This is a genomic window from Shewanella insulae, from assembly GCF_009831655.1.
GTDB classification, from domain to species: Bacteria; Pseudomonadota; Gammaproteobacteria; order Enterobacterales; family Shewanellaceae; genus Shewanella; species Shewanella insulae.
The window spans coordinates 115344-173014 of sequence record NZ_WRPA01000009.1; the positions used below are offsets into that span (position 1 = coordinate 115344).

Annotated in this window: 54 protein-coding genes and 1 tRNA gene (2 of these 55 cut by a window edge); 12 read left to right on the forward strand and 43 right to left on the reverse strand. The window is 55.6% G+C overall.

Annotated elements, in window-relative coordinates:
* The 31 genes from tldD to GNT65_RS11475 all read right to left on the reverse strand — a co-directional run.
* Positions 1-1244 carry the 5' portion of a metalloprotease TldD gene (gene tldD, locus GNT65_RS11325; protein WP_160796278.1) on the reverse strand. 205 nt of this gene lie to the left of the window's left edge, so only the first 1244 of its 1449 coding nucleotides appear in the window; the start codon lies at positions 1242-1244; the stop codon falls past the left edge of the window.
* 38 nt (positions 1245-1282) lie between these two features.
* On the reverse strand, positions 1283-2116 hold the full coding sequence (locus GNT65_RS11330) for a carbon-nitrogen hydrolase family protein (protein ID WP_160796280.1): 834 nt from the start codon (positions 2114-2116) through the stop codon (positions 1283-1285).
* Positions 2040-6341: a YhdP family protein gene (locus tag GNT65_RS11335; RefSeq protein WP_160796282.1), complete on the reverse strand. Its 4302-nt coding sequence runs from the start codon at positions 6339-6341 to the stop codon at positions 2040-2042. The genes GNT65_RS11330 and GNT65_RS11335 overlap by 77 nt, the downstream gene beginning before the upstream one ends.
* Positions 6341-7843 carry a ribonuclease G gene (rng, locus tag GNT65_RS11340; protein WP_160796284.1) on the reverse strand — a complete coding sequence of 501 codons (1503 nt, stop codon included), beginning with the start codon at positions 7841-7843 and terminating at the stop codon, positions 6341-6343. Before rng ends, GNT65_RS11335 begins: the two co-directional genes overlap by 1 nt.
* Positions 7844-7924: 81 nt before the next feature.
* Complete coding sequence (locus GNT65_RS11345; RefSeq protein WP_276508667.1) at positions 7925-8506, reverse strand: Maf family protein; 582 nt, start codon at positions 8504-8506, stop codon at positions 7925-7927.
* Between the two features lie 2 nt (positions 8507-8508).
* Positions 8509-8997 (reverse strand): rod shape-determining protein MreD, encoded by a 489-nt coding sequence (gene mreD / locus GNT65_RS11350; protein WP_160796286.1) that lies wholly within the window; start codon positions 8995-8997, stop codon positions 8509-8511.
* Positions 8994-9863, reverse strand: coding sequence for a rod shape-determining protein MreC (gene mreC / locus GNT65_RS11355; RefSeq protein WP_160796288.1), 870 nt, complete (start codon positions 9861-9863; stop codon positions 8994-8996). The genes mreD and mreC overlap by 4 nt, the downstream gene beginning before the upstream one ends.
* A gap of 134 nt (positions 9864-9997) precedes the next feature.
* Positions 9998-11047, reverse strand: coding sequence for a rod shape-determining protein (locus tag GNT65_RS11360; protein ID WP_011864209.1), 1050 nt, complete (start codon positions 11045-11047; stop codon positions 9998-10000).
* Between the two features lie 165 nt (positions 11048-11212).
* Entirely contained in the window at positions 11213-13915 is a 2703-nt protein-coding gene (locus GNT65_RS11365) for a DUF6701 domain-containing protein (protein WP_160796290.1), read from the reverse strand.
* On the reverse strand, positions 13908-14345 hold the full coding sequence (locus GNT65_RS11370; protein WP_160796292.1) for an MSHA biogenesis protein MshP: 438 nt from the start codon (positions 14343-14345) through the stop codon (positions 13908-13910). The genes GNT65_RS11365 and GNT65_RS11370 overlap by 8 nt, the downstream gene beginning before the upstream one ends.
* Positions 14335-15132: a PilW family protein gene (locus GNT65_RS11375; RefSeq protein ID WP_160796294.1), complete on the reverse strand. Its 798-nt coding sequence runs from the start codon at positions 15130-15132 to the stop codon at positions 14335-14337. Before GNT65_RS11375 ends, GNT65_RS11370 begins: the two co-directional genes overlap by 11 nt.
* A complete protein-coding gene (locus GNT65_RS11380; protein WP_160796296.1) occupies positions 15132-15683 on the reverse strand; it encodes a type IV pilus modification PilV family protein in 552 nt (183 codons plus the stop codon). The genes GNT65_RS11375 and GNT65_RS11380 overlap by 1 nt, the downstream gene beginning before the upstream one ends.
* Positions 15673-16122, reverse strand: a complete 450-nt coding sequence (locus GNT65_RS11385; protein ID WP_160796298.1) for a type II secretion system protein — start codon at positions 16120-16122, stop codon at positions 15673-15675. The genes GNT65_RS11380 and GNT65_RS11385 overlap by 11 nt, the downstream gene beginning before the upstream one ends.
* Positions 16123-16267: 145 nt before the next feature.
* Positions 16268-16786, reverse strand: coding sequence for a prepilin-type N-terminal cleavage/methylation domain-containing protein (locus GNT65_RS11390; RefSeq protein ID WP_160796300.1), 519 nt, complete (start codon positions 16784-16786; stop codon positions 16268-16270).
* Between the two features lie 16 nt (positions 16787-16802).
* Positions 16803-17321, reverse strand: coding sequence for a prepilin-type N-terminal cleavage/methylation domain-containing protein (locus tag GNT65_RS11395; RefSeq protein WP_160796302.1), 519 nt, complete (start codon positions 17319-17321; stop codon positions 16803-16805).
* A gap of 73 nt (positions 17322-17394) precedes the next feature.
* A complete protein-coding gene (locus GNT65_RS11400; RefSeq protein ID WP_160796414.1) occupies positions 17395-18009 on the reverse strand; it encodes a type IV pilin protein in 615 nt (204 codons plus the stop codon).
* 94 nt (positions 18010-18103) lie between these two features.
* Entirely contained in the window at positions 18104-18595 is a 492-nt protein-coding gene (locus GNT65_RS11405; RefSeq protein ID WP_160796304.1) for a hypothetical protein, read from the reverse strand.
* Between the two features lie 32 nt (positions 18596-18627).
* On the reverse strand, positions 18628-19845 hold the full coding sequence (locus tag GNT65_RS11410; RefSeq protein ID WP_160796306.1) for a type II secretion system F family protein: 1218 nt from the start codon (positions 19843-19845) through the stop codon (positions 18628-18630).
* A 2-nt stretch (positions 19846-19847) separates the two neighbouring features.
* A complete protein-coding gene (locus tag GNT65_RS11415) occupies positions 19848-21608 on the reverse strand; it encodes an ATPase, T2SS/T4P/T4SS family (RefSeq protein ID WP_160796308.1) in 1761 nt (586 codons plus the stop codon).
* Complete coding sequence (locus GNT65_RS11420; RefSeq protein WP_160796310.1) at positions 21605-22777, reverse strand: tetratricopeptide repeat protein; 1173 nt, start codon at positions 22775-22777, stop codon at positions 21605-21607. Before GNT65_RS11420 ends, GNT65_RS11415 begins: the two co-directional genes overlap by 4 nt.
* Entirely contained in the window at positions 22774-23679 is a 906-nt protein-coding gene (locus GNT65_RS11425; RefSeq protein WP_160796312.1) for an ExeA family protein, read from the reverse strand. The genes GNT65_RS11420 and GNT65_RS11425 overlap by 4 nt, the downstream gene beginning before the upstream one ends.
* A 4-nt stretch (positions 23680-23683) precedes the next feature.
* On the reverse strand, positions 23684-25366 hold the full coding sequence (gene mshL / locus GNT65_RS11430; protein ID WP_160796313.1) for a pilus (MSHA type) biogenesis protein MshL: 1683 nt from the start codon (positions 25364-25366) through the stop codon (positions 23684-23686).
* Positions 25367-25693: an MSHA biogenesis protein MshK gene (locus GNT65_RS11435; protein ID WP_160796315.1), complete on the reverse strand. Its 327-nt coding sequence runs from the start codon at positions 25691-25693 to the stop codon at positions 25367-25369.
* Positions 25674-26330: an MSHA biogenesis protein MshJ gene (locus GNT65_RS11440; RefSeq protein ID WP_160796317.1), complete on the reverse strand. Its 657-nt coding sequence runs from the start codon at positions 26328-26330 to the stop codon at positions 25674-25676. Before GNT65_RS11440 ends, GNT65_RS11435 begins: the two co-directional genes overlap by 20 nt.
* On the reverse strand, positions 26327-26932 hold the full coding sequence (locus tag GNT65_RS11445) for a PilN domain-containing protein (protein ID WP_160796319.1): 606 nt from the start codon (positions 26930-26932) through the stop codon (positions 26327-26329). The genes GNT65_RS11440 and GNT65_RS11445 overlap by 4 nt, the downstream gene beginning before the upstream one ends.
* Positions 26933-27811, reverse strand: coding sequence for an MSHA biogenesis protein MshI (locus GNT65_RS11450; RefSeq protein WP_160796321.1), 879 nt, complete (start codon positions 27809-27811; stop codon positions 26933-26935). It abuts the gene before it with no gap.
* A gap of 236 nt (positions 27812-28047) precedes the next feature.
* Positions 28048-29958 (reverse strand): RNase E specificity factor CsrD, encoded by a 1911-nt coding sequence (gene csrD / locus GNT65_RS11455; protein WP_160796323.1) that lies wholly within the window; start codon positions 29956-29958, stop codon positions 28048-28050.
* A gap of 173 nt (positions 29959-30131) precedes the next feature.
* Complete coding sequence (locus GNT65_RS11460; protein WP_160796325.1) at positions 30132-31379, reverse strand: malic enzyme-like NAD(P)-binding protein; 1248 nt, start codon at positions 31377-31379, stop codon at positions 30132-30134.
* A 179-nt stretch (positions 31380-31558) separates the two neighbouring features.
* Positions 31559-32329 (reverse strand): thermonuclease family protein, encoded by a 771-nt coding sequence (locus GNT65_RS11465; protein WP_160796327.1) that lies wholly within the window; start codon positions 32327-32329, stop codon positions 31559-31561.
* 352 nt (positions 32330-32681) lie between these two features.
* Positions 32682-32894, reverse strand: a complete 213-nt coding sequence (gene rpmE, locus GNT65_RS11470; protein ID WP_011864187.1) for a 50S ribosomal protein L31 — start codon at positions 32892-32894, stop codon at positions 32682-32684.
* Between the two features lie 189 nt (positions 32895-33083).
* A complete protein-coding gene (locus GNT65_RS11475; RefSeq protein WP_160796329.1) occupies positions 33084-33851 on the reverse strand; it encodes a FimV/HubP family polar landmark protein in 768 nt (255 codons plus the stop codon).
* Positions 33852-34116: 265 nt separating this feature from the next.
* Between GNT65_RS11475 and priA the strand changes: the two genes are divergently transcribed.
* The 3 genes from priA to GNT65_RS11490 all read left to right on the forward strand — a co-directional run bounded on the left by priA (position 34117) and on the right by GNT65_RS11490 (position 38773).
* Positions 34117-36312 carry a primosomal protein N' gene (priA, locus tag GNT65_RS11480; RefSeq protein ID WP_160796334.1) on the forward strand — a complete coding sequence of 732 codons (2196 nt, stop codon included), beginning with the start codon at positions 34117-34119 and terminating at the stop codon, positions 36310-36312.
* A 122-nt stretch (positions 36313-36434) separates the two neighbouring features.
* Positions 36435-38180, forward strand: coding sequence for an arginine--tRNA ligase (argS, locus tag GNT65_RS11485; protein ID WP_144200054.1), 1746 nt, complete (start codon positions 36435-36437; stop codon positions 38178-38180).
* Positions 38181-38194: 14 nt separating this feature from the next.
* Positions 38195-38773 (forward strand): SPOR domain-containing protein, encoded by a 579-nt coding sequence (locus GNT65_RS11490; RefSeq protein ID WP_144200056.1) that lies wholly within the window; start codon positions 38195-38197, stop codon positions 38771-38773.
* Positions 38774-38871: 98 nt separating this feature from the next.
* On the opposite strand, the gene GNT65_RS11495 is transcribed toward GNT65_RS11490, so the two are convergent.
* A complete protein-coding gene (locus GNT65_RS11495) occupies positions 38872-40566 on the reverse strand; it encodes a hypothetical protein (RefSeq protein ID WP_160796336.1) in 1695 nt (564 codons plus the stop codon).
* 593 nt (positions 40567-41159) lie between these two features.
* Between GNT65_RS11495 and hslV the strand changes: the two genes are divergently transcribed.
* The 5 genes from hslV (at position 41160) to GNT65_RS11520 (ending at position 44951) form a co-directional block, all read left to right on the forward strand.
* Positions 41160-41684 carry an ATP-dependent protease subunit HslV gene (gene hslV / locus GNT65_RS11500; RefSeq protein ID WP_160796338.1) on the forward strand — a complete coding sequence of 175 codons (525 nt, stop codon included), beginning with the start codon at positions 41160-41162 and terminating at the stop codon, positions 41682-41684.
* 55 nt (positions 41685-41739) lie between these two features.
* Complete coding sequence (gene hslU / locus GNT65_RS11505; RefSeq protein ID WP_160796340.1) at positions 41740-43065, forward strand: HslU--HslV peptidase ATPase subunit; 1326 nt, start codon at positions 41740-41742, stop codon at positions 43063-43065.
* A 76-nt stretch (positions 43066-43141) separates the two neighbouring features.
* Positions 43142-43537: a gamma-butyrobetaine hydroxylase family protein gene (locus tag GNT65_RS11510; protein WP_160796342.1), complete on the forward strand. Its 396-nt coding sequence runs from the start codon at positions 43142-43144 to the stop codon at positions 43535-43537.
* A gap of 21 nt (positions 43538-43558) precedes the next feature.
* A complete protein-coding gene (locus tag GNT65_RS11515; protein ID WP_160796344.1) occupies positions 43559-43993 on the forward strand; it encodes a DUF3859 domain-containing protein in 435 nt (144 codons plus the stop codon).
* A 91-nt stretch (positions 43994-44084) separates the two neighbouring features.
* Positions 44085-44951: an AraC family transcriptional regulator gene (locus GNT65_RS11520; protein ID WP_160796346.1), complete on the forward strand. Its 867-nt coding sequence runs from the start codon at positions 44085-44087 to the stop codon at positions 44949-44951.
* A gap of 385 nt (positions 44952-45336) precedes the next feature.
* On the opposite strand, the gene GNT65_RS11525 is transcribed toward GNT65_RS11520, so the two are convergent.
* Positions 45337-45427 (reverse strand) — tRNA-Ser (locus tag GNT65_RS11525).
* 189 nt (positions 45428-45616) lie between these two features.
* On the opposite strand from GNT65_RS11525, the gene GNT65_RS11530 reads away from it, so the two are divergent.
* Complete coding sequence (locus tag GNT65_RS11530) at positions 45617-46108, forward strand: type IV pilin protein (RefSeq protein WP_160796348.1); 492 nt, start codon at positions 45617-45619, stop codon at positions 46106-46108.
* An 11-nt stretch (positions 46109-46119) separates the two neighbouring features.
* Here GNT65_RS11530 and yjjG read toward each other — a convergent pair whose 3' ends face one another.
* Positions 46120-46797 carry a pyrimidine 5'-nucleotidase gene (gene yjjG / locus GNT65_RS11535; RefSeq protein WP_160796350.1) on the reverse strand — a complete coding sequence of 226 codons (678 nt, stop codon included), beginning with the start codon at positions 46795-46797 and terminating at the stop codon, positions 46120-46122.
* A 162-nt stretch (positions 46798-46959) separates the two neighbouring features.
* Here yjjG and lepB point away from each other — a divergent pair, with 162 nt between their 5' ends.
* Positions 46960-47628, forward strand: coding sequence for a signal peptidase I (gene lepB / locus GNT65_RS11540; protein ID WP_160796352.1), 669 nt, complete (start codon positions 46960-46962; stop codon positions 47626-47628).
* A 28-nt stretch (positions 47629-47656) separates the two neighbouring features.
* On the opposite strand, the gene GNT65_RS11545 is transcribed toward lepB, so the two are convergent.
* Positions 47657-48121 carry a hypothetical protein gene (locus tag GNT65_RS11545; protein WP_160796354.1) on the reverse strand — a complete coding sequence of 155 codons (465 nt, stop codon included), beginning with the start codon at positions 48119-48121 and terminating at the stop codon, positions 47657-47659.
* 179 nt (positions 48122-48300) lie between these two features.
* Between GNT65_RS11545 and ubiD the strand changes: the two genes are divergently transcribed.
* Together ubiD and fre are read left to right on the forward strand one after the other, a co-directional pair.
* Positions 48301-49782: a 4-hydroxy-3-polyprenylbenzoate decarboxylase gene (gene ubiD / locus GNT65_RS11550; RefSeq protein WP_160796356.1), complete on the forward strand. Its 1482-nt coding sequence runs from the start codon at positions 48301-48303 to the stop codon at positions 49780-49782.
* Between the two features lie 134 nt (positions 49783-49916).
* On the forward strand, positions 49917-50615 hold the full coding sequence (fre, locus tag GNT65_RS11555; RefSeq protein ID WP_160796358.1) for an NAD(P)H-flavin reductase: 699 nt from the start codon (positions 49917-49919) through the stop codon (positions 50613-50615).
* An 87-nt stretch (positions 50616-50702) separates the two neighbouring features.
* Here the strand turns inward: fre and GNT65_RS11560 are convergent, their stop codons facing one another.
* The 8 genes from GNT65_RS11560 to GNT65_RS11595 form a co-directional block, all read right to left on the reverse strand.
* Complete coding sequence (locus GNT65_RS11560) at positions 50703-51983, reverse strand: winged helix-turn-helix domain-containing protein (protein ID WP_160796360.1); 1281 nt, start codon at positions 51981-51983, stop codon at positions 50703-50705.
* Positions 51984-52164: 181 nt separating this feature from the next.
* Positions 52165-53016 (reverse strand): ABC transporter permease, encoded by an 852-nt coding sequence (locus GNT65_RS11565; protein WP_160796362.1) that lies wholly within the window; start codon positions 53014-53016, stop codon positions 52165-52167.
* Positions 53013-53942 (reverse strand): ABC transporter ATP-binding protein, encoded by a 930-nt coding sequence (locus tag GNT65_RS11570; protein WP_160796364.1) that lies wholly within the window; start codon positions 53940-53942, stop codon positions 53013-53015. Before GNT65_RS11570 ends, GNT65_RS11565 begins: the two co-directional genes overlap by 4 nt.
* Complete coding sequence (gene nosD / locus GNT65_RS11575; RefSeq protein ID WP_338091774.1) at positions 53939-55237, reverse strand: nitrous oxide reductase family maturation protein NosD; 1299 nt, start codon at positions 55235-55237, stop codon at positions 53939-53941. Before nosD ends, GNT65_RS11570 begins: the two co-directional genes overlap by 4 nt.
* A gap of 46 nt (positions 55238-55283) precedes the next feature.
* The gene (locus GNT65_RS11580; protein WP_160796369.1) at positions 55284-55772 is read right to left on the reverse strand and encodes a nitrous oxide reductase accessory protein NosL; all 489 of its coding nucleotides are present in this window, start codon (positions 55770-55772) and stop codon (positions 55284-55286) included.
* A 55-nt stretch (positions 55773-55827) separates the two neighbouring features.
* Positions 55828-56775 (reverse strand): NrfD/PsrC family molybdoenzyme membrane anchor subunit, encoded by a 948-nt coding sequence (gene nrfD / locus GNT65_RS11585; protein WP_160796371.1) that lies wholly within the window; start codon positions 56773-56775, stop codon positions 55828-55830.
* Between the two features lie 2 nt (positions 56776-56777).
* The gene (locus tag GNT65_RS11590) at positions 56778-57482 is read right to left on the reverse strand and encodes a 4Fe-4S dicluster domain-containing protein (protein WP_160796373.1); all 705 of its coding nucleotides are present in this window, start codon (positions 57480-57482) and stop codon (positions 56778-56780) included.
* Between the two features lie 60 nt (positions 57483-57542).
* Positions 57543-57671, reverse strand: the final stretch of a protein-coding gene (locus GNT65_RS11595; protein ID WP_160796375.1) for a tetratricopeptide repeat protein. It continues 564 nt past the right edge of the window; the window shows 129 of its 693 coding nt (coding positions 565-693); its start codon lies beyond the right edge, outside the window — the gene reads right to left on this strand; the stop codon is at positions 57543-57545.

Sequence of the window (57671 nt, forward strand, 5' to 3'; positions counted from 1 at the left end):
TCGATGAGGTATGCCTCAGATGCCGAGAACACAAACTTGCCCGAGGTGATATCGACCTGACCGCCACCGAAGTTAGGCGCATAGATCCCCTTGTCCACCGACTTGATGATATCGGCCGGCGAGCTGTCGCCGGCTTCCATATAGGTGTTGGTCATGCGCGGCATCGGCAGATGAGCATAAGACTCGCGGCGACCGTTACCGGTTGAGGCCTGGCCCATCAGACGCCCATTGAGCTTGTCTTGCATATAGCCCTTGAGGATGCCGTCCTGAATAAGCACTGTCTTCTGGGTCGGTACACCCTCATCGTCTATGCTGAGCGAGCCGCGGCGATTTTCCAGAGTGCCATCGTCCACCACAGTCACCAGGCTAGAGGCCACCTGCTGGCCCACCAGGCCGCTAAAGGCGCTGCTGCCCTTACGGTTAAAGTCGCCTTCCAGGCCATGGCCCACGGCCTCATGCAGCAGGACACCGGGCCAACCCGCGCCCAGTACCACGGGCATCTCACCGGCCGGTGCATCTATGGCAGTTAGATTGACCGATGCCTGACGCACGGCTTCGCGGGCAAAGGCGAAACAGCTAGGCAGACCATCTTCGCCCGGCTCGAAGAACACTTGATAGTCATGGCGTCCACCGCCACCGCTGGCACCGCGTTCACGCTTGCCGTCCTGTTCCAGCACCACGCTACAGTTGAAACGTACCAGGGGGCGAATATCCGCCGCCAGGGTGCCGTCGCTGGCCGCGACTAAGATCTCTTCGTGCACGCCAGACAGGCTGATCACCACCTGTATGATGCGCGCATCCAGGCTACGCACATAGGCGTCGGCCTGCTTGAGCAATTCTATCTTCTTCACCTCTTCCATGGCGGCGATAGGATCGGCGCTTTGATACAGAGGCGCTACCTTCTGTTGTTTCCAGGCCTGAACACGACCGCTATTGCCCGCCGCCGAGATGCCGCGAGCCGCCTCGACCGCCGCACTCAATGCTACGGGATTGATCTCGTCGGCATAGGCGAAACCTGTCTTCTCGCCACTGATGGCACGCACGCCCACACCGCGCTCGATATGGAAGCTACCTTCCTTGACTATGCCATCTTCTAACACCCAAGACTCGTGGCGACTGCCCTGAAAATAGAGATCGGAAAAGTCCACCTGATGCTGATGAATGCTATTGATATAGCCTTGCAACTGATCTAGCGACAATCCGTCTTGCAAGAGGCTCTGTTCTACTTGGGTTAAAAATGGCATTAATTTTCTCTCTATGGCGCCTGCATGAAGACGCGATTTTATAGTCTCTTTAATTTGGGTAGCTCGAAACGATTGTGCTCGACCACAGGGATGTTGCGACGTATCCCTTCAATGGCCTTAAGGTTTATTTCTGCCGACAACCAGCCACAGCCTTCGGGCTTGATCGCCTTCACCTCTCCCCAGGGGTCGATGATGCAGGAGTGTCCCCAGGTCTCACGCTTGCCCTGGTTGTGCTCGCCCCACTGGGCCGCCGCCAACACGAAACACTGGGTCTCTATCGCCCTGGCCTGTAGCAGAGGTAGCCAGTGAGCCCGCCCCGTTACCCGGGTAAAGGCCGCGGGCAAGGCGATGATCTCCGCTCCCTGCAAGCGCATGGCGCGAAACAGATCGGCAAACCTAAGGTCATAGCATATCGCCATCCCGACCTTACCGAAAGGCGTATCGACAACGGTTACCGCCTCACCGGGGCAAAAGGTATCGCTCTCCCGGTAAGACTTAGTACCATCGTCCACATCCACATCGAACAAATGCAGCTTATCGTAATGGCCTAGGGTCTCACCCTTGTCGTTAAACAGATAGCTGCGGCTAAACACCCGTCCCTCATCGGCCAGGATAGGGATGGTGCCCGCCACCAGATAGATACCATATTGTTTCGCCAGTCCGGCCAGTTCCCGCTTGAGGTCGCTACTTGCATCGTCTCCGGCATAGGCCAGCTGTTGGCGCTCGTGACCACCAAATAGCAGGCAACACTCGGGCAGCACCACCAGATGGGGGCGCTCGCCACCCGCTAGGGCATCAAGCTGCTCGCGAATAAAGCCGAGGTTCTCCTCGACGTCGCGACCACTCTGACATTGTAATAGGCTGATCTGCATCGCTTGACTCCATGTTCACAGGCTTTTCCTGTGATTCTTGCTGTGGCGGCGTCTCAATTTTTTGTTCCGCTGGCGCCTGCTGCCCGGTGGGCGTCTCCTTAAACTCAGGCATGGCGACGACCGCCGGCTTAGGGATCTCTACGCCAGATGACGTCACCTCTTCATTCGCCGAGACGCCCTCAGGCTGAGTCGCTGATACTGGCTGCTGCAACGGTTCCTGTTCTTGCTGCTGTTGCTGCTGTTGCGCTGGCTGTTCGCCTTCAGGCTTAGCTTCTGTGCCAGGGACTTGATCTGATTTACGCGGCAACACAGATTCGGGGATCTCTATCTCCTTGCTCTTACGTTCCAGCTCCTCCAGCTTAGGCTCTGACATGGTGCCCGTCAGCCTGAAGCGGATCTCAGATATCACCTCGATCACCGGCTCCAACACCTTGGTCAGGGCGAAGGCGCCCAGGCCCAGGGTCCAACCGCCGGTGCTGAGCAGCACCACTGTAGGTACGCTGGAGGCCAGTTGCGGCACGAAACGTATGTCGTAGTTGAGGCTCTCGGTAGTGAGGTCGGTATAGCCTCGCACCCTCATGTTGCCCGCAACCGCATCCATCTCAGAGTCCGTGGTCTTCACCACGCCGTTATCCAGCTTAAGGGTACCGGTAAAGGAGTTAAAATAGAGTCCCTTGCCGAAGACGTCGGAGAAATCCAGTGAAAGCTTACGCAGCAAGGAATCCAGGCTAAAGAGAGAGAAGATACGCGCGCCCTTGTCACTCACCTCAGACAGGTGGCCCTTGCCCAACTTGTAACTGATCTGGCCATTGAGGGTCTCCAGCGAGAAACCATAGGGCGCCCCCTGCCAGGACAGCTCGGCCTGCAGATCCAGCGGCGCCTCCTTGAGGCCTGGGTCTATACCCAGACGCTCTGAGACCTCATCGAACTGTTTGGCCTTGAGATCCACCTGAAACTCGGTCAGGTTCTGCCCCTCACTGTTGGACCAGGCGCCCTTACCCTTGAGGGTGATCCCCGGGGTGGTGATGGCGATGGTCTGAATCTGATAGTCGCCATTCTTGGGCGTCGCCTGCAACACCAGATGGCCCAGGGGCTTGCCGTAGAAGCTGAACTGATCCACATCCACCGCCAGCGGCGGCAGTATGCCGAGCACCTCGTCGCTGGCAACCTCTGACTCTTCGCCCTCCTTGCTCTCGGGCGCAAAGTTAAATCGGCTCGCCACCAGCTTTAAGCCCTGGGTCGACCAGTCGGGATAGAAGTCCACCCGACCACTAAACTCGTTGGCGTTGCCCTCGAAGCGCCAGCCATGCTCCGTCGGATGAGCGTCCAGACTCAACTCGGTCAGCGGCTGACCATAGAGATCTAGCTGGCGTACCTGACCATCGACCGCGATGAGTGGCGGGAAGAAGCTGCTCTTCTCCGGCTCGGATTCTCCTTGAATCAGCGGGGCCTCGGGTGTCTGTTCGGCCAGGGCCTGCCGCATAGCGGCATCTAATGAGGATTCCAGTGCGGCATCTCCCATGAATCCCTTGATGATGGGTAGCCAGGGAGCAAATTCTGTGGCGGGCATATCCAGCTGCAGATGGCCGGCCTGACGCTTAAGTTGATCGCCAGGCTTAAACAGGCGCCCCAGCAACAGATCGAAATGCGCCAGATGATCGCCCGACTCCTCATCGAAGCCACCCCAGAACTCCATCTGATCCCCAAGCTTAGCCCCTAATGAGGACTGCTTATTGTCACCGATCAGCTCGAAGGAGAGGGCTCGCCGGCTGTCCGCCATCTTGGCAAACTTACCCGGTAGGCTGAGCTCGACGCCCTGCATGTCACTCTTCACCTGGGCCTGGATACGGTAGCCCAGCTCATCGAAGATCAGCGTCATGGCCCCCTGCCAATCCAGTTCGCCGCTGTAGTAATCCTTGAGAGGGTTATCCAGTGTCGCAGGCAGTGAGGTCAATGCCCACTGTCCCTGCATATCCAGATTCAGACCATAATGCTGGTTAACCTTACCTGTGTCGAAGGTGAATCTCACGGGTTGCTCGAACAGACGCGCCGCTATCTTCTCGCCGGTGACCACCTCGTTGGCAAAGTAGACCTCACCTGTCACGCCGTCTAGCTGCACCCCAGGTTGGCTAATGTAGACAGGGGTATCGTCGAACTTCACCTGGCCCAGAATCTGCTCCTTCCCCCCTTGATACAGAGGAATGCTGAGATCCAGCCTGCCCGACACCTCACCCTGTACCTGCACCACCTCCAGGGTGGCCCCAACGGTATCGGCTAGAGGCGAGCGTAACAGCACCTGCTTGGCGGCCTCGCCCTGAGTGCGAAGATCCGCCTTCACCGTCAGCAGGGTCTGTTGACTCATGCGCGGGATGGCCACATGGGCGCCGTCGGCGGGAACATCCATTAACATCCCCTTATTCACCCAGATATCCATAGCCGCATTCTCAAACAGGGCATTTAGACTCAGATCGGTCACCTCGGGCCAATCGGGCTGGAACCTGTAGCGGGCCTGATTCAATGAGAAGCCAGCCTGGAATACGCCGCTATTGTCATCATAGGGGAAATGCTTCAGGGGGCCATTCCACACCACCTTGGCGTCCTGGCTCTGCCCCGCCTTGATGGCGCCGCTGAGATAATCGACCAGGGATTCGGACATGGCGTGTTTGGGAAAATAGTACTTGGCCCTGGCGGCGTTTTTCACCTGCACATCGGCCAGCAGGTTGAGACTGGCCTCATCTGCAAAGTCAAGTTTCATTGCCGCATCGAGGTCTAGATCCCCATTATAGAAATGCAGCTTAGGGGCGATCAGCGCCGCCTCGTCCAAGGCATATTTTAGGGTAAAAGCCTCGCCCTCTAGCGACAATGGCGCCTCGAAGCCGCCGTTAAAATCCAATTGATAATGCTGCTCGGGTGCAGACAGATAGAGATCGCTACCCTGCATGCCTAGCCGCAGGTCGATCGCCTCTGCTCTTGGGATCTGGCCGCTGCCTTGCCAGGCAAACTGTTTTAGCTGCGCCGACATGGCAAAACCCTGCCGCTCTCCATAACCCAGCTTGAGCCCCTCTATGGTCCCCTTGGGCGCCATCGACTGCCACAGGTAGAGGCCCTCGAGATCCATGCCGGGAACCAGCGGCAACAGAGGCAGCAAGACATCGGCATCGAGTTGATTAATGTTAGCCACTAGCCGATCGTCACGCTTGAGTGCACCGACATGCAGCGCCGGCCAAGCCTGCTCATTAGTGACGAAGGCCAGATCTGAGCTGGTCAACTGCCAACCCGAGATCTGAGGCTGCCAGTTAAGCTGCCCACCCTGGATCTCAAATTTTTGCTGCTCCCCCTTGAGCTGCCACTGCAGCCAGCTTGGCTCGAAGGCGACCGTCGCGGCGGTAAAGGCTCGGTTGGAGAACTCTGCCCAGGCCTGCAGGTTCACCACCCCCTCTAGTGGCAGCTTCTTGCCCGAGGCGTAAGGGTTTTCCTGACGAGAGGCCCATTTACCCAGGTCCAGTGAGTTGGCCGCCAGATAGAGCTGACCGGTTAAGGACTCAGGGCTATGGCCATCGCCACGAATATCGACAGAGAGGGAGAGACGCTCGACCTCTGAGGCCAGCTCGTCGAGGAACAACGCCCCCTCGGCCCTGTGGCGATCCCCTAGGTTGCGCCAGCGCAGATCCTTGATATGGATGGGCCTGAACTTGTGGGAGCGGCTGATCAGCTGCATGGTCACATCTGTGATGGCGAACCGATCGAACTGCTCCAGCATCAGGGCGTAGAGCCAATCGGTGTTCTGTTCTACCACAGGGGTATCGCTACTTGGCTCACCGTTACCGCTCGAGCCGATGCGGTCCAGATCCAGCGCTATCTTGACGCCCTCGAAGATCACATTTTCTATCTGAGGTGAAGCCGAGACCAGGCTGTCCCAGAAATCCAGCTTGAGGTGGACACTGTCTATGATGAAGGTAACCGGCAGGTTCTCCTGCACGGGCAAGACCAGATTCTTGATGGTTACTGCCGGGCCGAAGGCCTGCCACTCGGCGGTAAGCTCTGACACCTCAACCTTCACCTGATATTGCTGGTAGACATAACTCACCAGCTCTTGACGAACTTGATCCAGCTTAGGCAACAGGCCTCTGAACAGGCTGACGCTCAAGGCAAAGAGCACCACTATGATGGCGATCATCTGCCAGCATAGGCGACCAAAGGTGCGAGGACAAAATGGGCGAGACACTACATTATCACCACATCGAATTTGTTTTGCGCATACATGGGCTCGTTCTGCAGACGTACATGCTTGCCTATGTAGGCCCCGAGTTCAGCCACCAGATGACTCTCCTCGCCGGTAAGGCTGTTATAGACCGCCGGGGCGCAGTAGACCAGAAATTCGTCGGCATCATAGCCACGATTGAGACGGATGATCTCGCGGAAGATCTCGTAAGAAACCGTCTCGACTGTCTTCAGGCTCCCCGTGCCGTAACAGGCCGGACACTCACCGCACAGCACATGCTCCAGGCTCTCGCGGGTACGCTTACGGGTCATCTCCACCAGGCCAAGCCCAGAGAAGCCGCTGACGTTGGTCTTCACCCTGTCAGTGGCCAATGCCGCCTCCAGGGTGCTGAGCACACGCTTCTTATGGTCTTCATTCAGCATGTCGATGAAATCTATGATGATAATCCCCCCCAGATTACGCAGGCGCAATTGGCGAGCGATGGCGTGGGTCGCCTCCAGGTTGGTGTTGAATATGGTCTCTTCCAGGTTACGATGGCCGACGAAGGCGCCTGTGTTGATATCGACCGTAGTCATGGCCTCGGTCTGATCTATGATCAGGTAGCCACCAGATTTGAGCTCCACCTTGCGCCCCAGGGCGCGCTGCACCTCGTTCTCTACATCATAGAGATCGAAGATGGGCACCCGGCCGGAGTAGTGTTCTATCTTGTCGGCGATCTCGGGCATAAATTCCTGAGTAAACTGCAGCAGCTCCTCGTAGGTCTGGCCGGAATCCACCTGGATCTGATCCAGCTCGGTACCGACAAAGTCGCGTACGATACGCACAGGCAAGGCGAGATCTTGATAGAGCAGGGAGACACCCGGGCGCTTGCGACGCTCGCACACCTTGGCCCAGACCCGACGCAGGAAGGCCGCATCCTGGATCAGCTCCTGCTCGCCGGCATTCTCGGCGGCGGTGCGAATGATGAAGCCGCCATCTTCGTCGACGAAGGGCTCGGTCAGCCCCTTGAGACGGGCACGCACCTCTTCGGACTCGATCCGCTGTGATACCCCCACATGGCTGGAGCCCGGCATGAATACCAGGTAGCGTGAGGGTAAGGTGATGTCTGTGGTGAGCCGTGCGCCCTTGGTGCCCAGGGGATCTTTCACCACCTGCACCATGATGTCCTGACCCTGACGCACCAGCTCGGCGATATCTCGTACGACGAAGTTGCCCTTCTCGACATCGGCCACACACTCGGTATGGGGTACGATATCTGAGGCATGGAGGAAGGCGGCCTTATCCAGGCCGATATCGACAAAGGCGGCCTGCATGCCTGGCAGCACCCGGCTAACCTTGCCCTTATAGATGTTGCCCACCAGGCCACGCTTCATGCGGCGCTCGATATGCACCTCTTGCAAGATGCCATATTCCACCAGCGCCACCCGCGCCTCGGTAGGCGTCACATTGATCAATAACTCAGAACCAATCTTTTTCTGTACTCTGTTTTTGACTATGTGACTCATGATTACTCACTTAATATGATTGAAGCATTAACGACCCAAAGACGAGCGCTAATCTTGGAAAAGCCAATCCCTAACCCGAAATTATAAAACCTGCATCTCGCTCAGTAGCGCTCTCGTCTCAACCAGCGGCAGACCCACCACCGCCGAATAGCTGCCATCTATGGCCTCGACGAAGCAGCCGCCCAGGCCCTGAATGCCATAGGCGCCGGCCTTGTCCATAGGTTCGCCGGTGCCAATATAGGCTAAGATATCTTGTTCAGTTAGGCCGCAAAATTGCACTTTAGTTTCAACTAATCGAGACAGGGTTCGCTCGCCGTCGGTGACTGCCACCGCCGTCATCACGCTATGACGCTTACCTGAAAGCGCACTAAGCATCCGCCTGGCGTCCAGCTCATCCTTAGGCTTACCTAAGATTTCGCCGTCCAATACAACTATAGTATCTGAGCCCAACACCACGGCATCCGCCTGTCCCCAGAGCGTCAGTCCTGCGCAAGCCTTCTCAATTGCCAGGCGCACCACAAATTCTTCTGCGCTCTCCCCCGTCCTATGACTCTCGTCGATATCGGCGGCTAGCGCCTCGAAACCAAAGCCGGGTTGACCCAGGCCGACCTGCGCCAGCAGCTCGCGACGACGGGGAGAGGAAGAGGCTAATACCAGTTGCATCATTATCTCACTTTATAAATACGACGAATGCGTCTCAGCATCCAAAATACCCAAGGCCAGATGATCAGGCTCGACAGGGCCGGCAGGAACAGGCTGACATCGAAGCTGGCCACGTTCACCACAAACTGTACCCAGAACACCAGCAGATGGTGCAGACACACCAGGCTGGCCACCATCAGGGCCTGTTGCCACATGGGGAAGTTACGCAGTCGCTGAAAATGCAGCACCACCACATAGATCACCAGCGACATGGAGAGTGCACGAATGCCAAGATGGGCCCCCAACAGGATATCCAGCAACACCCCCAGCACCCAGGCAGAAAGTATGTTGTAGCGATGCGGCAGCGCCATCGCCCAGTAGATCATCACTAGCAGCAGCCAGTCAGGGCGCCAGGACTCGACCAGACCGGGCAGCGGCATGATCTGAAATAACATGGCCAACAGGAAGCTTAGCCAGACCACCCAACGTCCGTGGGGAATATGCATGCTCATGGCGTCTCCTCCGCTTTCGGCTCGTCGGCTTTCGGCTCGGCTTGCTCACTCTGGTTGCCGTCGGGCCAGATCAACAGCAGATAACGGATACGATCCAGTGCCGCCAGGGGTTGAGCAGTGACTGTGGCATAGCTCTGGCCATCGTCACGTTCGACCTTCATGACTCGCGCCACGGGATAACCTTCAGGGAAACGCTTACCCAGACCGGAGGAAACCAGGAGATCGCCGACCCTGAGATCCGTACTCTTGGCCACGTGGCGCAGCTCGAGCTCATCGAGCTCACCTATGCCCTGGACCACCAGGCGGACATCGTTACGGGTCACCCGCACCGGAATCGCATGAGTCACGTCTGAGATCAGCAGCACCCGACTGGTCAGCTCGCTGATCTCCACCACCTGACCTACTACCCCGTGGGCGTCCACCACTGGCTGACCGACGAATACACCGCTACGGGCGCCATGGTTAAGCACCACATAGTGACGAAAGGGGTCGCTGGCCACCTCCATCACCTCGGCCACCATCTTCTTGGAGTCCATGTGCACTGGAGAGCCCAATAGGGCGCGCAGACGATCGTTTTCCTGTCTCAGATGCTCGAAACGCTGCAGACGCTCGCTCATCAAGAGTTGTTGCCGCAGCAGCTGCTTGTTCTGCTTGGCCAGCATGTTGCGGGTGGCGATACTCTCGGCCGACCAATCCAGGACGGCGCCGGGGATGTTAGCCACGTATTGCAGGGGGCTGAGCAGAGAGGAGATAGATTGACGTACCGGCTCCAGCCTATCGTTGGCCACCAGTAAGATCACCGACAAAACGATTGCCAATGTGAGCCTGAATTGATTCGAAATACCGCGGGCAAAAATAGGTTTCATAAAACACTTAAGGCAGCGAACCCGGTACCCGCTTTACCCCTTCCACCTAGAGGTGTCGGGGCGGCGAGGCATTATTTACTGTGTCTCGCCAGGGGTGTAACCAGAGTCTAGCTGCCTATTTTCTTTGAGCCGAATTAGTTTTCGTCAGAGAAGAGATCGCCGCCATGCATGTCGATCATCTCTAATGCCTTACCACCACCACGGGCCACACAGGTCAGGGGATCGTCTGCTACCATCACTGGGATGCCTGTCTCTTGCATCAACAGACGGTCGAGGTCACGCAACAGGGCGCCACCACCGGTCAGTACCATGCCGCGCTCAGAGATATCTGAGGCCAGTTCTGGCGGAGACTGTTCCAGCGCCACCATCACGGCGCTGACGATACCAGAGAGCGGCTCTTGCAGCGCCTCTAAGATCTCGTTGCTGTTCAGGGTAAAGCTACGTGGTACCCCTTCGGCTAAGTTGCGACCGCGCACTTCGATCTCCAGCACTTCGTCACCCGGATAGGCGGTACCTATGGTGTGCTTGATGCGCTCGGCCGTGGCCTCACCGATCAGGCTGCCATAGTTGCGGCGCACATAGTTGATGATGGCATCGTCAAACTTGTCACCACCGATACGCACAGAAGAGGAATAGACCACGCCGTTTAGCGAGATGATGGCCACCTCGGTAGTACCACCACCGATATCCACCACCATAGAACCCGTTGCTTCCGACACAGGCAGACCGGCACCGATAGCGGCCGCCATAGGCTCTTCGATCAGATAGACTTCACGAGCACCTGCGCCCATGGCCGACTCACGAATCGCACGACGCTCAACCTGAGTGGCTCCCACAGGCACACACACCAAGACGCGTGGACTTGGGCGGAATACGCTGTTGTTGTGTACCTGTTTGATGAAGTGCTGCAGCATCTTCTCGGTCACATAGAAGTCGGCGATCACGCCGTCTTTCATTGGACGAATGGCTTGAATGTTGCCCGGCGTACGACCCAGCATCTGCTTAGCTTCTGTTCCCACGGCGGCAACCGATTTTTGGCCGCCGCTGCCGCGTTCGCCCCGAATTGCAACAACCGAAGGCTCATTTAACACTATGCCCTCTTCGCGAACGTAAATTAAGGTGTTAGCCGTACCCAAATCGATCGATAGATCGTTAGAAAAAATGCCACGCAGCTTCTTGAACATGTAACCAGCCTGTCTCAGTGGAGTCGGAAAAATAAAAATCAGGTAACTTTATCAATGCCCCCCGCATTCCACAAGGATATTATGCTGATCCTTAGATAAATATCTGTTCATCATTGGGGTTTGTGTCAGCCTAAGTGAACACTCGCTCATCAATTGGTAGAGCAGCTATTTCACTTCCCGCCAATAGATGATCTTATCGTGTCCGCGATAGGTGCCAAAATAGGCATTGGCCCTCGGGTCAAACAGGGTATCGGCCGCATCCCCCGGATAGTTCCAATATCCCTTGAGCCAAGGTTCAACATGCAGCTTGAGGGGCAGCTCACCCGCCTGATTGGGGATGGCGAAGTAAAGATTACCGACGCCATTCACCAGGGCGCCACTTCGCAGCGACAGCCCGCTATCGCTATAGGCCTGCAGATCGGGGAAGCCCGAAGGTAGGACGCGATACAGGCCAGAGGTTGCCGTCTCCCCAGCATCTAAGGAGGTCTGGGTATTAAAAACCGAGCAATTGTCGTCGCCGTTTAATGTCCAGACCGGCACGCCAGCAGTCGCGCTTGAAACATATTCGCTGCGTAGCGGCAGTCGCAGGCTCTCGGACTGAGGACCATAGCCGTTTTCCAGCACCATGCGGCCATAGCGCAGCTCGAAAGCCTTACCGTCGCCGATATCGCTAAAGGTAAATCCGCGGCAAGGGGCCGAGGCGCTGTCGCGATAACAGATGCCATCTTCATCGCTGACGTCCAGCGCCGACAAAACCAGATCAAACTTGGCATCGAAGGGTTCCTGTGGCGTCTGGGTGCGCTGGTAACTCGGCTGGGCGCCTATCAACTCAGCGACATTGGGCGAGCCGCGATAATTGACTTGGCCTGAGTGTGCCGGCGCCTGACTGTCGGCAATTACTGCCTTCTTGGTGCCATCCTGATAGCTGCGCTCAGACCACTGATTGCGCTCTGCCTCATCCCTGTGTTTATAACGCCACCAATCGCCGTTCTGATAGTTAGTCGTCACCCTACCTTGAGCGTCGAAACCTGCCACCTGAATGCTTGGCTCGGCGCCCGTTTTAAAACCGAAGGGCTGATCCAGATAGGTAAATGTGCCGCAACTCTGGACCGCCTCAGGGGTATTGCCTGTAATGCTTAGGTAGGCCGGCGTGAAACGGCCAAATACCTCACTGCTAGACTGGCTGGCGGGGATGGTTACTCCCTCGTAACTGACATCGCTGCCAAGCGCCACCTGCATGGTGCCCACCTCGCTCCAGCTTTGATCATCGATGATCTGGGCGCTGACGCCAGATGATAGCGAGAACGACAGGCTATCACGGCCTAACACGCCGTTTACCCCGGTATCGGGCTGCACCACCTGTGACACCACAGACAGGCCATTATGCTCGAAGTTTTGCAGCGCAGTATTGCCACTGAAATCTTTGTCTTCATCGCTCTGCCAACAGGCCGCAGTCACCTGCATGCTAAAGGGTTCACCCGCGGCGGCCAGCACCTTACAGCCTGCGTCATAGGGATCGCCGGCATCACAGCGTCCATTGGCACTGACATTGGCAAAATGAAAACCGGCAGGTGCCGAGGTAAAATTGTCACTATGGGAAAGCACTAGCGTCTCTGAGCCTCCGGCGGGACGCGAAACTGTGTGGCTATGTTCGGCGCTAAGCGTCACCACGCCCGCCTCGGGATAATTGGCCGACAGGCTCGCCACACCCTCGCCGTTGAAATGCACCTGCATTGCCTGAGTACCGCCACCATCGATAGCTACCGAGCCGGTCGGGGATAACAGGCTGTTCAGGGTAAGCTTAGCCGGATTGTTCACCGTTGCCGGACGCAGATAATCGAAGCCGAAGCTAATCGTCTTGGTCTGGTTAGCAAATAGGGGCTTACACTGCTGCGTCTGAGTATCCTTGGTCACGGCAAACAGGTTAAAGCTGCTGCCCGTCTTACAGGCGGTGCTGTCGGGCACATCGAAATAGAACCCCGTGTCGGCAAAGTCGAGCAGACACTGTAAATTATCCACCAAGGCGCCGTCGATATAGCATCGGTAAGGCGCGGCTGGCGCCGTGGCACCAAGCCCAAGGCGTACGCTGCCGCCGTCTGGGTGCCACACCTGGGTTTGAGCCGAGCCGGTAAAGCCGACATCGGCATATTTCACGCCATCCTTGGTCAGCTCCACGCTCGAAGAGACGCTCGCCTGAGTCGAGCAGTCGGCGTTGACGCAGGCCCGCAGCAATATGTCTTTGGCGGCGCAGCTCAGCGCATCCGAGGTAAATTCGAGCCGGTAATGGTCGACACTCACACCGCCCTTGTCACACATGCCGCCGAAGTCGGCATCATCCACAGCACCCAGGTCGACATCCGCTCCACCATTGCCGTCAAAACTCAGGCTCCCCCCTGATGCGATGGCGCCATCTATCCAGGCATTGCCGGTAAAGGTCACAGTGCCGGCCACATAGAGAATGCCGTTGATATAGTTCTGTCCGGCCACAGAGAGATCGCCCCTGACATAGATGATCAGGTTTTCGGCCTTACCCGATGCATTGATGCTGGCATTATTCATCGACAGGTTGTCGAAGTAGAGGCGCGCCGTTTTCCCCGTAGTGGTTATCACAGAGCGATTACCAAAACTCCCCGTGGCAAAATCATAATCTCCGGCTGAAAACTCTGGACTGTGCCCTGAGCAAGCGCCCTTAAAACAACTAAGGTTACCGAGTCTGGGACCAATATCATCGGGTGGCACCAAGCCGGGATTATGGTTTCCGGTTGGCGGGTCGGTAAAGATCGCATCACACTGAGGTACGGCGAAAACGCCTGTGGAGAATACCAGGTATAACAAGCCAGCGAGCAGGGTTAGCAGGAATCTATTCACGGGCCTCGACCTCCACCTTACGGTTAACGCGCAGACAGGCGTCGCCATCACAACTGCCCACGGCGCAGGTCGCCTCACTGCCGATAAGGTATTGGGTTACACTGTCACTCCCAATCGTCACTGTGGTCTGGTTGCAACTTAACACCACACTACAGCCATGAAAGCCCACCACATCCGGCGGCGTCCAGCTGGCAGAGACGCTAGCGCAGCCCACCACTGTACCACTTAGGGGAAACAGCTGCGCCAGGGCGGCATCGGCGCCGCTGTTCGCCGCGGCGAAGGCGCGGGTCGCCAAGACCTCAAGGTTTACCCCCTCGTCGGCATCGCTGACGATATTGATCAGCGCGGCCGCCATCAGAAACATCACGGTAATGATGAAGATGCCAATCACTAGGGCGCTGCCTCGCTGCCTGACTCGATTAGGGAACATTGATCACCTGCACCTGATGTTGATATTGAAAGGTCTGGCCATTGACCTCGAAATGGGGAGACAGCTGAACCACGGCATTGTTAACTAGGGTGCCCGGCGTATAATGAATCGGCGCCTCGCTGCCGAGATTATTGACCACATGCTGGCCCATCAAGGCGCCCGTCCCCATCTGTGCGGGTGTCGGCTGGGTTGTCTGAACCCCATAGCCGTCGTAACGTCTGATATCGCCGCTACTTAAGAAGCAGTAGCTCACGGCGCCATTGACCATGAAGTAACGCTTCTGAGGCGATGCCTCATCGAAGCGCAGCTCATTATCGAACTCAAGCCGATTACCGCTCAGCTGCTTAACATCGAAGATACGCCCCTGTTTGGTCGATGGGCTGTCTTGGTAGAGCTGAGCGGGCGCTAGCGGATAGACCACCATCTTGTGTGCCAGATTAATTCCCTGGGCCGGGAGCATGATGCTGCCGGTATCGGCCGCTGCTTCTGGCGCTATCGGCAAACTGATATAGCTGGCACTAGCGGTGATAGGCAGAAATTCTATGCATTGGGCGCCGCTGGGGCTGGCCACTCGAATACTATTTGGCAGGGCATTCCGCAGCTCGCGGGTCATGCGTTCAATCACGAAACGGCTCTGGCTCAGCACCTGATCCACTGAGCTGGACTCGACGAAGATGCGGGTGCCCAAGATGACGAAACTGCTCACCCCGACCACCAGGATGCCGAGTATGATGATGACGGTCACCATCTCCACCAGGGTGAAGCCCTTGTTAGTTTGCAGCCGCATCAGTAGTTACTCCGCAGCCCATGATAGGTGATCACCTCGCCACTGGGGGTGGTCACATTGATCGCTACCAGCTTGCTGTTCTTGTCGCTGCCGGGATAGGTCACACTGACCGATAGCTGGTAGTTAATATATTCCTTAGCATAGGTGCGGTCTGAGTTGAGCATCTCGCTGGCCTGGGTCAGGCCATGGTAGTCATCCACGTCACGATAGGCGTTGCGATCGAGTCCGCCCGGACCAAAGTTAGCCTGGTCGGTGCAAGGAAGTCCGGCGGGCAAGCCAAGATCTGGCCTGGCCGCCGCACCACAGGCGGGCACGCCGCCATTGGGATTGCTGTTCTGATCGTAACGCTTGCCCCAGATCTCGTTGAGCAGGGAATGCGCCAGCTCGGCAGAGCGTACCCTGTGTAGGGTCTCGGCGGCGCGGTCCGCCTGGGGAAACAGCATGCTAGTGAGCATGACCAAGGCGATGCCCAGCACTATCATGCCCACGACCAATTCGATCAGGGTAAAGCCTGAGGCGCGCTTTGGTAAGGTGGCTCTGCTAGCGTCCATGAATATACCCCTGGCTCTCTATGGTGAGGTCTAAGGTTTCATCGGCGGCGACCTTGATGGTGCAGCCCGCAGCGCAGCTGCCCGTCACCCGACCATCGCGATCGAATGCTAGGGTAAAGCTATTCTCCCCCCCTAGGCTCAGGCTTGTCTGCCTGGGTAGCGACTGGGCATTGCCAGTGACCATCAGGCTGCTGCAATCTGTACCATAGATATCGGCACGATAACTTGTTGCCGTCACACTCACCTTGTAGCAGCGATCCAGATTATTCAGTGCCATCAGCTGCACGCGCCTGAGCTCGCTAATCAGTTCGTCTCTCAATGTGTAGGCGCTGTAGCTTGAGGCGGTAAAGAAGCGCGGCAAGACCACCACAGAAAGAATGGCAATCAAGATGATGGTTGTGACCAGCTCTACAAGGGTAAAACCTTGTTGTTTATTCATCGACACCCCAGCTGCAACACGCTGATAGCGTTAAACTTTCTAATAACCTACAGAGTATGGCAAATATTGCCATCGATTTCAGTAATTAGTCTCTCGTCAGAGACAAAAAAGGCCTGCATTGCAGGCCTTTAGAGAGGATATGAGTTTAACAACCCGTAACCACTGTATTTACTGTTATAGCGCCATAGGCAGTTAATGCGTTCACGTACTGAACGTAACAAGTGCCTGCATCTTGTGCTGCTTTAGGGCTAGTTTGGCCCTGAGGATAGAAGTAGATACTGTTCGTATCCGCATCCTCAACATACAACCATTCAGCCGTTGTACCGGAAGTCGCAGCATTAATATCTAAAGCATTGGCCAGGCTACCGGTCCAAACAGCCTTGGCATGACCATAATTTAAAGCCACTGTCGTACCGGCAGCATCCACCGTTACTGTTGGCGCTGGGGTTGCGGTGCTTGCCTGAGTTTCGTTGCCTGCAATCAATGACTTAGATTGCACCAGACTATCGGCACCTTTTATAGCCGCTTCTAATCCAGATACAGTTGATTTACGAGCGTCACTCTGCAGGTTAATAAACTTAGGTGCGGCAGTCACCGCTAAAATCCCTAAGATAATTATGACCACAACCAACTCGATTAATGTAAAACCCTTTTGATTACTCATTTTTGTCATACCCTAATTAACAACCTGATTTTTCTACTTTATACTGTGGTAATGCACCCTTAGATGCGGATTGCTTGTACTCTACCCAACATTTAGACGTATCAGATGGTGTTTTCTCACCTGGATGAATAATAATTGCACCAGATAAAGTCGTAGTTACTGTCGGAGCATCGACTATCGTCCATTCAGGCTGAGAAGAAGTTGTGTCGATATCCAATGCTAAAACTAAATCGGCAGATGCTTGTTTTAAGTAACCATATACCGAATTGATAGTCACATCGTTACTAGTATCACTATCACCCTTATCATCTAAAATCACTGTGCCAGCCGACTTCGAATCCTGCCCTTGGATAGCGGCTTTGGAATAAACCAAGGTATTCGCACCTTGCAACGAAGCTTTTAAGCCTTCCAACGTGGATGCACGCGCATCACTCTGTAAATTAATAAACTTAGGTGCTGCAGTCACGGCCAGAATCCCCAAGATGATGATCACAACCACTAACTCGATCAGCGTAAAGCCGCTTTGCTTCTTCATGTTGTACCCTTGTTTTTAGCTTCTGCTAACTTTTATAAAAATTTTGTCGACCTCGCTATAGGCAAGGTGCAGATTAATTGGTAAAGCTGAGCACCTGGCCTGTGCCTGGGTTGTACAGTATGCCTTTGGCGTTGGCGGTATTCAGATCCGGTGTAGGTGTCGGCACCCCTGTGGTTGTGTTTAATACCAGTGAGGTCACCTGATGGTAGACGCAGAGATCTAAGTTGGTCACCTGAGTGCCATCGATCGCAACGCCGTTACCACCGGCACCCGCTAATACCCGGGCGGTAAAACGTTGATTGCGAGCATCCTGATTAAAGAGCACGTTACGCGGTGCGTTTTGTAAAATATTATCGAAAACTTCCTGACAAGACGCATCCGTCATACCGGTCGCACTCACGATACCACTGCCCGAGGTCAAGCCCGTTGGGAAACCGAAACGGGTATCCAGAGAGATCTGCGTACCATCTAGCACCACATTGGCATTATTACGACCATCTACCTCCCATTGGGAGCGCACGAAGCTTACCGCCGTGGCCAACCCACCGGCTACGCCATCTACGCTAGCATCTTCTGCATCGTCGGTCACATTCAAAAAACGGGGAATGGCCGTGGCCGCCAGAATTCCCAGGATCACAATCACGATCACCAGCTCGATCAGCGAGAAACCGCTCTGTTTGATTCGCATGTGTTGGGCTCGCATTTTCATAAAAAACTCCCTTAGATAATCCTGATAATTCTAGCAGTTACAGCAAATTATAAAACCTTAGAAGTCGCTAAATTCAGCGATCTGTCAAAAAAATAACGCGTCCACTAGTGAGTTGATAACTCAAACGATCACCGTTATTAGCAATATAACTACAAACCTCTCCAGCCTGGTCCGCTTGTGTAACAATTTTGGCTAAATCATCCCGGCCACCCAACAGCTGCCACCAGAGGGTCTTGCAGTTCTCCTCGGTGACTTGGGCTAAGGTTGGCCACCCCTGAACGCTCATCTTGATCAGAGGTTGCTCGCCATCCCTCAAGTCTATGGCGGTGGACCAGTCCAGACGCATCTCGTTGGGGCGCCCCTGCACCAGCCATTGTGAACGCACCATAGCCAACACATTCAGCAGGCGGCTGTGCTCCAGCCTCAACCCCTGAGAAGAGACCTGATCCACCTTGGCGAAATAACCGTAACCCAGCACGCCCAAGATGAGCAAGAGCACCACTATGGCAATCATCTTGCCATAGGCCTGCATCAGCTCGCTGTCGACCCGTGTCTGGTTCTCCATCAGCTCAGCTCCCAGCCCATGCTTGCCATGGGTTATCCCCCCTTGACCACGTTGAGCATGTCCCACATCGGTAGGTAGATACCCAGCGCCAGGATGAGGACGATCACCGCCACTATGCCGATCAATATAGGTTCAAGCTTGGCGGTTAGGTTCTTGAGGTCGTAATCCACCTCCCCCTCGTAAAAGTCGGCGGCGTCGTTAAGCAGTTGATCTATCTGGCCTGTCTCTTCACCAACGGCCACCATCTGCAGCACCAGCGGGGTAAAGAGTTGGCTCTGATTCGACACCCGCAGCATAGACTCGCCGGACTCTATGCCCCGGCGCATGGCCACTATGCGGTCATGCATATAGGCGTTATCCACCGCATCGGCCACCAGGCTCAGGGCCTGTGTCATGGGCACACCTGCACTCAGCATCATGGAGAAGCTGCGGCAATACCGCGACAGGGTCGAGCGCTCTATGATGCTGCCCACAGCCGGGATCTTAAGCTTCCATCTGTCCCACTGCTGCTCGCCCTTCTCAGTATTGTGCCAGTAGCGGATCCCCACGAAGCCGCCCACCAAGGCGATAAGCAGCAGGTACCAGTAGTTGACGAAGAAGTTAGAGGTGCCGATCAGCAGCTTAGTAGCCCAGGGCAGATCCGCGCCGAAACGGGCAAACAGATCGGCAAACTTAGGGATCACCATGATATTGAGCACCACCATGGCCAGGGCCACCGCCATCAGCACGAAGATGGGATAACGCATCGCCGCCTTGATGCGCCTGCGAGTCTCCTGCTCGCGCTCGATATAGCCAGAAAGCTGAATAAAGGCATCTTCCAGCTTACCCGTGTTCTCCCCCACATGGATCATGGAGACAAACAGGGCATCGAACACATCCGGGTGATGGTTCATCGCCGATGACAGCGGACGCCCCGAGATCAGCTGCTCTGAGATATCGTTCAGGGCATCCTTCATACGTTTAGAGTGGGAGCTCTCTGACAGGCCGGCGATGGCCCGCAGGATGGGGATGCCCGAGCGGGTGAGCGAGTACATCTGCCGGGTAAAGATCTGCAGCTCATCCAAGCCGACCTTGCTCTTAAACAGGCTGCCCAGTTGAAATTCCCGCGCGACCTTGGCCTCCACCAACTCAAGGGGGATCACGGCGCGAGACAGCAGCTGATCGGCTGCGGCACTCTGGGTGGTCGCATCGACCCGCCCACTCACCGCCTTGCCCTGTGCATCACGTCCCTTGTACTGATAGACAGGCATAGTTAGCCCTCAATCTCTTGTTGATGGATCATCTCCTGAGAGATGGGCACCTGGGCATCGCAGGCATCTTCGATAAGCTTGGCCACCTCTTCCATAGTGGTCATCCCCTCCGCCAGGTAGTTCAGCGCCGACTCGGCCAGTGGGGTGAAGTTGGGGCTCTGGTAGGCCGCCTGGGCAAACGCCTGGGGATTGCCGCTACGCATCGCCTCGATCATCTGCTCATCCAGCTCCAGGATCTCAAATACACCGATACGGCCACGATAGCCGCTGCCGTTACAGCTCTGGCAACCTGTGCCAATGCGAAACTTAGCCTGGCTAAAATCATTACTGCTGATGCTGCTAAGCCAAGCCTGATCGGCGGCGCTAGGGTCGTAGGGCTGGGCGCAGTTGTGACAGACGCGGCGCACCAGACGCTGAGCGATGATCACCCTGAGCGCACTGGCCACCAGATAGCTGGCGGCCCCCATGTCCAGAAGACGCAGGGCAGAGGTGACTGCATCGTTGGTATGCAGGGTCGACAGCACGAAGTGACCTGTAAGCGCCCCCCTGAGGCCGATCTCCACCGTCTCCTGGTCGCGCATCTCACCCACCATGATGATGTCGGGGTCCTGACGCAAGGTCGTACGCAGCACGTTAGAAAAATCTAAGCCTATCTTATGGTTAACTTGTACCTGATTGATACGCGGCAGCTGATATTCCACCGGGTCTTCCACCGTGATGATCTTGCGATCTGCGGTATTGAGTTCGCTCAGCACGCCATAAAGCGTCGTGGTCTTACCGCTACCCGTAGGCCCGGTCACCAGTAGCATGCCATGGGGGCGCTTGATCTGCTTACGTACCCGCGCCAGCATCTCGGGCGGCATGCCGGTCTCATCTAAGGTCAGCAGGCCCGCAGACTGATCCAGCAGACGCATCACCACAGACTCACCGTGATAGATGGGCATGGTCGACATACGCACATCTATCTTGTGTCCCTTGATCTCCATGTGGAAACGACCATCCTGGGGCAGACGCTTCTCTGAGATATCTAGGCCCGCCATCAACTTGAGGCGCAGCACCAATGCCGAGGCGATGTTCACCTCCTGCAGGGTATTCTCTTGCAGCTGGCCATCGATACGCTGACGGATCCTCAGCACCTTGTCACCGGGCTCGATATGAATATCGGAGGCGCGCATCTGCACCGCATCTTCGAAGATCGACTGCAGCAACTTAACCACTGTCGTCTCGTTATCGCTGTCGGCATCGGTCAGGCTGGCGAGATCGAACTGATCGTCGGCGGCATATTCCTCCTCCAGCTTACCGGCGATCTGGGCGATCTCACCGGTGCGGCGATACAGGTTATCGAAGGCCTCCAGCAGCTGGGTCTCGGTAACCACGGCGATCTTAATCGCCTTAGGCGCCAGCAATACCTCAATATTGTCCATCGCCTGCAGATCGGCAGGGTCGCTCATGGCCACCAGCACATGGTCACCATTATCTTCCACCGCCAGGGCGCGATAGCGACGGGCCTGCACCTCGGGCAGAAGATTCACCACCTGAGGCGGGATCGCCCGGCGACTAATGTCCAGGAAGGGAATATGCAGCTGCTGTGACAAAAACTTAAGTAGCTGCTCTTCGGTGATGCAGGAGAGATCGATCAGGGTACGACCCAGCTTCTTGCCGGTATTCTTCTGCTCGGCCTGGGCCTGGCCCAGCTGCGCCTCGCTGATGATCGCTTCCTGTACCAATAAGTCGCCGAGGCGCATCTTTAACTTGGGTTTCACTCGATATCTCCTAACTGGGCCAACCGCTGCTGAACAAAATCGCTAGCCTGCTGCGACAAGCCGGGTAAGCTTAGGGCCTGAGCGTAGGCCTGCTTGGCGCCGGTATATTTTTGCTGGGAATCCAAGGCGTAGGCCAGCCCCATCCACCATTTGGCCTGGGTGGGTTCGACCCTGGCCAGGCGGCGATAACTCTCTTCGGCCAAAGAAAACTCGGATGCCTGCTGGGCCAAATGGCTCTGCAATACCCACTTCTGCTTGGCGAGCAGGTGATCATCCGGGATCTTGCCAAGCACCGCCAAGGCCCCCTGGCTATCACCCTGCGCCTCCAGCACCCTGGCCAGCATGAGGGCGTAATCAATTTCTTGGGGATAGAGGGCAAGTCCCTGTTCGAGCACAGTCTTAGCCTCACCCAACTGTCCCTGACCGTAATAGAGGGCCGCCAGATGCTGACGCGCGCCGTGCAAGGCTGGCTTGAGCCTTATCGCCTCACTAAAATCATTCGCCGCCTGTGACAGCTGCCCGCCCTCCTGGGCCGACTTACCCTGACTAAAGCGCTTCTCGGCCAGCGCCTCGGGCGACAGCTTCACCTCGGTCACCGCCATGGAGCCGTTAGCTTTAACTGTTTTGGTGTCTGACGCCTGATCGACCCGAATCGCCTGAGGCTTAGCCACAGTCTTGGCCTCGATACTATCCTTGGTATCAAGCTTAGGTTCTTCAATAGTTTCGGCTAGCGGCTTAGCCCCGACCCCTACATTAGCCTCAGCACTATCGTCGACGGTAGACTCGACCTTCGCTGGGCTCTGAGTATTTACAGTCGCCGAAGGCTCAAGCGAGGGTATCGCGGCAGGTTCTTCACCTATGGCAAGCGCAGTTTCTTTGGAAGAGCTCGTCTCTACGCTTGACTGTTTGAGTTCGCCGCTGGCGATCTCCTGGACCAGACTCTGATTATCCTGTTGTAGTGCAAGGTTGGTGCGCTCAAGGGCCGCATAGCGATCCCATACCAGATAGCCCGATGCCAACAGCAGTAATGAGAGCAGTGCAAGCAGCAACCAGGGCAGACGCGAGCGGGGTGCCTGACGATATTGCAGTGGTGGCACGGGCAGCTCATCCAGGCCATGGGACTGCTGGCGCTTATCCAGATCTTTTAGCATGGTATTGATAACGCTCATGCCAGCCCCCTGGTGAGCCAAAACCATAGCGCGCCGGCGCACAGCGACGCGGCGCCAAAGGTGCCCAGCCACCAGGTAGGAAACAAGCCTTTGTCGGCATCCTGGGTATCGGCAATCGCCCCCTTCACATGGCGCAGGCTGACTCTGTCAGCACCCTCACCATAGGCCAGCAGCAGCGCCTTATGAGACAAAATATTGATAAGTCTGGGGATTCCCCTGGCAGCGCGGGCGATGCGTTTACTCTCGCGGACGCCAAACAGCCCCTCGCCGTGATACCCCGCCACCTCGAGTCTGTGGGCCTGATAGGCCCGGGTCTCGTCGGCAGTCATGGGCCGCAGTTGATAGCTAAAGGTGATGCGCTGCCTAAGCTGACGAAACTGCGTCTGCTGCAGACGGCTATCCAGCTCCGGCTGACCAAACAAGACCACCTGCAGCAGCTTACGACTCTCTGTCTCCAGGTTGGTGAATAGCCTCAACGCCTCCAGACTCTCGTCCGGTAGGGCCTGGGCTTCGTCCAGCACCAGGATGATGGAGTGTCCATGGGCGCTCAGCGCGATTAGCTGCTGCTGGATCAGGCTTGTGAGGCGCTGCTGATCCATGTCGGCGCTGTATTTAAGCCCTAGCTCCAATGCCAGTGCCCAGCGCAGCTCACTGGGACTGAGATAGGGATTAGGTAGATAGGCGCAGTGAAAACGCTCGGGAATATCGTTGAGCAACTTACGACAGATCAGCGTCTTACCCGTACCGACCTCGCCGGTAACCTTGATAAAACCCTCACCCGTCTGCAGGGCAGTTTGCAGCACTTGCAGCGCCTCGACATGGGGCGCCAGGCCGAAAAAGAAGCCGGTATTTGGCGTCAGCGAAAAGGGGGCCTGCGCCAAATGAAAGTGCTGCAGATACAAGCGTCTACTCCTGTTTCTCTTCTGGGTACCAGCGATCCAGCAGGGCCTTGGAGCGTTGCAGCTCGGTCTGCCAGGTCTCGGCGCCCACCACGGTCGGCTTGAGCAGGATCACCAGCTCGGTCTTGCGAAGCGAGTTGGAACGATTGGTAAAGGCTTCGCCCAGCAGCGGAATATCTCCCAGTAGCGGTACCTTAGAGACCAGCTCGATATTCTCGCTCTTCATCAAACCGCCTATCACCACCACATCGCCAGTGTTGGCCTTGATAACCGTATCCGACTCGCGGATCTCGCTCTGGGCCAGCGGCAGTTCTAAAGTATCTTGCGATACTTTGATTGACTTGTTCTGCTCCTTGATATCGATAACAGACGGGTGAATGTGCAGCAGCACACTGCCCTCTTCATCGATCTGCGGCGTCACATCCAGCGCGATGCCAGAGAAAAATGGGGTCAGCTCCACTTCGGGGGTGGTGACCGGTGTGGTGCCCGCTACCGTGGTCGAAGACACATCTGTCACGAAATACTCGTCGCGACCCACCTTGATCACCGCCTTCTGGTTATTAGAGGCGGTCACCCTTGGGCTGGATAGCACGTCCACGTCACCCTGGGTATCGAGCAGGTTAATCATGGTGCTGAAGTCTTTGCCCTTGATCTGCAAGGAGGTGATGCCGCCTATGGCCGAGGTGATCACATCCCCCAGGCCATCGGGCGCAGGCGAGGTACCAAACTCGACGCTGTTGTTGCCACTCTGCCCCAGCACGCTTTCCCAGTGGATCCCCTGCTGGTAACCGTCCGACAGGGTCACCTCGAGCACCTTGGCTTCGAGGATCACCTGACGCTGCAGATGAGTCTCGGCTGTCTTAAGGAAGGTCTTCACCTGACGCAGCTCGTTCGGAAAAGCCCTGATAGTCACCAGGCCTGCCTGCGGGCTAACCACCACCTGACGGCCGTCACCCGTGTTGCCTATGATAGATTCCAGCGTCTCTTTGAGCTCACCCCAAAAGTCTGTCTTGGTCTTAGAGCGGATAAAGGTGCCGTTGGTGGTCTCGTTGCTATTGTTGCCGTTGCCGTCGCCACCGTTATTGCTCGAGTTATTGTTGTTGTAATTATTGCTGTTGTTGCCGTTGTTATTGCGGTTGTTATTGTTGTCCGAGATCCGCCCAGAGTTTACCGAGGTCAGCGACAGCCCCTGACGCTCCATGTAGAGATAATTGAGCGGGAAGGTCTCGGTGCGCATGCCAGCCGGGAAGACACGCAGGATACGCCCTGCACGGCTCACCTCGTAACCATAGATATCTTCGACCACCTGCAGCGCCTCGCTCAGGGTCACCCCCTTGAGAGACAGAGAAACGGTGCCGGTCACGTTGGGGTGCACGGCCACGCTCAGGGGCGTGCCCTGTACCAGGCTTGGGAAGAAAACCTTGGCATCGACATCCTTGGCCGATACATCGAAACGTCGCTCGCTAGGCTGGCTAGGGGTCAGTGTGCTAAGCAGCGCCGATGACTGCAGTTCGCGCTGCACCGAATCTGGCATCACGGCCGCCGGAGGTGGCGTTTGCGGCTTGTTCTGCGCCGCTGCAATCGAGGTATCGATCGCCGACTTGGACTCGACAGGCTGGGGACGATCCGTTGTCTGACAGGCGGCTAACATCAGCACGAGCAGAGGTGTTATGGTTTTCATCGCAGTCATTTATTGTCCCTTTGTCGCTGTTACTTCTGGGTAGAGCTTGAGCTGGCGGCCATCGGCGAGCCAGACTCCCTGTGCCGTGATGCGAGCGATCCTCACACCCTGTACCCTGTCACCTGTGGTGAATGTCTTGTCATTGATAATGGCTGTCGCCGATTGGTCGGTGATCATCAGGCTGTTGAGCACCAGCTTCTGTCCGCCTTGATGCTGCGCCGAGCCTGGGGCCCCGGCACCAGGACGGGTCGGATCCCTCAGGGTCTGCGCCGAGGCCTGAGTCAATCCAAGGCTAAGCAGCGCCAGCAGGCAAACACTAATCTTGATTCGCAACACTGATAAAGTCCTTGTTAATACTGAGTGTGTAGACCTCTAACGTCACCTCGGCCTTAGGGTAATCGCCCACCACATAATCCAGTTGACGCCAGTAGAGCTTATTGGGCATCGCCTCGACTGCCTCGATAAACTTGAGGGTGGCAAAGTAATCCCCCTCGAAGGCCAGCTTAATGCCGTGGCTGTAGAGATTGAGTTTGTTCTCATCCCCCAATGCCAGCAGTGGCTTAGGCGCCAGAGACTCGAAGCTTTGCAGGCGTATCCCCTTCACCCTACCCAGCAACTCTCCGAGCATGGTTGGCATCTTGTCGGCGGGCACCATGTCGACCATCTGAAACGACAGCTGCTGGTCGAGATCTTTTTCCTGCTGTTGCAGCCCCATCAGACGCTGATGGTATTCCTGATCCGGGTCGGTCGCCAGAGTCTGTTGGTACAGGTCAATCTGTTGCTCAGAGATTCGGTTCTCGGCGGTTAAGGCCTTGATATTACTCTGCACCCGGCTGCTCTGGGTCAGCAGAGACTCGAGCGGCAGATAGAGCAACATGCCGATCACCACTACGACCGCAAGGGCGATCATCACCCGCTCGCGCCGACTCAGTTGGTCGAAGGCCTCGCCCCAGTGGGCTATCTGCTGTTTCATTTCGCCTGCTCCTCATCGCGCTTGCTGCGCAGCACAAATCCCAGCGGCTGCTTGTCGCCCCGGTTCATGGTGAGCGTGCTAAAGGCCTGTCCCTTGAGCGGCTCGACCCCTTGCAGGCGTGCCAGCCAGAGGGGGACGGCGTTAGGTGCGGCGCTATAGCCTTCGAAGACAAACTGATCTTCCTGCACCTGGATGCGGCTCAGCCAGAGCTGATCGTCGGTCACCCGTGCAAGCCCCGTCAACAGGGGCGAATAGCCCTTGCTGGTGAGGGTCTCCACGTGGGAGAGTTCGCCGAGCAGCAGGCGCTTGAGCTCCACCTGCTGCGACAAGAGATCCACCTGTTGCACCAGGGCCTGAGAGGCGCTGCGCTTGGCGATCGCCTGCTCCAGCTGCGCCTTCTCTTGGTCGAACGCCGCCTTGTCGCTAAGCAGCTGATGCTTGTCCGTCTCCAGGCTTCCCAGGTGCAGATAGGCCAGTAAGTTCGCGGCCAGCAAAAAGACCAAGAGGCCGAAGCCAAGCTGCAACAGGCGCATAAAAGAGAGACGCAGCCTGGGGGGTAACAGGCTGGCGGTATAGAGGTTGACCCGCAGTTTTGGATTCATCTAGGCAGGCTCCTCCGTTTGACGTTCAAGCTCGGCCAATGCCCACTGGGCCAACTTATCCTGCACCTGATCACAGGCGATCACCTCGACAGCTTGATCGAAGTTCTTACTCAACAGCTGGGCCAACATCTGGCACTCGCCGCCCATCAACAGGGCGATAGAGGCCACAGGAGCCTGGCGCAGTTGGCTCTCGAAATAGTCCATGGAGCGCTGTAGCTCAAGGCTTAAGTTATCGGCGACGTTAAGCTTGAGATCTTGGCTGGAGACTCTATCTATCTGACTGAATCCACGGATACGGCGCTGCATGTAGAGCTGCCCCTGTTTCACCACGGTTAGCAGGAGCTCGCTACCCGGCTTATGACAAAGCACCATGTGCGCCAGCTTATCCTCGGCGCCATAGTTGCTGATGGCCATCTCTTCGATGCTGATCCCGGCAATGGTGACATCATGCTTGTCCGCCGCCTTGACTAAGGCTTGAAGCATGGCCCTGTTAACCGCCACCACAGTCACCTTGTTGTTGGTGGACTCTGGCAGCTCAAAATAATCCAGATGTAGCGACTCGACGGACTCCGACACCATATCCTTGATCGACCAGATAAGCGCCTGATGCATCTCCTCGGGCTCCACCATAGGCTTGTCGACGACCATCAGCTGATAGAAGTCTTCGCTGAGCACGAGTTGCAGATGGGGAGCGGGTATCTTGTCGGTCAGCGCCTCGAATACGCCAGACCAGTCATCGCCCGATAGAGGCAGTGAAAATGAGGTGCCGCTATCGCGCTTAAAGAAGGTCACAGCGGCGGCGTTAAGGTATACGCCCAAATCGACTCTATCGTGCTTGGTTTGCCAGAAGGCAAATTTACTCAAAAGACTATTTTCCATTTAAGGCATATCCACCAATTTGATACTCACGCGCCATGAGTGTCCCAAATCGCTCTACCTCAAATGCCGGGCCCAAATTGCCTCGAGGAAAGCGTCAAAATAATAGCGTTATTGTAGCGACTAATCGCCTAATTTTATAGAAAAAATCTAACATCAATCAGATACACTCAGATAAACATAGAACAGTAACCCTGCCCTAACAAGCCCTTATCAGACCCAACAGTGAGGCAACAAAATCACGCGGCCTCGAGGGGGTCGCTAAAGAAACTGCCCTGTCCTGCGCTCACACCTAAAATTTTCAGCGTTTGCCACTCCTCCAGCGACTCGACGCCGTCGGCAAAGACCTGCACCTCGGTGCGATAGAGTCCACCGATAAGACTCCTTACAAACAGTTGATTTTCTTGACGTAAATGTATCTGACGCACGATAGACCTGTGTAACTTAATCAGATCTACGCGGCAGGATTGAATATATTGGGTACTCACCACCTGCTGTCCCACCCGGTCGACACACAGGCTGGCCCCCATCTTGGCAATCATGTCCAGCGGCGCCTTCAGCTTCGCCAGATTATTCACCAGGATATCTTCGTTGATCTCAAAGATCAGCCGCGGCGTCAGGTGACGATACTCCAGCAGAGTCGTCTGTAACCAGCGAATAAGGGCGCGGCTGGTCAGGGTATCCAGGGAGAGGTTAATGCTGTATTTACCCTTATCTTCGGATGAATAGGGTAACAGATCGAACAACACGGCCTCGATCACCTGACGCTCAATCTGGGGGATCAGGCCACACTTAATCGCCATAGGGAGGAACAGGGTGGCGCGCACCAGGTTGTCGCTGCTGTCGCGCAGACGGCAGGAAACCTCGCTGTGGTGTTCCTTGCCATCACTGTCGAGTACCGCCTGGGTAAATGCCACCACACGCTTGTTAACCAGGGCGTACTCGAGGAAGCTACGCCAGCGCACCGAGCCTCGGGCAAACTCCTCGTCCACGGCACCCTTATCATACATGAACCAGCCACTATTGCCCTGAAACTGAGCCGCCCGTAGCGCCATCTCGGCCTCTTCGATCAGCTGCCCCTTGCTATCGCCAACCTTGAAATAGGCCACGCCAATATGGAAGAAATCGTCGCGATTATTTACCCCTTCCAGGGGCTGGCTCAGGCAGACCTTGAGCAGCCTGGCGGCCAGCTTCTCGGCATCCGCCAGGGAGATCTGCGGCACCACGATGGCAAACTGATTATAGGAACGGCGGGAGAAGATGCTGTTGGCCTGACTGTCAAGCAGGTGACTGATGCCACCTATGGTCTGGGTAAGCAGCTCCTGAATGCTGAACTCATCCGCCTCCTGCTGAAGCAGATCCAGATCTTCCATCTCCAGCAGTAGCAGCACTCCAGGTGCCATCATGCCATCCTTGTTGCTCAGGGCGTCTAGACGGTTCTTGAGGAACAGGCGATTGCCTATGCCAGACTCGGGGTCGAGGAAGGTGTTGGAGCGAATAAACTGATCGAACCTGGCGCGCTGCTTCTGGGCATCATCCAGCTCCAGCAACATCTGGGTCAAGGCCCGATTGATAAGCCTTGGACGGCCATGGCCAGTCTCGGCCAGGGCCTTGTCATAATCTCCCGACAGGATCAGGTGGCTGCGCTTAGCCAGATCTTCTATGCCCTGCAGCTGCTGCGCCAGCCAGAGATAGCCGCGGCGCACTAGCAACGCCACGGCGAGAGCCCCAACCAAAAACACCAGGCTGCCATGCCAGCTGATGTTATGCAGCAAGAAGGGCTGAGGCAGGCTGACATGAAAATGCAGATCTAGGGTCTCGTTGAGTACCCTGTCGTAATTGACGACACTCTGATCATGGTTGCCCCTGTCGAAGCGATACAATGTCTCTTCACCGCGGATCAGAGTAAATTTTTGCGCATCATAGGCGGCCAGGATCTGTGGCAGCCAGATATCCAGATGTCGCAGCTCGTGCCGGACCTGATGCTGCAGCAACATCTCTTCCAGCTCTTTCATCTGCTGTTGTTGAAACTTATAGGTGAGCTGAATGAAACTGACCAGGGCGGTCAGCATAAAGATGAAGGCGACCGCGGCGAGGGAAAGTAGCCAAAAGCCGGTTAACTTCTTGGTCAGGAGTTGTGTCAATTTCATTTCCGCTTCCTGCAGGATTATTATTATTTTTACGTCTGAAACCGCTTTATCATCAAGGAATGCAAAAGGCGTCAACCCGAAGGCTGCATATTAACACTTACCATACAAATAAAGGCGGGAAGGCACAATAAAAAAGGGCCCTGAGGCCCTTTTCTTATCATCACAACCGCCGATTAGGCTGTGTAGTGTTCAGGTAGTGAAGGCAGCGCCGCGACACCCGAATCGATAGCCGCCTGAGCCACGGCCTTGGCAACGTTGGATAGCAGACGTGGATCCATAGGCTTAGGTATCACATACTCAGGGCCAAACTTCAGCTCAGACACATCTGGATAGGCAGCCAACACCTCGGCAGGTACAGGCTCTTTGGCCAGGGCCGCGATGGCGTGTACCGCGGCAATCTTCATCTCATCGTTGATCTTGGCGGCGCGTACATCCAGGGCGCCACGGAAGATGAAGGGGAAGCAGAGCACGTTGTTTACCTGGTTAGGGTAATCGCTACGGCCGGTACCCATGATCAGATCTTTACGCACATCGTGTGCCAGCTCAGGCTTGATCTCTGGGTCTGGGTTAGAACAGGCGAAGATCACCGGCTTGTCGGCCATCAGGGCCACATCTTCTGCGCTCAATACGTCTGGACCAGACAGACCCAGGAAGGCGTCGGCGCCCTTGATCACATCCTGCAGGGTGCGCTTGTCTGTGTTGTTGGCAAACAGCGCCTTGTACTCGTTGATGTCTTCACGACGAGTGTGGATAACGCCCTTACGGTCCAACATGTAGACATTTTCGCGCTGCACGCCGCACTTAACCAGCATGGTCATACAGGCGATGGCCGCCGCACCTGCGCCCATACAGACAAAGACAGCCTCTTCCAGCTTCTTACCCTGGATCTCCAAGGCATTGATCATGCCGGCAGCGGTCACGATGGCCGTGCCGTGCTGATCGTCATGGAATACAGGAACGTTACAACGCTCAATCAGCGCCTTCTCGATCTCGAAACACTCGGGCGCCTTGATGTCTTCCAGGTTGATGCCGCCAAAGGTATCGGCAATCGCCTCGACCGTGTTGATAAACTCTTCGGCTGTGCGGTGCTTCACCTCGATATCTGTGGCATCGATATTGGCAAAATGTTTGAACAGCAGCGCTTTACCTTCCATCACAGGCTTAGAGGCCAGTGGGCCAAGGTTACCCAGGCCTAAGATGGCGGTACCGTTAGAGATCACGGCAACCGTGTTGCCCTTGGCGGTGTAACGGTAGGCATCGTCAGGATTAGCGGCGATCTCACGCACCGGCTCTGCCACACCCGGACTGTAGGCCAGCGCCAGATCCATGCTGGTTTCTGCGGGCTTGGTCAGGCTAACGGCGGTTTTGCCTGGTACGGGGAACTCATGGTAGTCAAGGGCTTGCTGACGGAAATCGGCCATTTTAGTAATCCTGCAAAAAATGCGACAAGTGTATTCAGAGTAAGGTCTTATTTGTCCCGCTTCGCTCCCCCAGATTTGGCGAAAAACGACGCGAGCCATTAGGGCGCTAAGATACTCGAAATTAGGCGATTTTTAAACAAGATATTAGAAAATTTCAGTTTATTATGAAGCCAAACGGTCTAAGGCTCATTTTGCAAACTTATCTGTGATGGATGATGGGCAATCATCTGCCATTTTTTGTAGGAATAATACAACTCACCACGCACAATTACCGGACTTTCAAGCAGATTCAGGGTTAAAATGTTGCTAAATTTACCAGATTCTTCTCTAGGTATGCCCACATAAAAGATTTCATCGATAATCAGCCACAATTGCTGACCTTTTCTTTCAAATCCTGTTACCACTCCTCTGACCTCTCGCCAGCGATTGCGATCGTCGCGTCCTAGCTCATCTGGCGACTTGGCCTGATAGCTTTTATGGCTCCATAATCCCCGCCGCTCCTGACGTGCCAGACGCTCGATATTGGCCAGACACTGCCAGAAATAGTCATTCTGATAGACCCTCGCCTTGGCATAGCCCTGGCTCAGCATGATCTCCTGCAGGTGTTCCCCGGCCTCTGTATAGGCGTAGGCTAAGGTTTTCCCTTGGGGATCCAAGCGTTTACGATCGAAGGCCAGTTTAAGCTGCTGTCCGGGCGCCAAACGCTCGGTCAGGAAGTTGCGCGCCCGATTAGCGAAGGGTTCGGAAAGCTCTGGGTAGTGACTATCTATCTCGGGCGAGTCTATGCCGATGAGCCTGAGCTTACGGCCATCTTTCAACATCAGGGTATCGCCATCGATGACCGAGGCAATGGTGACCGTCTCATCATAATGGGTCGGCGCGCACAGGCTGCCAGCGGCGGTCGCCAGGAAGGAGCAGAGAGTAAGAGAGAGGGCCAGAATCTTGTCCATAATGAATCGCTTCCCTAGATTAAACGCTCAGTCAGCAGTAATATCATAACCTTACAAGCAATTATACCAATCACGGTAAGTAAGTGATCAGTAATAGCGCAGGAAAAACGATCAAGAACAAGGCAGAATTTTTCGATAAGTAGTTATTCTACAATCAAAAATAATAACGCCGTTATCGGGTGTTTTAACAAGCTAGAATAATCAATTATTTACTACGATTGGTATTAGACCGAGCGCCAACTGTCGTCATCCGAGCCCAGCGAAGGACCTTACTCCTCTGTGCCAGCTTCTGTCGGCAGGCAACAAAAAAGGCGCCCATTGGGCGCCTTTTTCAGAGTTCTTTGCAGAAGTATTACTTCTTGCCAAGCATACCGAAACGCTTGTTGAACTTGTCGATACGTCCACCGGTATCCATAACTTTTTGAGTACCAGTGTAGAATGGGTGACATGCACCACATACGTCCAAGTGCAGTGGCTTACCTGCAGTTGAGTTTACTTTGATAACGTTACCACAAGTACAAGTTGCAGTGATTTCAGCATATTCAGGATGAATGCCTGGTTTCATTGGGATTACCTCAAGTTTAAGGCCATGTCGCACTTCCAACCCGAAGTCGGACACCACATGCAGTTAATAAAATATTTAGGCGCGAGATAGTACAGGATACCACCAATAGATACAAGCATATCCTGTAACTATTCTCCTGCATCATCTAAATATCCTGCGAATCAGCTTACCGGCAATCGGCCGCCCCCCCTAGTCGGCGGCCAGCGCCTCGAAGGCCGCTCTTGCCGCATCGGCGCTGTGATACCTCTGCTTGAGCTCAGCCGACGGACACCTGAGGGTCACATCTGCCCGCAGGCCATTGATCTTGCCGCCATTAAAGGCCTTTGGGTTAGCCTCGAAAATGGCAAGAATCGCACCATAGGTACTCAGCTCCCACTGCTTGGCATAGGCGCTGCCGAGGCGCCATAGGGTCTGAGGCGGGGCATAATTAAGCTGACAGCCCGGCTGCACCCGATCGCCGACATCGACGGGTTGTAAGGCTGCAGTCGACTGACGAGTCGTCTCTTGAGAGGTGGCCCCTTGAGGCTTAGTAGAGCGCTGCGGCGCCTTCGGGGAAATACTCGCTTTGATTTGTTTGGCGGCGCGAGAAGCGGTGGCGCCGTCAAATAGCGGCATACGCTTCACCTCCTGCCAGTTATTGACCAGATACTCCTTGACCACCAGCTGCGCCTCGCCATCTTCCACATCTTCCACACCGCTGAGCAGCAACATGTAGGTGTTCATCGGCTTGACCATCAATCGCTCGCTGCCGGAATGCTGCTCGACCACAAACTGCACCTTATCCAGGTTGACCGATTGGGCGACGATATTGACCCTGAGCGTCGGGCGCTGACCCAGATCTGACAGCCTTTGATTGATACTGACGTGGGTAAGCTTAGCCCAGGCGGGCAGACTCATAAGCCCGGCTTGCCCCAGCAGCACTAGGCACAGCATGACCAGATATTGCACTCTCTTCATCGCAACCTTCTTATCCCTGTTTGGGTGGATCGATTCGACTCTCAGACGCTCACCTCAGGGTCACACGCATCCGCCATCCGGCCAGTCGACAACCCCGAGTCTCACTTAGCTATTAAGCAACAAGCTCTTTGATGTTTCAACAATTTTGTCACAAGTCTTAGATCTGAATAGCCTAGGCTTTCCACCGACTTGTGACAGATTCTGGTAGCCCTCGTCAAGCTGTCTGGTTACACTTGCTCTACTTTTATTGCTACCAGCCGAATCTATGTCCCTGTTTGTCGAAGTCGCCCTCCCCGTCCCCATGCGCCAGGCCTTTAGCTATCGCGTCAAAGAGGCCGATCTCGACAAGGCTCAGGTAGGTGTCAGGGTCAGAGTCCCCTTTGGCAGGCAGCAGTTGATCGGCCTAGTGACAGGCCTCAGCCAGAGTTGCGATCTGGCGCCGAACCAGATCAAATCGGTTATCACCTTCCTCGACCACGAAGCAGTATTACCCCCCTCGCTGTACAAGCTGACCCAATGGGCCGCCCGCTACTATTTTTGCAGCCTGGGGCAGATGTTGTCTCAGGCCCTACCCGTCGCCCTGCGTAAGGGTGCCGAGGTAGAGGCCCAGCAACTGCAGATCTGGCGCGTGACCGCTGCCGGACAGGAAGCGGATATCGATCTGCTCAAGCGTGCACCCGCCCAGCGCAAGCTGCTGCTTGCCCTGTTAGAGACAGAGCTCAGCCAGGATGAACTCAATGCCCTGGAGCTGAGCAAGACGGCGCTAAAGGCTCTTGTTGAACGGGGCTGGATAGAGTGTATCGAGCGGCGTATCGAATCAAATCTCAGCTGGCGCGACGGGCTCGAACTCGATGAGACGCCCCATCAGCTCAATCCCGAGCAGGCCATCGCCGTCGCCACCCTCAACCAACAGCAGGGCTACCACTGCACCTTACTCGAGGGGATCACGGGCTCGGGCAAGACTGAGGTCTATCTGGCACTGCTGGAAACTGTGCTTAAACAGGGTAAACAGGCACTGATCCTGGTGCCCGAGATTGGCCTGACACCCCAGACCATCAGCCGCTTCAAGCGTCGCTTCAAGGTGCAGGTGGCGGTGATCCACTCTGGGCTCACCGACAATCAACGCCTGAGCGCCTGGCGTCTGGCTAGAAGCGGCGAGGCAGCCATCATAATCGGCACCCGCTCGGCGCTATTCACCCCCATGCGCTATCCAGGCATCATCATCCTGGATGAGGAACACGACGCCAGCTTCAAACAGCAAGAGGGGATCGGTTATCACGCCCGGGACTTAGCCGTGATGCGCGGCCATCTCGAATCGGTGCCCGTACTCCTTGGCAGCGCCACCCCCTCCCTGGAGACGCTACAGAATGCCCTGTCTGGACGCTACCAACACCTGAGCCTGGGCAGCCGCGCCGGCGCCGCCGAGAAGGTGCGCCAGGGGATCATCGACATCCGCAATCAGCCGCTGAAGAATGGTCTCTCCCATGGCCTGCTCAACGAGATGCGAATCCATCTGGATGCGGGCAATCAGGTGCTGCTGTTTCTTAACCGCCGCGGCTTCGCCCCGGCGCTGCTATGTCACGAGTGCGGCCACCTGCACGAGTGCGATCGCTGCGACGCCTTCTTCACTGTGCATCAATCCCTCGGCGAGATCCGTTGCCACCACTGCGGCAATCAGTACGCCATCCCCAAGCAGTGCCATCAGTGCGGCAGCACCATGCTGATGGGCCAAGGGGTGGGCACAGAGCAGCTGGCCGACGCCCTGGCCAAGGAGTTTCCCAACTACCCTGTGGTGCGAATCGATCGCGACACCACCAGCCGCAAGGGAGCGCTGGAAACCCACCTTAACGCCATCCATAAGGGGGAATATAAGATCTTGGTCGGCACCCAGATGCTCGCCAAGGGGCACCATTTCCCCGACGTCACCCTGGTCGGCCTGTTAGATGTCGATGGCGCCCTGTTCAGCGCAGACTTTCGCGCCCCCGAGCGTTTCGGTCAACTCTATACTCAGGTATCGGGCCGCGCCGGACGAGCGCGCAAGCCGGGCACAGTGCTGCTTCAGACCCACCAATGTGACAACCCCATACTGAGGGAGCTGATGCACAAGGGCTATGGCGAGTTCGCCCGCGGTCAGCTGGAGGAGCGTAAACAGGCCCTGTTGCCGCCTGCCTGGCACATGTTGCTGTTGCGCGCCGAGGCCCACAAGGCCGAAGATGCCGACGCCTTCCTCGCCCAGGTTGCCCAGTTACTGCCGCAAGACGAGCAGTGTGAGATCATAGGCCCCATGCCCGCGCCCATGGACAGAAAGGCAGGTAAGTTCCGCCGTCAGCTGATGTTCCAGACCAAGACCCGCGGGCTGTTGCAGCAGGCCTTCGAGCAGGCACTGCCGCAGATCGAAGCCCTGCCCCTGGCCAAGCGATGCCGCTGGAGCCTAGATCGCGACCCGCAGGATCTCTTGTGATCAAAAAATGCAAAAATAGCTCATAAAAATCCGACCAGAGGATAGCAATTGGCCACCACAAGCGGCTAAAATACGCGGTTATCCCTGAATCTTTTTATTTAGCAACTGTCGATTAAACGCCAATGAAATCACATATTCAATCTTTGCTCGAACAAGCCATTCAAACCCTAAAACAGCAGGCGATCATTCCTGCCGATTTTGAGGCTCGTATTCAGGTTGACCGAACCAAAGACAAAACCCACGGTGATTTTGCCACCAACCTAGCCATGATGCTGACCAAGGTGGCTCGCAAGAATCCTCGTGAGGTCGCACAGCTGATAATCGATAGCCTGCCACAAGACAGCCAGGTGGCTAAAGTTGAGATCGCCGGCCCAGGTTTCATCAACTTCTTTATCGATGAGAACGCCTTGACCAACCAGCTGATGGCCGCCCTGAGCGACGATCACCTTGGCGTGGTCCTGCCAACACCGCAGACAGTGGTGGTCGACTACTCGTCGCCAAACCTGGCCAAAGAGATGCACGTAGGTCACCTACGTTCAACCATTATCGGTGACGCCGTGGTACGCGCGCTGGAGTTCCAGGGTCACAAGGTGATCCGCCAGAATCACGTCGGCGACTGGGGCACCCAGTTCGGCATGCTGCTGGCCTACATGGAAGAGCTACGCGCCCAGCAAGGCGAGCAAGCCCAGGTTGAACTGGCAGATCTCGAGAGCTTCTACCGCGCCGCCAAGGTACGTTTCGACGAGTCGGAAGAGTTTGCTACCCGCGCTCGCCAGCTCGTGGTTGAGCTGCAATCGGGCGACGAGTACTGCAACAAGCTATGGCGTGAATTTAACGATATCTCCCTGAGCCACTGTCATGAGGTTTATGAGCGTCTGGGCGTGAGCCTGACCCGCGCCGACGTGCGCGGCGAGAGCGCCTACAACGATGACCTCGAGCAGGTGGTACTGGATCTGGATGCCCAGGGCCTATTGTCTGAAAGTAACGGCGCCAAGGTGGTCTTCCAGGATGAGTTCCAAACCAAAGAGGGTGAACCACTGCCGGTGATCATCCAGAAGGCCGACGGCGGCTTCCTGTATGCCACCAGCGATCTGGCGGCGATGCGCTATCGCTCAAACGTACTCAAGGCCGACCGCGCCCTGTACTTCGTCGACCTGCGTCAGGCGTTGCACTTCCAGCAGGTATTCAGCCTGGCCCGCACCGCTAACTTCGTTCGTCCAGAGATGAGTCTGGAACACATGGGCTTTGGCACCATGAACGGCGAAGATGGTCGCCCATTCAAGACCCGCTCTGGTGGGGTGGTCAAGCTGGTTGACCTGCTGAGCGAGGCCGAGACCCGTGCGCTGGAACTGGTACGCAGCAAGAATCCTGATATGGATGAAGAGGAGCTGGCTAAGATCGCCAAGGTGGTGGGTATCGCCTCGGTGAAATATGCCGATCTGTCGAAGAATCGCGCCAGCGACTACATCTTCAGCTTCGAGCAGATGCTGAGCTTCGAGGGCAACACGGCGCCTTACCTGCTTTACGCCTACACACGTGTTGCAGGCATCTTCAAGCGTGCGACCGATATCGACCTCACAGGCGCCAGCATCAAGCTGGAGCACGACAAAGAGAAAGAGTTGGGCAACAAGCTGGCCCAGTTTGCCGAGGTGCTAGGTCGCATGGTGGCCAAGGGTCAGCCTCACGCCCTGTGTGGCTACCTGTTTGAACTGGCGGGCGCCTTCTCAAGTTTCTACGAGGCCTGCCCAGTGCTGGCGGCCGACAGCGAAGATGAGAAGAAGAGCCGTCTATTGCTGGCACAACTGACCGCTAAGACGCTGAAGCAGGGCCTGGATCTACTGGGTATCGAAACCTTAGAACGCATGTAGTATAGGGCGCCAGGATGAGCAATCGCGATTACGCCAACAGAAGACCTGCCTCGAAAGGACGTAAGAAGAGCACGGGTGGCCGACGTCAGCCGGCACCAAAGCCGAGACGTTTCCCCTTCGTGCTCTCTCTGGTGACCCTAGGATTAGTAGGCGGTTTCGGCTACTTCCTCTGGAGCATCAACGACAGCGCCGACAAAGTAGAGACTCAGCCCGAGGTACAAGCGGTTAAGCCTAAGGTGGTCAAGAAGGACCCCAATGCGCTGCCGCCTAAGCCCAAGGAGGAGTGGACCTACCAGGAGGAGCTGGAGAATAAGCAGGTCGAGGTGGATATCCCAGAAAACACCGCGCCGACCCGTCCCTATCAGATGCAATGCGGCTCCTTCAGGAAAGAGGCTCAGGCCAATGAGATGAAGGCGGTGATCGCCTTCCAGGGCCTGGAGGCGCAGGTGCGTAAGGTCAGCGGCAGCAACGGCACCTGGTATAAGGTGGTGCTCGGCCCCTATGAGCGTAAACGCCTTGCCGAGAAACATCGCCACATACTACAACGTGGCGGCCTCAACGGCTGTCAGATTTGGTTCTGGGAAGGCGGCTAGCCTTAGCAGACTAAAGACGGGCCCTGGTCCGTTTTTTTATGTTTGAGGCAATAAAAAAGCCAGCGTAATGCTGGCTTTTTATTGTCTGCGTTAATCGCTTAGTTCTGCGTGATGGTCGCCGTGTTACCGAAACCACCAGCCTGCATGATAGAAGCACTATCGTTCATGCCCAGCTGGTTGATGGTCGCCAGGTTGTGTGCGCCATCAAGCCCCAGGCCAGATTGCTCGATCATGGCGTAGTTGTCATCGCCCTGTTGTAGCAGCACGGCGTCATTGTATTCGCCACCGCTCTGGTAAACCCAACCTTCGTTGTTATTGCCTGTCTGGTCGATATCGGCCGCACCGAAATCGCCCATCTGAGCGACAGTCACGCGGTTTAGCGAAGCAGTCTGGTCGATGTCAGCCATGTTCTCTGTGCCGCTCTGGCTTACCATAGCACCTTGATCTAGGCCATCTTGATTGATGTTCACCATACCGCCCACGCTAGCAGTTTGATTTACGTCGGCATTCAACTGGCTACCCGGGCCCTGGGCCACAAATACCGCCGAACCGTTAACACCAGACTGCATCACAGTGGCAGTAGATTCGACAGCCTGATCCTGAGCCACGACAACGTTACCGTTTTCGCTGGCATCGATCTGATCGATGAACACCTTGGCGTTGTCAGATTCGTTAAGCTGGCTCACCAGGGCGATGTTGCCGTTACCCGCCTGGTTTACACTGGCCTCTGCCATGAACGAAGTATCTTGGTTGATGTTCACGTTATTGAGGTTACCCACTGTGGTCACGGTAGCCGACGCTGGCTCATGAGAACCAAAGCCATACTGACGCACTGTCGTGGTGTTGGTATTACCGGTCACATTCACGGTCGCGATACTGTCATTCACATGCTCTTGATTAACTGAGGCGATGTTAGACTCACCATTTTGCATCACGCTCAGGCTGGTGTTGATGGCATGCTGTTGCAGTGTGTTCACCTGGTTGAAGCTGTCGGTTTGCGACACGCTCGCGGTGGCATTCAGGCTGTTATCATCCTGAGTCACGCTCGCCAGGTTATCGCTGCCGTTGCTCTGGGTCACATCGGCGGTGCCGATTGAGCCGTTGATCTGGTTAATGGTGATGCTCGAGTCGGCAGAGCCATCCTGAGTCGCCGTTGCCACAGAGCTGTTGGTGATCTGATTAATCGCAACAACCGAACGCTCGGCGTTGTTCATCTGATTAACGTTAGCAATGTTCTCGGCGCCGGTCTGTACTACGGTCGACAGGGCGTCGGTAGAGGTATCTTGATCTGTGTTAGCACTGTTGTTGTTGCCAGTCTGCAATATGGTTGAACCGGCTGGGTTATGGATGCCGAAACCATACTGTCTGATGTTGGCGTTGTTGGTGTTGCCTTGTTGCACAACGATCGCCTGCGAGTCGTTAACATGCAGCTGGTTCACATCGGCGTTGTTGCTCTCACCGGCCTGGGTAACCGTCGCATGAGTGTTGTCCATGTGCTCTTGGTTAACGGTAGCGTTATTTGACGACACAGACTGAGTCACCATGGCGCTAGAGTTCGCGACGCCGCCGATCTGGTTGATGGTGGCCGTTTGTGCATCACCGGCTTGGTCGATAGTCGCCGAGCTGTCGAAACCCAGGGCGGTATTGATGGTCGCGGTATGGTTAGAACCTGACTGCACGGTAGTCGCCAGGTTACCCGAACCATTTTGTGAAGTTGTCGCCGTGCTGTCGGCAGCATGGGCGGTACCTATTGTCATCGCAATGGCGGCGGCCAGTGGAAGTAGCTTTGTCATGAGTAATATCCTTTACTAAATTTATCTGTCGGGGTGCTCGCCTGAGGCAACCCCTTTGCGCACCACATTGGTGGTGCAATCCTATGCAAGTCGCAGCAGTAACATGAAACTGCGATTACCAGATGCCGAATCTTCTTCGCCCATCACTCGATGTTGGCGCATCCTGCGAAGATCCCGACAAGCGTCACCGTGCAACCTCCGGCCTGTCGACCCCTACACCGCGAACCGTTTTCCTTTCATCCCTTGTTTAAAACAAGCGGTTTGAAAACAAGTACCAACCTAAGCTGGCAGGCAAAAGTATGCGGACAAGCCACTCTCCCTTCATCCAGCTAAGGTATTAAAGCCCCGCTCCAAGCGGCTAATTTTACCCAGGAATGCCCCCTCTTTAGTATTAGCCTCTGTGTCATACTCGGATGCTTAAGATGATAAAAGTAAAAGGCTTTTATACCGCAGAGGCGCAAAACTCGGCGTTTCACCGATTGAGTAGGTAAACCTATGGTTGATCTCCCTTGAAAAACGAAATGCCACCCCCATATCTAAACCATTGTCCACCGATGAGTTTCCTACTCGTCGGCTAGAGAAGAGGAAATACCGTGACCACAATCGTTTCAGTACGTCGCAACAACCAAGTTGTCATCGCCGGAGACGGCCAGGTATCACTGGGAAACACAGTGATGAAAGGAAACGCTAAAAAGGTTCGACGCCTATATAACAACAAGGTCCTCGCGGGCTTTGCCGGCGGCACCGCCGACGCCTTTACCCTATTTGAACGTTTCGAAGCCAAGTTAGAAATGCATCAGGGCCATCTGATGCGCGCCGCGGTCGAGATGGCCAAAGATTGGCGCTCAGACAAGGTGCTGCGCAAACTCGAGGCCCTCTTGGCAGTGGCCGACACAGAGTGCAGCCTGATCATCACAGGTAACGGTGATGTGGTGCAGCCGGAAAACGATCTAATCGCCATAGGTTCAGGCGGCAACTTTGCCCAGTCAGCGGCCACTGCGCTATTGGAAAATACCGATCTCAGCGCCAAAGAGATCGCCGAGAAGTCTTTGACCATTGCCGGTGACATCTGTGTATTCACCAACCAATTCAAGACGATCGAAGAACTGAATTACTAACACTGAGCCCGCTCACTGTTAACAAACATATGCACCCAAGCATTAAGGGATATTTATGTCTGAGATGACTCCACGCGAGATTGTTCACGAGCTGGACAGCCACATCATTGGCCAGCAAAACGCCAAGCGTTCGGTCGCAATCGCCCTGCGTAACCGCTGGCGCCGTATGCAGCTTGAGGCCGAGCTGCGCCAAGAGGTCACCCCAAAGAACATTCTGATGATAGGCCCCACGGGTGTAGGTAAGACAGAGATCGCCCGCCGCCTAGCCAAACTGGCCAAGGCACCTTTTATCAAAGTAGAAGCGACTAAGTTTACCGAAGTCGGCTATGTAGGTAAGGAGGTCGAGCAGATCATCCGCGACCTCACCGACGCCGCCGTCAAGCTGACCCGCGAAGAGCAGATGGCCAAGTGTAAGTTCAGGGCCGAAGAAGCGGCCGAAGAGCGCATTCTCGACGCCCTGCTGCCTAAGCCGAAGGAAGACTGGGACAGTGAGCAGAAAGATGACACCAGTACCCGCCAGGTATTTCGTAAGAAGCTGCGCGAAGGCCAGCTGGACGACAAAGAGATCGAAATCGATATCGCCGCGCCTCAGGTGGGCATAGAGATCATGTCACCGCCAGGCATGGAGGAGATGACCAATCAGCTGCAGAGCATGTTCCAAAACATGGGCCCAGGCGCCAGCAAGCGTCGTAAGATGCCAATCAAGGAGGCCTATAAGCTATTGATCGAAGAGGAAGCCGCCAAGCTGGTAAACCCTGACGATCTTAAGGAACAGGCGATCGAACTGGTCGAGCAGCACGGCATCGTCTTCTTAGACGAGATCGACAAGATCTGTAAGCGTGGCGACACCTCGGGCCCAGACGTCTCTCGCGAAGGGGTTCAGCGTGACCTGCTACCTCTGGTGGAAGGTTGCACGGTCAACACCAAGCACGGCATGGTTAAGACTGACCATATCCTGTTTATCGCCTCGGGTGCCTTCCAGATGTCTAAGCCGTCGGATCTCATCCCTGAGCTACAGGGTCGTCTGCCGATCCGCGTCGAACTGGAAGCCCTGTCTGCCGACGACTTCAAACGCATCCTCACCGAGCCCCATGCCTCGCTCACTGAGCAGTATGTGGCCCTGATGGGCACCGAAGGCGTTAAGGTGGAGTTTAGCGAGTCAGGTATCGAGCGTATCGCCCAGGCTGCCTGGCAGGTGAACGAGCGCACCGAAAACATTGGTGCGCGCCGCCTACATACCGTGATGGAGCGTCTGATGGAAGATCTCTCCTTCGAGGCCTCGGACAAATCGGGCAGCACCACGGTGATCGATGCCGACTATGTCAACGCTCACCTAGATAACTTGGTGCAGGACGAAGATCTCAGCCGCTTCATCCTGTAAACTTAAAGGGCCCGTCAGTTCCCCTGCGGGCCCTCTTTTTTAACCAGGGACACACTCCCACGAATAGGCGAAGCATATGAGCCCCCAAAGCGATACGCCCAAGGTCACTGGGCTAAAACTCAAACGTAAGTCGCGCCAGCTGGAGATAAGTTTCGACAACGGTCAGCAATATACCTTGAGCTGTGAGCTATTAAGGGTCTACTCCCCTTCGGCCGAGGTCCATGGTCACGGCAATCCAGTGCTAGTCACCCACAAGAAGAACGTCAATATCGACGCCATCACCCCTGTGGGCAACTATGCGGTCAAGCTGGTATTCGACGACGGCCACGACACAGGCCTCTACTCCTGGAAGGTGCTCTATGACCTGGCCACCAATCAGGTAGATCTGTGGGAAAACTATCTGGCAAGGCTGCGCGCTGCCAAAGCCAGCCGCGAGCCGCTGATCGACATGGCCGTGAAGTATCACACCTAACTCTAAAATCACACGCCTCCTTTGTCTAAGCTCAAAGCCGATGTCACCATACTGCAAGCCGGACTCTTCAGTCGTTGGGATGAAGAGAGCCCGGATCTGCCTAAGTTTCTCAAGGCCACAGTCCATGTACCGGCCGAGATAGACATAGAGTTTGGTTTCATTGCCCGCATCCGCAAAGCCAAGAATCGTAAACTCAGCTACTGCATCTATCATCCCCATATTCCCGACCAGCATGGCAATGTTCGCCCCCCCTTCGAGGGCGAGCTGTTTGTCGAGTCCAACGACTGGAAGTTCTATCTGGGTGACACCATCTGGGCGCCCGAGCATGACAAGGTGGGCAGGTGGCGCATGACACTATCCCTGGGCGACGAGGTAGTTGCCGAGAAAACCTTTCATGTGCATCTTAACGATGAGGAGAGTCAGGTGGCGAACTTCTGGAAACGCAGGGGCTTCTAAGCACCAATGCTCGGCCAACATTGAGCAATATGAGTCAGGCAAAGCCGACCGTCTCGTCGCACAATGATCGCTCACTTGAAAAGGGATGCATATGAACCGAGCAGCGCACCAGGCCTACAGTCAACGAATCCAGACGGTTTGTGACTATATCGCTAAACATCTGGACCAGCCCCTGACACTGGAACAACTGAGCCAGAAGGCGCACTTCTCCAAGTATCATTTTCATCGCCAGTTTCAGGTGTATACCGGCATAACCTTAGGTAAATACATCAGCCTGCTCAGGCTGAAGCGGGCCTCGTACCGATTAGTGTTTCACCCCGAACTGAAGATCACCGACATCGCCCTCGATGCCGGATTTGAGAACGGCGAATCCTTCTCCCGAGCCTTTAAGCAGGTATTTGCCCAAACGCCGACCCAGTTCAGGTTAACCCCCAAGTGGGAACAATGGAGTCAGCAATATGCCAAGGTCAACTATACAAGGAGAGAAACTGTGCAGATAAGACTCACCCAAAGAGACGATATCAAGGTCGCCGTGCTGGAACACCAAGGCAGCCCGGCCTCACTGAATAACTCGATTCAACAATTTATCAACTGGCGTAAGCAGAGCGGCGAATCCCCGGTGGCCAGCAGCCTGACTCTGGGCGTGCCCTTTAACGACCCCAACACGGTAGCGCCAGAGGCGTTTCGCTTCGACATCTGCGGCTCAGTAACGGCAGAGGTCAAGGCCAACGACTTTGGGGTGATCACCAAGACGATCCCCGGCGGTCGCTGCGCCGTGATCCGCCACCAAGGGCCACACGATCAGATGGACGATAAGATCTATCAATTCTACCGTGACTGGTTGCCCGAGAGCGGCGAAGAGCTGAGGGACTTCCCCCTCTACTTCGAGTACCACAACTTCTTTCCCGAAGTGGCGGAGCATGAGCTAATCACCGACATCTATTTTTCTCTCGTCTAAGCTCATGAGTTCACGGTCTAATGTCGCTCGTGTTGGTTGTTAACACAGCCCCAGAGGACAGAATGAAAAGCGCCGACAAGGCAGTGCCCAGCACTCGAAAGCTAGAACGAAAAAAGGCTTCCATTTCTGGAAGCCCTTTTTCTTAATTTGGTGAAGTGATAGCTAGGTTTAAATGTTAGGAACCCGGCGGTTTCTCATTTCCTATATGCTAGATAGCACAAAGCCCGCTAAAAAGCGGGCTTTGTTAATGTGGCAGAGGGATAGCCAGATCTAAACATTAGGGACCCTAGGTTCAAATTACTTTTTTGCTTAGTCGCTTAGGTACAACTCAACTAAGGCTAGAACGAAAAAAGGCTTCCATTTCTGGAAGCCTTTTTTCTTAATGTGGCGGAGAGATAGGGATTTGAACCCTAGACGGGCTATAAACCCGTGCCGGTTTTCAAGACCGGTGCATTCGACCACTCTGCCATCTCTCCGAACGCCGAGAATAGTAAGGAAATGGACTTTAAATGTAAAGCCTAAATTTCACTAACTGAGCAACAAATAATCCATTAAGGCATTTTTCGATGACAAATGCCTTAAAAACAACCTTTTCTGACCTATTACAAGGATCAAACACCTTCTCAGGGTGTAATATAGGCACAAAGCCAATCTAAGGTAGCAAGATGAAACGTAACGGATTTACCCTGATTGAACTTGTCATCACAGTCATCATACTCGGAATTTTGGCTACCATAGCCCTGCCACGCTTCATCAATATCCAGTCTGACGCCCGCATCGCCGCCCTACAGGGACTCAAGAGCGAGATGAGCGGCACACTGCCCTTGGTATTTACCAAGGCCAGCCTGGAAAATCTGCAGACTCAGGCCAGCACAAACATAAGCCTCAACGGCGATCAGGTGGAGCTAGCCTATGGTTACCCCGCCGCCGACTCGGCCCACGCCTGGGATCTATTGCTCGAGGCCAGCTTTGCCGATGCTGTGTTCAACGCCGACGACCCGGCCGACTGGTACTTTCACAATAACAAGGCCGAGCCTTTTATCCGCTTCATGCACCCAAGCAAGAAGTCCAGCGGCGAGAACTGCTACCTCAAATACACCCAGGCCCTGAGTACTACCCAGGGCCCGACCTTCGAGATTGTCGATTCGGGCTGTTAACCGGTTAGGCATTAGCCCTTAAGCAGCAGGTGTTGCAGCTCGGTGAGTGACGCCACCTGATAGTGGGGCGTGATCCCCTCGGGAGCTGGCTGACTGGCACGGTTAAGCCAGCAGGTATCGAAGCCGGCGTTAAGCCCACCTTGAATATCCGAATGGGGGTTGTCTCCCACCATCAACACATGCTCTCTGGGCGGATGGGCCATCTGCGACAGAGCGTGTTCGAAGATCGCCACGTCGGGTTTAGCCACCCCAACTTCTTCCGAGATCACCACGGGTGAGAAGGCATGCAGCAAGCCGGTACGTTCCAGGCGCACCGTCTGCAGGTCGGTAAAGCCATTGGTGATAATGCCCATCTTCACCTTGCCATAGAGGGCATCCACCAACTCGGCGGCGCCGGGCAGCAGGGTGCAGATATCGGCCATGGCCTTTAAAAAGGCCGAGTTAAGGTGCTCTGCGGTCACAGAAAGCTTCTCGGCCCAACGCTCGAAGCGGGTCACCTGCAGGTGGCGGGCGCTGATCTTGCCGTCTTGGTAGTCCACCCACAAAGGCAGATTAACCGTTTGATACTCTTCGAAATCGGCTAGGGTGAAATCCACGCCGAAGCGCGAAAACATCAACTGTAATCCTTTGAAGGCGTCGAAATGAAACAGGGTTTCATCGGCATCAAATAATATCCACTGGTACTTCATTCTCTCTCCATGGGTAAGGCCTTAGGACAACAGGCTGCACTATATCAATGGCGGACTGAGCAGAGCAAAAATATTTGCTTACGCTTATGGGATAACAGAGCAGGAACCACTCGGGCGATGCGGCATCTGAAGTTAAGACACTTTACTTTCCAAGGAGTTGGTATGCTAAAAAAAGTGATGCGACAAGTGAAACAACATCGCCAGTTCATTCTATTTATCGGCCTGATGCTGGTGTTTCGTAGCGCGGTGGCCGACTGGAACCATGTGCCCAGCGGCTCCATGCTGCCCACCATAGTGCAGGGTGACCGCATACTGGTGAACAAGATGGCTTACGACCTGCGCCTGCCCTTTACCCATGTCAGCCTGATGAAACTGGCCGACCCGGAGCGCGGCGACATCATCACCTTCGACTCGGCAGTGGCCGATAAGAAACTGGTCAAACGCATCATAGGCCTGCCCGGCGACACCCTGGCGATGCGTAACAACCGCCTCTATCTCAACGGCGCGGCCCTCAACTATCGCGCCGAGCCGCTGTCACTTACAGATAATACCAAAAAAGCCTTTAGCGTTTGGCAAGAGGCCCTGCCCGGCAAGCCCCACGCCATCCGGCTGAATGACCGGCCCTCGAGGCTGGCCAATTTTGGCCCGGTGACTGTCCCAGAGGGGCACTACCTGACGCTTGGGGATAATCGCGACGCCAGCGCCGACTCACGGGTCATCGGCTTCGTTCCGCGCAAAGAGATCACCGGCAAGGCCCATAGGGTAGCCTTCTCCAACGATCCCGAGCACTACTATTGGTTTAGAAGCGAGCGCTGGCTACTGCCTATCTAATTCCTAAAAAGAATCATCAGAGCAGCAGCTACTCAAGCTTGACGTAGCTGTCGCTATTCCAATCGTAGATATATTCCACCCCTTGCCACTCATATACCGTCCTGCCCTCTTTCACCCTCACCCTGGCGTTTGCGGGTAGGCTATGAATGGCGTGGCTCTGGGTGAAACTCGTAGTGACCCGCTGAGGCGGGGCCAGCGGTTTGGGCTTGCGGTATTTACGCGGCTGGTAACGATAGGGATAGCGCCAGCTATCGCGCCAGTAGCCATAGTTGCCATGGCGCCAATAGGGAAAACCTGTGCCTATGCCGATCCGCCAGCGCCAGGGATCATAGAAGTCTCTGTCCCAGTCGGGACGATACTCCCAATCGGGATCCACGCCAAAGTCAGGATCCACCTCGAACTCATCGTCTATCTTGAGCGCCCAGGTATCGTTCACCATGGGCGGCAAGGCGCCTAGCCAGAGCACGCCTGCTAGCAGCAATAAAGATTTCATATCGGGCTTCATCTTGCTACCTCACTCTCAAGGGGTTTACCGCATCTTACCCTTAATTATACCCCCTGAAAATCTTGTCATGTGGGGGGCGCAAAGCCGACGCAAGCTATTTGGGAATAGCGCCCATAAATGGTATAGTGCGCGCCATATCACATTTTTCTCAACGCGAGTATTTCCAAATGAGTTTTAAGGATTTACGCAGTTTTATCGATCACCTCGAAGCCAACGGCGAACTCAAGCGTGTCTCCCATCCTGTCGATCCCCATCTGGAGATGACAGAGATCGCCGATCGTGTGCTGAGAGCCAAGGGCCCGGCGCTGCTGTTTGAAAATCCTGTCGGCAAGACAATGCCAGTGCTGGCCAACTTGTTTGGCACTCCTAAACGCGTTGCCATGGCCCTGGGCAAGGAAGATCCCCTCGCCCTGCGCGATGTAGGCGAACTGCTGGCCTTCCTCAAGGAACCCGAGCCGCCACGCGGCTTTAAAGATGCCATCTCCAAGATCCCTATGTTCAAGCAGGCGCTGAACATGCCGCCCAAGACGGTACGCAACGCCCCTTGCCAGGAGGTAGTGGTCAGCGGCGATGAGGTGGATCTCACCAAGCTGCCGATTCAGCACTGCTGGCCGGGCGACGTGGCTCCGCTGGTGACCTGGGGACTGACCATCACCAAGGGCCCTAGGCAGAAGCGACAAAACTTAGGTATCTACCGCCAGCAATTACTGGGCAAGAACAAGCTGATCATGCGCTGGCTGGATCATCGCGGCGGCGCGTTGGACTTCAAAGACTTTAAACAGCAGCATCCGGGCGAACGTTATCCTGTTGTGGTGGCGCTGGGCGCCGATCCTGTGACCATACTGGGCGCGGTGACACCTGTGCCCGACGCCATGAGCGAGTATGCCTTTGCCGGCCTGCTGCGGGGCGAGCGCACCGAAGTGTGTAAGGCGCTGAGCTGCGATCTCGAGGTGCCGGCCACCAGCGAGATCATCCTCGAAGGTTATATCGAGCCCGGCGAGATGGCTGAAGAGGGCCCCTACGGGGATCACACGGGTTACTACAACGAAACCGACGAGTTCCCCGTCTTCACCGTGACCCATGTCAGCCACAGACGCGACGCTATCTACCACAGCACCTACACCGGCAGGCCACCCGATGAGCCCGCCATGCTGGGTGTGGCACTGAACGAGGTGTTCGTGCCTATCTTGCGCAAGCAATATCCGGAGATCGTCGACTTCTATCTGCCGCCCGAAGGCTGCTCCTATCGCATGGCGGTGATCTCCATCCGCAAGCAGTATCCAGGGCACGCCAAGCGGGTAATGATGGGCGCCTGGTCGTTCCTGCGCCAGTTCATGTATACCAAATTCATCATCATAGTGGATGAAGATGTGAACTGCCGTGACTGGAACGATGTCATCTGGGCCATCACCACACGGATGGATCCTAAGCGCGATACCGTCATGATAGACAACACCCCTATCGACTACCTGGATTTCGCCTCACCAGTGGCCGGACTCGGCTCCAAGATGGGGATGGATGCCACCAACAAGTGGGAAGGGGAAACCGACCGCGAGTGGGGGACTCCTATCGTCATGGACGAAGCGGTCAAACAGAGAATCGATGCTATCTGGGACGATCTGGGCATAGACGACGCCCCGACACTATAATCAATATCAGGCGTAGACTAATCGTCTGAATTTTAAAAATAAATCGAAGAAGTTAACCCTTTGAATACCTGTATAATTTAATCGGGTATTCAGAGGAGCTAAACCTCCACAGAGAGGGTCTGAAAGGAAAACCAATGAACACCATACGCTGTAAAGTTGAACATGTTACCGCCTTTAATGATGCCGTCTATCAGGTAGCCTTAACCCCAGAAACCAGCTTCGAATTTAAGGCTGGTCAGTACCTTTGCGTCGTAATGGGTGAAAAAGATAAACGTCCCTTCTCTATCGCCTCGGCGCCTGGCGCCAAGCAGATCGAGCTGCACATTGGTGCCGCCGTCAGCGAGAGCTACCCCATGCAGGTGGTCGAACGTTTACAGCAGAGCGAATATATCGACATCGAGGCGCCGGGCGGCGAAGCCTTCCTGCGCAGCGACAGCCACAGACCACGACTGCTGATCGCCGGTGGCACCGGCTTCTCCTACATCAAGAGTATCGTCGAGCAGGCGATCGCCCAGGATCAGAAGGTAGAAACCACCCTCTACTGGGGCTGCCGTAACCAGGACACCATGTACTATGAGTCTCTGGCGCGCCAGTGGCATCAGGATCACCCCTGGCTACATTTCGTGCCCGTGGTAGAAGAGTCGACGCCAGATTGGCAGGGTAAGACGGCCAACCTGTTGGCCCAGATCAAGCAAGACTATGTCAGCCTCAACGGCTATGACATCTATATCGCCGGTCGATTCGACATGGTCGGCGCCGCACGTGAAGTCTTCCGTGAGATCGGCGTCGAAGAGGAACACCTCTACGGTGACGCCTTCGCCTTCATCAAGTAAATCTGAACCGCGAAATCTTAGACGCTTAGCCCCAGCCTGAACTAGCCGGGGCTAAGTCGACTCGCGTCCTAACACACCAGAAGCCAGCTATAGCGCCACCTTCTCATATTTGGTCCAGGTCACCAGGTTGCCGAGCAGAGGCACCACCCAGACGGCCGTGCCGTTGTCCGCATGCACCCTCATGTAAAACAGCTCCTCGTCGCGAATGTTATGTTTGCGGATCTCTCGATAGAAATGCATCGCCGAGGCACTCACCACATCGGGCATGATGAGATCTTTCTGCCTCACCTTCACATGAAACACGTCCACATCCAGTTGCCCTAGCTTCTGGCGATACTGCTCGAACTCGCCGCGGATCTGATACTTGATCGGCGTCGTCAGGCAGTCCTGATCTGTAATACAGGCACGGGAGTAGAACTTACCGCCGAGAGGCTTCTCATACACCAGAGAGATCCCTATATCGGCACGCACCAACAACTCATCGGCCACGGGAAAGTAGACGTCTCCATTGTAGTGATGTTCCACCAGATCGCCGCCTGTCTCACTGGGGGGGATAAGAATACGGTTGTAGCGTATCCGCTCCTCCATCCGCTTACTCAGCTCGACAAATTCCACCATATTAAGCCCGGCGGGCTTCAGGTCTATTGCAGTCAGGTTGACGATCTTGTCTCGGCGACACTCGCCGCGCTCATCCAGATCGCAGACCGCCATCGAATAGTGGCTACCATCGGTAAAGGCAAAACCATCAAAATTATCGAATCCAGCAATGCTGTTGCTCTCAGGCGCAATATGCTTCTGCCACATGGAGGGATGCAGGCTATTGCCCCCCTTGGGATGGATAAGGCTCAACGGCCGCGTGGTGCCACCTAGATTTACCTCGATTTCATGATCCGAGACCCAGGTAGCCGCATGTTTCATCACCTGATGATAATCACTCTTATACCAGAGGGTCGCCACAATCCCCAGCAGGATTAGAATGCCACTGACCTTGACCATCAAAGAGACATCGATGAGCGCATCTTTGATCGATCCTGCATCGCTAACCGCCAACATGGTCACATGGGATTTGGGCGACACATGGAGTTGATAGCCACGCCGTGCTATGGTCTTCAACTGTATCTCGGGAAAGGGTTCCAGCTTCTTGCGCAGGGTACTGATGCACTGTGTCAGCGAGGTTGCCGCCACCACGCGTTCTGGCCAACCCACTGCAATCAAAACCTCCTTGTCGCAAATAGCATCGGGCTGTGACAGCAGGTGCGCCAACACCGCCGACTCGGAAAAGCTCAGCCCTATCGTGGCGCCACAGGTACGATCGTGCAGTTGGTGCGCCTCATCATCGAACTCAAGATATGGCGTAATTTTTAACACCTGACACCTCAATAATTTCTAATCGTGAATTAGAAATATCTTATTGTTATCTTTGGCATTTTATTAACATCTCTCCAAAATTACCGTGATTACTGACTCAAATCCCCGGTCAGGACTTCAGGCTAGGACTCAGAGTGTGAACTAGCGCCCAAATACCCGCGTCCTGTTCCGATGCAAAGTACTACACCAACTTTTTCAAGAATACACGGCGAGTCCAATAGAGCAGCCCCACTAGCCAGGCGACACAGGTGCTCAGGAGCAGCGGCAGACTCCACTCATACTGGGCCAGCAGACCTAGACTGCCCAACGGGGCACTCGCGCCGAGCATGTTGATGGCACGGTAGAGATCGGTAGGATTCAATAGAATCAGCAGGTTCACCAACCACTGACTGGCATAGCCGAGATCCGCCACCAGGAGCAGCAACAGCAATAGATCATAGATAAGCACCAGGGCGAACCAGAGGGCTAACAGACTGCCCACGGCCCTAGCCTTCTCCGCCGACTTAAGACTGACCAGGTAGCTGATGAGGATGAAGATCACCGCCAGCACACAGCTACTGGCAATCAGCAGTGCGAATGCCGATAGAATCTCCCCCCAGCTCTCACCACGGCCAAACACTAGCAAGATGGCGGCGCTGCTGCCATAACTGCTGGCGATGGCGGTGAAGAGCACTCCACCATGGGCCAGCAACTTACCGGCAAGGATCTGCGACTTACTCACGGGATAGGTGAGCAGCAGCTGCAGTGTGCCCGCCTCCTCCTCGCCCACGAAGGCTTCATAGCTGAGCAAGATAGCTGCCAGCGGAATGATAAATACAGAGATGGTGGTCAAGGAGGCCACTACACTGCTCAGGCTCGGCAGTGACAGCGTGCCGCCGACGGCACTACCGGCGAAGGTCATGCAAAGCGCCAATAGCCAGAAGATGGCGAACACCACCATGACCCAGCGATTGCGCACGCTATCTTTAATTTCTTTGGTGGCGATCACCCAAATAAGCTGGAGATTTGGCCGTTTTACTGTGGTCAACATCATAGCTCTCCCGAGGTAAGACTGAGACCCAGCTCGCTCATCACTTGCATCTGCGCCATCTTGGCATGGTACACCTGAGCCAGATCTGGAAGTGTCACCTTCACATCAAACAACTGGCACTCTAGGGTCAGGTACTTCATCAACACCTCGCGTTGTGAAACGGGGCAAATCAAGTCACCGTCTCGATAGAAAGATTGTAATAGGGGGTGGGTCGCTACCAAGCCGGCCAGGGCTGGATGGGCCATGTGCACACCCAGGCCACAATTTAGCACCAGCTCATCTAGGGTGCCGAAGGCGAGTCTCTTTCCTCGACCAAGCACCAAGGCCAAGTCCAGCTGCGGCTCCACCAGCTGTAACTCATGGGTACAGACAATAGCCGTGCAGCCCTGGTCGGTCAGCTGCTTAAGCTTGTGATAGATAAACTGCGACGCCTGGGGATCCAGCCCCACGGTAGGCTCATCCAGCAAGAGCAGCCTGGGCCGCGCCAGTATTGCCTGGGCAAACCCCAGGCGCTGTTTCATCCCCTTGGAGTAACCCTTAACCGCCTTGTGCTGGGCATAGGCCAGGCCAAACTCTTCCAGCAAGGGGGCGACCGCCCGGGCAGAGACGCCTTTAAGCGCGGCGAAGTAACTCAGCACCTCGTGACCGGTCAACTTATCGTAGAAACTGATGTTCTCCGGCAGGTAACCGATGTCGGTCGAGGCGGCCTTCGATGCCGGGTTCTGGGTCTGCCCCAGCACACTCACCTCCCCCTGGCAGGGGTCCAGCAGGCCTAAGATCATCTTTATCAGTGTCGACTTACCCGCGCCGTTATGACCCAGCAACGCCATCAACTTGCCCCCTGGCAGAGAGAAGCTGAGATCGTTCAAGGCGCGCAACTCATCGAAATAGTGACTCACCTGATTAAAGGTCACCGCCATCTGGCTCATAGTGCCTCCCAGGCGGCGGAGCCAGCGCGACGTGGCGGCGCCATCACGGGATGGCTGTCGACCACACCGACCGAATGCTCGCCTTGCAACTGGTTATCCAGCCACTTCAATAATTTCACTACAGGACTCTCCATCAAGAACTTCGCCTCCGGATACAACCAAAACAGGCGATCTAAACTGTCATTGGGCAGATACTGACCATCGCCTATGCCATTGCCATCGAGATCCCAGCCCTGATAATCGCTCCAATAATTTCCTCGCCCCTGAAAACTCCACTCCACTCGCTGCTCGCCCACATAGCGCACCTGCGTGGCATTGGCCAAAAACTGATTTTGATAGACAAGGTTGTCCTCGCCACCGAGCGCCATGGCGATGCCTATCTGATTGCCGGCGATATAGTTACCGCTGATCTGATTGCGTTTGGCACCATAGACGAACAGCCCCTTGCCCTCACTAAAGAGATCCCCGGCGACGCTATTTGGCATCTGAGTCGCCTCTATCTGATTGGCCTGGATCTCAGCGTCATGGGTAAGGTTGAGCAGCACGCCAAACTCTTTAGCCTCGCGTACACGATTAAACACCAGGCGTATCCCCTCAGAGTTCATCAGGGCGTAGCCACCGCTGACCCGACTAGCCAAGTTATCCATGGCCTCATCCTGCTTGGTATACATATAATGCAGGCCGTATTGCAGCTCACAGAGATGATTGCCATAGACGCGGCTACCGATGCCAGATTCCAGGTAGATGCCGTCGCGCACCGTTTTGATACGGTTACCGCTGACCAGGGGATAGTTCACCCTAAGCAGATGGATACCATCACCGCGATCCAGCAAGAAGGTCTCGGCATCGCCCTCAATCTGATTGTCCTTGAGCTTAAGGTCACTGACCTCACTGGCGTAGATGCCAAAGCCGGAACCGCTCAGCTCATTGGCGACAATGGTCACCTCGTTAGCGCCAGGTAACAGGCGAATGGCGGCGTCTTTCTCATAGAGATCCCGCCCCCAGTTGCGTATCGCCAGCCGGGTAAGGGTCACGCTGGATGCGCTGACCACCAGCGCCGAGCCTACGCCTTGGGCATCTATGACGGCGCCGGGCTGGCCTCGCAGGGTCAGCGGCTGATTGACCTCGAAACGACCCAGATAACGCCCGGGCTGCAGCCGTATCTCTGCGCCACTTAGTGCAGATGCCAGCACCGCACGCAGCCCCTCGCTATCGGCCACCTCTATGATCTGAGGCCCATCGGCGGACAGGGCCTGCATAGACACTAAGCAGAGACCTAGACTCAAGGCCAGCACTAGATGCAGCCCTAGTCGTCGACAAAACCTGAGCCACAGGCACGGCCTATTTTGCCGACAGCAGCTCAAGGGTGATCTCGTCATATTCGAATACCGCGCCGCCATACTGCTGGGCGAAGGCCTCGGCCGCTGCCAGGGTAGAGAAAGGCGCCACAGCAACGCCCATCACCGCCTTGCGGTTTGAGCCATAGACATACCAGGCTTTTGTGGCTTCGATAAAATGCTCATCCTCCGGATGCTGCCAATCGGTCGCCGCCATATCGTGTACCCAGAGCGCCTCGACCTGACGGCGATTCTCGGGCTGCAGGGCAAACATAAACATATCCCGGGTCGAGCAAAACTTGGGCTGCACCTCGCCCTCCTTTAACTGCAGACTGCCCTTAGGACCTGGGTATTGCTTCACCATCATGCCGCACATGTGGCAGCGTTCGTGGTTACCTATCACTAAGCCGTCGTGACTATGGGTATCACTCTCGGCGGCGCCACAACCCGACATAAATAAGGCGCTGATAAAGATGAAGATAAAGGCTCTCATTATGACTCCTATAGCTAGTAATCAGCCCCTGTCACACAGGGGCTGAGCGAAATGGTCAGATAGCAAAGTTCTGACCGGCATAAAGGATAAACATCCGCAGACACATCATGCCGCTCACGGCGCACAGGCCTGAGAGGTAAAAGGCCTGAGATGAATGGCTAAAGTGCTTACCTGTGGCGAAGTTCAGCAGCAAGGGGCCGCCGAATCCCACACCCACGACACCCAGCCAGAACACCACGGACCAGCTACCTGTGTGGAAGGCCTCAAAGGCGCTCTGGGCACCGGCGTTACCTGTCACCAGCGACATGATGATCATGAAGAGGAACAGGGCTTCGGCAAACATGATGGGCCACTCGGCGCCATGCAGAATCTGCATGTCGCTACTGTGTCTATCTTCCTTAAACACCCCCACCGCCAGCATCTTCGCCGCCGCGGCGCCGGCCGACAGGCCAGAGGCCACAAATAGGGCCGGCAACACAGAGGTGTTGATGATGGGGAAGCGGATAAGCGCCGAGATCAAGAAGCCCGTGTAGGCACATACCGCCAGCGCCAGCACCAGCACTAGGGCCTCGCAGCTACGACGCCAGGGTCTGAGTCTGTCGATCAGCGGCAGCAGCGGCGCCAGCATAGGCAGGCGACGTATTTCCTCCTCCAATGCAAACAGGGCGATCAGGGCCACCAGCGGTATATAGGCTGACAGGGCGATCACCCCGACCGACATCACGGAGTTGAGGTTGTAGTAGACCAAGATGCGCCAGAAGAACAGCGGATTGGTCAGATCCAGCACCAGACAGAGCATGCCCAGGGCGATGGTGACGAAGGCGATCAGCGCCGATGCCTTGAGGAAGGGAGTATTGGCGCTCTGCTGTTTATAGAAGCGGATAAACAGGGCGACCGACAGCGCGCCGCCCGAGATACCGGCGAAAAACAGGTAAACGGCGATGGGCCAGGGCCAGGCGACCCCTTCCGAGAGGCCTATGGTAAATTCGAGTGTTCCGTCCATCTCTATACCCCCAACTTAACGATAGGTATGTAACGTAGGCTCGGCTCAGTGCCCAGATGGGCCTTGACCCGCACCGAATCCTTCACCGCCAGCAGGCGACTGACATAGGAGTTGGGGTCGTTGGCGTCGCCAAATACCAGGGCGTCATACCGACACTCCTGCACGCAGGCGGGCAGCTCTCCCTTGGCCAACTTGCTCTGCAGACAGAAGTCGCAGTTGTCGGCCACATCCGTCTCGCTGTTGATATAGCGGGCATTGTAGGGACAGGCGGCGATACAGTATTTACAGCCGGCACACTTGCTGGCATCCATGGTGACTATGCCCGTCTTGGGATCCCTATGGGCCGCGCCCGTGGGGCACACGGACACGCAAGGGGCGTTCTTGCATTGCTGACAGGAGACCCGCACATACTTGCGCTGACAGTCACAGTCTGTCTTGCCGCAATGCGGACAGGCCTGCCCGGCAACGGCAGATGACTGCTGCTCCAGTATCACCCGCGAGCGTCCTTCGGGCAGATTATTAGCCTTGTTACAGGCCTCCTTACAGCCGCCACACCCCACACATTTGTTTTGATCGAACACCATCACATAGTGCGGTGCAGCGTCTTGCCCTGTCTGCTCCTTAACGCTGCACCCCAAGGGCGCCAACATCAAAGAGCCGGCTCCTAAGCATTTCAGGAACCTCCGTCTCTCTATATTTTCACTCACAGCATCCTCCATCCGTCGGCACGCATGCCGACCTCATTGAATCTTTCATTTTGGTGACTTTTACTCAGATGCAGTCACGGTACGGTTAGCCATCTTCTGCTCAGCGTTGACAATCGCACTGTTAATCGATGCTCGGTTTATGTTGGGGTTATCGCTGTCCAGTAACTGCCGCCAATGGACGATCGCTTG

What these genes read in the sequence shown, in the direction of transcription:
- GNT65_RS11330 (WP_160796280.1), bottom strand. Translation starts at nt 2,116, where the DNA reads ATGCAGATCAGCCTATTACAATGTCAGAGTGGTCGCGACGTCGAGGAG.
- rng (WP_160796284.1), bottom strand. Translation starts at nt 7,843, where the DNA reads ATGAGTCACATAGTCAAAAACAGAGTACAGAAAAAGATTGGTTCTGAG.
- GNT65_RS11345 (WP_276508667.1), bottom strand. Translation starts at nt 8,506, where the DNA reads ATGCAACTGGTATTAGCCTCTTCCTCTCCCCGTCGTCGCGAGCTGCTG.
- mreD (WP_160796286.1), bottom strand. Translation starts at nt 8,997, where the DNA reads ATGAGCATGCATATTCCCCACGGACGTTGGGTGGTCTGGCTAAGCTTC.
- mreC (WP_160796288.1), bottom strand. Translation starts at nt 9,863, where the DNA reads ATGAAACCTATTTTTGCCCGCGGTATTTCGAATCAATTCAGGCTCACA.
- GNT65_RS11360 (WP_011864209.1), bottom strand. Translation starts at nt 11,047, where the DNA reads ATGTTCAAGAAGCTGCGTGGCATTTTTTCTAACGATCTATCGATCGAT.
- GNT65_RS11370 (WP_160796292.1), bottom strand. Translation starts at nt 14,345, where the DNA reads ATGTTCCCTAATCGAGTCAGGCAGCGAGGCAGCGCCCTAGTGATTGGC.
- GNT65_RS11375 (WP_160796294.1), bottom strand. Translation starts at nt 15,132, where the DNA reads ATGCGGCTGCAAACTAACAAGGGCTTCACCCTGGTGGAGATGGTGACC.
- GNT65_RS11380 (WP_160796296.1), bottom strand. Translation starts at nt 15,683, where the DNA reads ATGGACGCTAGCAGAGCCACCTTACCAAAGCGCGCCTCAGGCTTTACC.
- GNT65_RS11385 (WP_160796298.1), bottom strand. Translation starts at nt 16,122, where the DNA reads ATGAATAAACAACAAGGTTTTACCCTTGTAGAGCTGGTCACAACCATC.
- GNT65_RS11390 (WP_160796300.1), bottom strand. Translation starts at nt 16,786, where the DNA reads ATGAGTAATCAAAAGGGTTTTACATTAATCGAGTTGGTTGTGGTCATA.
- GNT65_RS11395 (WP_160796302.1), bottom strand. Translation starts at nt 17,321, where the DNA reads ATGAAGAAGCAAAGCGGCTTTACGCTGATCGAGTTAGTGGTTGTGATC.
- GNT65_RS11400 (WP_160796414.1), bottom strand. Translation starts at nt 18,009, where the DNA reads ATGCGAATCAAACAGAGCGGTTTCTCGCTGATCGAGCTGGTGATCGTG.
- GNT65_RS11405 (WP_160796304.1), bottom strand. Translation starts at nt 18,595, where the DNA reads ATGGAGAACCAGACACGGGTCGACAGCGAGCTGATGCAGGCCTATGGC.
- GNT65_RS11410 (WP_160796306.1), bottom strand. Translation starts at nt 19,845, where the DNA reads ATGCCTGTCTATCAGTACAAGGGACGTGATGCACAGGGCAAGGCGGTG.
- GNT65_RS11420 (WP_160796310.1), bottom strand. Translation starts at nt 22,777, where the DNA reads ATGAGCGTTATCAATACCATGCTAAAAGATCTGGATAAGCGCCAGCAG.
- mshL (WP_160796313.1), bottom strand. Translation starts at nt 25,366, where the DNA reads ATGACTGCGATGAAAACCATAACACCTCTGCTCGTGCTGATGTTAGCC.
- GNT65_RS11440 (WP_160796317.1), bottom strand. Translation starts at nt 26,330, where the DNA reads ATGAAACAGCAGATAGCCCACTGGGGCGAGGCCTTCGACCAACTGAGT.
- GNT65_RS11445 (WP_160796319.1), bottom strand. Translation starts at nt 26,932, where the DNA reads ATGAATCCAAAACTGCGGGTCAACCTCTATACCGCCAGCCTGTTACCC.
- GNT65_RS11450 (WP_160796321.1), bottom strand. Translation starts at nt 27,811, where the DNA reads ATGGAAAATAGTCTTTTGAGTAAATTTGCCTTCTGGCAAACCAAGCAC.
- csrD (WP_160796323.1), bottom strand. Translation starts at nt 29,958, where the DNA reads ATGAAATTGACACAACTCCTGACCAAGAAGTTAACCGGCTTTTGGCTA.
- GNT65_RS11460 (WP_160796325.1), bottom strand. Translation starts at nt 31,379, where the DNA reads ATGGCCGATTTCCGTCAGCAAGCCCTTGACTACCATGAGTTCCCCGTA.
- GNT65_RS11465 (WP_160796327.1), bottom strand. Translation starts at nt 32,329, where the DNA reads ATGGACAAGATTCTGGCCCTCTCTCTTACTCTCTGCTCCTTCCTGGCG.
- rpmE (WP_011864187.1), bottom strand. Translation starts at nt 32,894, where the DNA reads ATGAAACCAGGCATTCATCCTGAATATGCTGAAATCACTGCAACTTGT.
- GNT65_RS11475 (WP_160796329.1), bottom strand. Translation starts at nt 33,851, where the DNA reads ATGAAGAGAGTGCAATATCTGGTCATGCTGTGCCTAGTGCTGCTGGGG.
- priA (WP_160796334.1), top strand. Translation starts at nt 34,117, where the DNA reads ATGTCCCTGTTTGTCGAAGTCGCCCTCCCCGTCCCCATGCGCCAGGCC.
- argS (WP_144200054.1), top strand. Translation starts at nt 36,435, where the DNA reads ATGAAATCACATATTCAATCTTTGCTCGAACAAGCCATTCAAACCCTA.
- GNT65_RS11490 (WP_144200056.1), top strand. Translation starts at nt 38,195, where the DNA reads ATGAGCAATCGCGATTACGCCAACAGAAGACCTGCCTCGAAAGGACGT.
- GNT65_RS11495 (WP_160796336.1), bottom strand. Translation starts at nt 40,566, where the DNA reads ATGACAAAGCTACTTCCACTGGCCGCCGCCATTGCGATGACAATAGGT.
- hslU (WP_160796340.1), top strand. Translation starts at nt 41,740, where the DNA reads ATGTCTGAGATGACTCCACGCGAGATTGTTCACGAGCTGGACAGCCAC.
- GNT65_RS11510 (WP_160796342.1), top strand. Translation starts at nt 43,142, where the DNA reads ATGAGCCCCCAAAGCGATACGCCCAAGGTCACTGGGCTAAAACTCAAA.
- GNT65_RS11520 (WP_160796346.1), top strand. Translation starts at nt 44,085, where the DNA reads ATGAACCGAGCAGCGCACCAGGCCTACAGTCAACGAATCCAGACGGTT.
- GNT65_RS11530 (WP_160796348.1), top strand. Translation starts at nt 45,617, where the DNA reads ATGAAACGTAACGGATTTACCCTGATTGAACTTGTCATCACAGTCATC.
- yjjG (WP_160796350.1), bottom strand. Translation starts at nt 46,797, where the DNA reads ATGAAGTACCAGTGGATATTATTTGATGCCGATGAAACCCTGTTTCAT.
- lepB (WP_160796352.1), top strand. Translation starts at nt 46,960, where the DNA reads ATGCTAAAAAAAGTGATGCGACAAGTGAAACAACATCGCCAGTTCATT.
- GNT65_RS11545 (WP_160796354.1), bottom strand. Translation starts at nt 48,121, where the DNA reads ATGAAATCTTTATTGCTGCTAGCAGGCGTGCTCTGGCTAGGCGCCTTG.
- ubiD (WP_160796356.1), top strand. Translation starts at nt 48,301, where the DNA reads ATGAGTTTTAAGGATTTACGCAGTTTTATCGATCACCTCGAAGCCAAC.
- fre (WP_160796358.1), top strand. Translation starts at nt 49,917, where the DNA reads ATGAACACCATACGCTGTAAAGTTGAACATGTTACCGCCTTTAATGAT.
- GNT65_RS11565 (WP_160796362.1), bottom strand. Translation starts at nt 53,016, where the DNA reads ATGATGTTGACCACAGTAAAACGGCCAAATCTCCAGCTTATTTGGGTG.
- GNT65_RS11570 (WP_160796364.1), bottom strand. Translation starts at nt 53,942, where the DNA reads ATGAGCCAGATGGCGGTGACCTTTAATCAGGTGAGTCACTATTTCGAT.
- GNT65_RS11580 (WP_160796369.1), bottom strand. Translation starts at nt 55,772, where the DNA reads ATGAGAGCCTTTATCTTCATCTTTATCAGCGCCTTATTTATGTCGGGT.
- nrfD (WP_160796371.1), bottom strand. Translation starts at nt 56,775, where the DNA reads ATGGACGGAACACTCGAATTTACCATAGGCCTCTCGGAAGGGGTCGCC.